The 57,671-nt window shown below is 41.2% G+C and carries 54 protein-coding genes and 1 pseudogene (1 of these 55 running past the window's edge); 6 read left to right on the forward strand and 49 right to left on the reverse strand.

Annotated features, from left to right (window positions below; genetic code table 11):
* Positions 1-192 precede the first annotated feature (192 nt).
* Complete coding sequence (locus C0213_09165) at positions 193-1,383, forward strand: acetate kinase (protein ID AUX12577.1); 1,191 nt, start codon at positions 193-195, stop codon at positions 1,381-1,383.
* Between the two features lie 58 nt (positions 1,384-1,441).
* Here C0213_09165 and C0213_09170 read toward each other — a convergent pair whose 3' ends face one another.
* The 14 genes from C0213_09170 to C0213_09235 all read right to left on the reverse strand — a co-directional run bounded on the left by C0213_09170 (position 1,442) and on the right by C0213_09235 (position 12,602).
* The gene (locus tag C0213_09170) at positions 1,442-2,131 is read right to left on the reverse strand and encodes a 50S ribosomal protein L1 (GenBank protein ID AUX12578.1); all 690 of its coding nucleotides are present in this window, start codon (positions 2,129-2,131) and stop codon (positions 1,442-1,444) included.
* A 98-nt stretch (positions 2,132-2,229) separates the two neighbouring features.
* The gene (rplK, locus tag C0213_09175; protein ID AUX12579.1) at positions 2,230-2,655 is read right to left on the reverse strand and encodes a 50S ribosomal protein L11; all 426 of its coding nucleotides are present in this window, start codon (positions 2,653-2,655) and stop codon (positions 2,230-2,232) included.
* Positions 2,656-2,779: 124 nt separating this feature from the next.
* A complete protein-coding gene (locus tag C0213_09180) occupies positions 2,780-3,637 on the reverse strand; it encodes a lipase (GenBank protein ID AUX12580.1) in 858 nt (285 codons plus the stop codon).
* Positions 3,638-4,095: 458 nt separating this feature from the next.
* Positions 4,096-4,644, reverse strand: a complete 549-nt coding sequence (locus C0213_09185) for a transcription termination/antitermination protein NusG (GenBank protein AUX12581.1) — start codon at positions 4,642-4,644, stop codon at positions 4,096-4,098.
* Positions 4,645-4,741: 97 nt separating this feature from the next.
* Positions 4,742-4,921 carry a preprotein translocase subunit SecE gene (locus C0213_09190; protein ID AUX12582.1) on the reverse strand — a complete coding sequence of 60 codons (180 nt, stop codon included), beginning with the start codon at positions 4,919-4,921 and terminating at the stop codon, positions 4,742-4,744.
* A gap of 9 nt (positions 4,922-4,930) precedes the next feature.
* The gene (gene rpmG, locus C0213_09195) at positions 4,931-5,080 is read right to left on the reverse strand and encodes a 50S ribosomal protein L33 (protein AUX12583.1); all 150 of its coding nucleotides are present in this window, start codon (positions 5,078-5,080) and stop codon (positions 4,931-4,933) included.
* Positions 5,081-5,205: 125 nt separating this feature from the next.
* Positions 5,206-5,766: a sigma-70 family RNA polymerase sigma factor gene (locus C0213_09200; GenBank protein ID AUX12584.1), complete on the reverse strand. Its 561-nt coding sequence runs from the start codon at positions 5,764-5,766 to the stop codon at positions 5,206-5,208.
* A 77-nt stretch (positions 5,767-5,843) separates the two neighbouring features.
* On the reverse strand, positions 5,844-6,377 hold the full coding sequence (locus tag C0213_09205) for a DNA-binding protein (protein ID AUX12585.1): 534 nt from the start codon (positions 6,375-6,377) through the stop codon (positions 5,844-5,846).
* Positions 6,378-6,380: 3 nt separating this feature from the next.
* The gene (locus C0213_09210; GenBank protein ID AUX12586.1) at positions 6,381-7,268 is read right to left on the reverse strand and encodes a 23S rRNA (guanosine(2251)-2'-O)-methyltransferase RlmB; all 888 of its coding nucleotides are present in this window, start codon (positions 7,266-7,268) and stop codon (positions 6,381-6,383) included.
* Entirely contained in the window at positions 7,255-7,662 is a 408-nt protein-coding gene (locus tag C0213_09215; GenBank protein AUX12587.1) for a Mini-ribonuclease 3, read from the reverse strand. The genes C0213_09210 and C0213_09215 overlap by 14 nt, the downstream gene beginning before the upstream one ends.
* The gene (locus C0213_09220; GenBank protein AUX12588.1) at positions 7,659-9,065 is read right to left on the reverse strand and encodes a cysteine--tRNA ligase; all 1,407 of its coding nucleotides are present in this window, start codon (positions 9,063-9,065) and stop codon (positions 7,659-7,661) included. The genes C0213_09215 and C0213_09220 overlap by 4 nt, the downstream gene beginning before the upstream one ends.
* A gap of 417 nt (positions 9,066-9,482) precedes the next feature.
* Positions 9,483-10,595 carry a PIN domain nuclease gene (locus tag C0213_09225; GenBank protein ID AUX12589.1) on the reverse strand — a complete coding sequence of 371 codons (1,113 nt, stop codon included), beginning with the start codon at positions 10,593-10,595 and terminating at the stop codon, positions 9,483-9,485.
* A gap of 30 nt (positions 10,596-10,625) precedes the next feature.
* A complete protein-coding gene (locus C0213_09230) occupies positions 10,626-11,990 on the reverse strand; it encodes a DNA repair protein RadA (GenBank protein ID AUX12590.1) in 1,365 nt (454 codons plus the stop codon).
* A 72-nt stretch (positions 11,991-12,062) separates the two neighbouring features.
* Positions 12,063-12,602 carry a dUTP diphosphatase gene (locus tag C0213_09235; protein AUX12591.1) on the reverse strand — a complete coding sequence of 180 codons (540 nt, stop codon included), beginning with the start codon at positions 12,600-12,602 and terminating at the stop codon, positions 12,063-12,065.
* Between the two features lie 197 nt (positions 12,603-12,799).
* Here C0213_09235 and C0213_09240 point away from each other — a divergent pair, with 197 nt between their 5' ends.
* The 3 genes from C0213_09240 to C0213_09250 all read left to right on the forward strand — a co-directional run bounded on the left by C0213_09240 (position 12,800) and on the right by C0213_09250 (position 16,859).
* Positions 12,800-13,483 (forward strand): ribose 5-phosphate isomerase A, encoded by a 684-nt coding sequence (locus C0213_09240; GenBank protein AUX12592.1) that lies wholly within the window; start codon positions 12,800-12,802, stop codon positions 13,481-13,483.
* Positions 13,484-13,833: 350 nt separating this feature from the next.
* Positions 13,834-15,156 (forward strand): aminopeptidase, encoded by a 1,323-nt coding sequence (locus tag C0213_09245; protein ID AUX12593.1) that lies wholly within the window; start codon positions 13,834-13,836, stop codon positions 15,154-15,156.
* Between the two features lie 356 nt (positions 15,157-15,512).
* A complete protein-coding gene (locus C0213_09250; GenBank protein ID AUX12594.1) occupies positions 15,513-16,859 on the forward strand; it encodes an aminopeptidase in 1,347 nt (448 codons plus the stop codon).
* 49 nt (positions 16,860-16,908) lie between these two features.
* On the opposite strand, the gene C0213_09255 is transcribed toward C0213_09250, so the two are convergent.
* The 17 genes from C0213_09255 to C0213_09335 form a co-directional block, all read right to left on the reverse strand.
* Positions 16,909-18,231 carry a peptidase M20 gene (locus C0213_09255; GenBank protein AUX12595.1) on the reverse strand — a complete coding sequence of 441 codons (1,323 nt, stop codon included), beginning with the start codon at positions 18,229-18,231 and terminating at the stop codon, positions 16,909-16,911.
* Positions 18,232-18,253: 22 nt separating this feature from the next.
* Positions 18,254-19,366 carry a peptidase M28 gene (locus C0213_09260; protein AUX12596.1) on the reverse strand — a complete coding sequence of 371 codons (1,113 nt, stop codon included), beginning with the start codon at positions 19,364-19,366 and terminating at the stop codon, positions 18,254-18,256.
* 12 nt (positions 19,367-19,378) lie between these two features.
* Complete coding sequence (locus C0213_09265; GenBank protein AUX12597.1) at positions 19,379-20,443, reverse strand: glutamyl aminopeptidase; 1,065 nt, start codon at positions 20,441-20,443, stop codon at positions 19,379-19,381.
* 14 nt (positions 20,444-20,457) lie between these two features.
* On the reverse strand, positions 20,458-20,976 hold the full coding sequence (locus tag C0213_09270; protein ID AUX12598.1) for a glycine/betaine/sarcosine/D-proline family reductase selenoprotein B: 519 nt from the start codon (positions 20,974-20,976) through the stop codon (positions 20,458-20,460).
* Between the two features lie 15 nt (positions 20,977-20,991).
* Entirely contained in the window at positions 20,992-22,338 is a 1,347-nt protein-coding gene (locus C0213_09275) for a PTS sugar transporter subunit IIC (protein AUX12599.1), read from the reverse strand.
* A 65-nt stretch (positions 22,339-22,403) separates the two neighbouring features.
* Entirely contained in the window at positions 22,404-23,120 is a 717-nt protein-coding gene (locus C0213_09280; protein AUX12600.1) for a GntR family transcriptional regulator, read from the reverse strand.
* Positions 23,121-23,136: 16 nt separating this feature from the next.
* On the reverse strand, positions 23,137-24,090 hold the full coding sequence (locus C0213_09285) for a N(4)-(beta-N-acetylglucosaminyl)-L-asparaginase (GenBank protein ID AUX12601.1): 954 nt from the start codon (positions 24,088-24,090) through the stop codon (positions 23,137-23,139).
* Positions 24,091-24,256: 166 nt separating this feature from the next.
* Entirely contained in the window at positions 24,257-25,162 is a 906-nt protein-coding gene (locus C0213_09290) for a glycine/betaine ABC transporter (GenBank protein AUX12602.1), read from the reverse strand.
* A gap of 11 nt (positions 25,163-25,173) precedes the next feature.
* Positions 25,174-26,016, reverse strand: coding sequence for a glycine/betaine ABC transporter (locus C0213_09295; protein AUX12839.1), 843 nt, complete (start codon positions 26,014-26,016; stop codon positions 25,174-25,176).
* A 4-nt stretch (positions 26,017-26,020) separates the two neighbouring features.
* The gene (locus C0213_09300) at positions 26,021-27,220 is read right to left on the reverse strand and encodes a glycine betaine/L-proline ABC transporter ATP-binding protein (protein AUX12603.1); all 1,200 of its coding nucleotides are present in this window, start codon (positions 27,218-27,220) and stop codon (positions 26,021-26,023) included.
* 331 nt (positions 27,221-27,551) lie between these two features.
* Positions 27,552-29,036 (reverse strand): glutamate/gamma-aminobutyrate family transporter YjeM, encoded by a 1,485-nt coding sequence (locus C0213_09305; protein ID AUX12604.1) that lies wholly within the window; start codon positions 29,034-29,036, stop codon positions 27,552-27,554.
* A 214-nt stretch (positions 29,037-29,250) separates the two neighbouring features.
* Positions 29,251-29,955: a magnesium transporter MgtC gene (locus C0213_09310; protein ID AUX12605.1), complete on the reverse strand. Its 705-nt coding sequence runs from the start codon at positions 29,953-29,955 to the stop codon at positions 29,251-29,253.
* Positions 29,956-30,065: 110 nt separating this feature from the next.
* Positions 30,066-31,442, reverse strand: a complete 1,377-nt coding sequence (locus C0213_09315) for a divalent metal cation transporter (protein ID AUX12606.1) — start codon at positions 31,440-31,442, stop codon at positions 30,066-30,068.
* A gap of 282 nt (positions 31,443-31,724) precedes the next feature.
* Entirely contained in the window at positions 31,725-31,943 is a 219-nt protein-coding gene (locus C0213_09320) for a hypothetical protein (GenBank protein AUX12607.1), read from the reverse strand.
* A 114-nt stretch (positions 31,944-32,057) separates the two neighbouring features.
* Positions 32,058-32,594 carry a phenolic acid decarboxylase gene (locus C0213_09325; GenBank protein AUX12608.1) on the reverse strand — a complete coding sequence of 179 codons (537 nt, stop codon included), beginning with the start codon at positions 32,592-32,594 and terminating at the stop codon, positions 32,058-32,060.
* Positions 32,595-32,737: 143 nt separating this feature from the next.
* The gene (locus C0213_09330) at positions 32,738-33,751 is read right to left on the reverse strand and encodes an alcohol dehydrogenase AdhP (protein AUX12609.1); all 1,014 of its coding nucleotides are present in this window, start codon (positions 33,749-33,751) and stop codon (positions 32,738-32,740) included.
* 97 nt (positions 33,752-33,848) lie between these two features.
* A complete protein-coding gene (locus tag C0213_09335) occupies positions 33,849-35,009 on the reverse strand; it encodes a sodium:proton antiporter (GenBank protein AUX12610.1) in 1,161 nt (386 codons plus the stop codon).
* 352 nt (positions 35,010-35,361) lie between these two features.
* On the opposite strand from C0213_09335, the gene C0213_09340 reads away from it, so the two are divergent.
* Entirely contained in the window at positions 35,362-38,022 is a 2,661-nt protein-coding gene (locus tag C0213_09340) for a magnesium-transporting ATPase (protein AUX12611.1), read from the forward strand.
* Between the two features lie 64 nt (positions 38,023-38,086).
* Here C0213_09340 and C0213_09345 read toward each other — a convergent pair whose 3' ends face one another.
* The 14 genes from C0213_09345 to C0213_09410 form a co-directional block, all read right to left on the reverse strand.
* Entirely contained in the window at positions 38,087-39,088 is a 1,002-nt protein-coding gene (locus C0213_09345; protein ID AUX12612.1) for a hypothetical protein, read from the reverse strand.
* Between the two features lie 424 nt (positions 39,089-39,512).
* Positions 39,513-40,499: a serine hydrolase gene (locus C0213_09350; GenBank protein AUX12613.1), complete on the reverse strand. Its 987-nt coding sequence runs from the start codon at positions 40,497-40,499 to the stop codon at positions 39,513-39,515.
* 15 nt (positions 40,500-40,514) lie between these two features.
* On the reverse strand, positions 40,515-41,333 hold the full coding sequence (locus C0213_09355; protein ID AUX12614.1) for a hypothetical protein: 819 nt from the start codon (positions 41,331-41,333) through the stop codon (positions 40,515-40,517).
* 73 nt (positions 41,334-41,406) lie between these two features.
* A complete protein-coding gene (locus C0213_09360) occupies positions 41,407-43,107 on the reverse strand; it encodes a hypothetical protein (GenBank protein ID AUX12615.1) in 1,701 nt (566 codons plus the stop codon).
* Positions 43,108-43,268: 161 nt separating this feature from the next.
* Positions 43,269-44,225 (reverse strand): beta-galactosidase small subunit, encoded by a 957-nt coding sequence (locus tag C0213_09365; GenBank protein AUX12616.1) that lies wholly within the window; start codon positions 44,223-44,225, stop codon positions 43,269-43,271.
* Entirely contained in the window at positions 44,209-46,086 is a 1,878-nt protein-coding gene (locus C0213_09370) for a beta-galactosidase (protein ID AUX12617.1), read from the reverse strand. Before C0213_09370 ends, C0213_09365 begins: the two co-directional genes overlap by 17 nt.
* Positions 46,087-46,198: 112 nt before the next feature.
* On the reverse strand, positions 46,199-46,714 hold the full coding sequence (locus C0213_09375) for a hypothetical protein (GenBank protein ID AUX12618.1): 516 nt from the start codon (positions 46,712-46,714) through the stop codon (positions 46,199-46,201).
* Positions 46,707-46,910: a transcriptional regulator gene (locus tag C0213_09380; GenBank protein AUX12619.1), complete on the reverse strand. Its 204-nt coding sequence runs from the start codon at positions 46,908-46,910 to the stop codon at positions 46,707-46,709. The genes C0213_09375 and C0213_09380 overlap by 8 nt, the downstream gene beginning before the upstream one ends.
* Positions 46,911-47,033: 123 nt before the next feature.
* The gene (locus tag C0213_09385) at positions 47,034-47,771 is read right to left on the reverse strand and encodes an oxygen-insensitive NADPH nitroreductase (GenBank protein ID AUX12620.1); all 738 of its coding nucleotides are present in this window, start codon (positions 47,769-47,771) and stop codon (positions 47,034-47,036) included.
* Between the two features lie 112 nt (positions 47,772-47,883).
* Entirely contained in the window at positions 47,884-49,041 is a 1,158-nt protein-coding gene (locus C0213_09390) for a hypothetical protein (GenBank protein AUX12621.1), read from the reverse strand.
* A 123-nt stretch (positions 49,042-49,164) separates the two neighbouring features.
* Positions 49,165-49,410: a hypothetical protein gene (locus C0213_09395; GenBank protein ID AUX12840.1), complete on the reverse strand. Its 246-nt coding sequence runs from the start codon at positions 49,408-49,410 to the stop codon at positions 49,165-49,167.
* 455 nt (positions 49,411-49,865) lie between these two features.
* Positions 49,866-50,546: a type 1 glutamine amidotransferase domain-containing protein gene (locus tag C0213_09400; GenBank protein AUX12622.1), complete on the reverse strand. Its 681-nt coding sequence runs from the start codon at positions 50,544-50,546 to the stop codon at positions 49,866-49,868.
* 74 nt (positions 50,547-50,620) lie between these two features.
* The gene (locus C0213_09405) at positions 50,621-51,256 is read right to left on the reverse strand and encodes a GTPase (GenBank protein AUX12623.1); all 636 of its coding nucleotides are present in this window, start codon (positions 51,254-51,256) and stop codon (positions 50,621-50,623) included.
* Positions 51,257-51,413: 157 nt separating this feature from the next.
* Positions 51,414-51,734 carry an XRE family transcriptional regulator gene (locus tag C0213_09410; GenBank protein ID AUX12624.1) on the reverse strand — a complete coding sequence of 107 codons (321 nt, stop codon included), beginning with the start codon at positions 51,732-51,734 and terminating at the stop codon, positions 51,414-51,416.
* 394 nt (positions 51,735-52,128) lie between these two features.
* Here C0213_09410 and C0213_09415 point away from each other — a divergent pair, with 394 nt between their 5' ends.
* Entirely contained in the window at positions 52,129-52,767 is a 639-nt protein-coding gene (locus tag C0213_09415; GenBank protein ID AUX12625.1) for a hypothetical protein, read from the forward strand.
* Positions 52,768-52,825: 58 nt separating this feature from the next.
* On the opposite strand, the pseudogene C0213_09420 reads toward C0213_09415, so the two are convergent.
* From C0213_09420 to C0213_09435, 4 genes and pseudogenes are all read right to left on the reverse strand, one after another.
* Positions 52,826-53,041 (reverse strand): annotated as a pseudogene (locus C0213_09420) (hypothetical protein).
* A gap of 1,040 nt (positions 53,042-54,081) precedes the next feature.
* Positions 54,082-56,556, reverse strand: a complete 2,475-nt coding sequence (locus C0213_09425) for a hypothetical protein (GenBank protein ID AUX12626.1) — start codon at positions 56,554-56,556, stop codon at positions 54,082-54,084.
* Between the two features lie 299 nt (positions 56,557-56,855).
* Positions 56,856-57,248, reverse strand: a complete 393-nt coding sequence (locus C0213_09430; protein ID AUX12627.1) for a 30S ribosomal protein S9 — start codon at positions 57,246-57,248, stop codon at positions 56,856-56,858.
* A 13-nt stretch (positions 57,249-57,261) separates the two neighbouring features.
* Positions 57,262-57,671, reverse strand: partial view of a 50S ribosomal protein L13 gene (locus tag C0213_09435; GenBank protein ID AUX12628.1) — the 3' portion only. Its footprint extends 34 nt past the window's final position; only the last 410 of its 444 coding nucleotides appear in the window; its start codon lies off the right edge, out of view; the stop codon is at positions 57,262-57,264.

The following is a 57,671-nucleotide window of genomic DNA, read 5'->3' on the forward strand; positions in this document are numbered from 1 at the left end:
CTATTGGCACCTGAGTCTTCGGTAGCATAAATAACCAACTACAAATATAGCATGTAAGCAGCATGCCGTCAATGCTAATTTAACTATATTTTTTTATTATAGTAGCATTATTTTATACTTATTTTATTTTTCTGAAAATAGCGTATAAAATATAGCTATTCAAGAAAATTAAGATAGTAGAGGTGTTTCTTTTTGAACAATATTTTAGTTATCAATGCTGGTAGTTCATCCCTAAAGTGGCAACTATTTCAACAAACCGATTTAAGCTTAGTGGCTAGCGGTTTGATGGAACGGATGAACACCCCAGAAGCGCGCTTTACTTTTAAATTCAACGGCCAAAAAGAACAGGTCGCAATCGCTAATCTAACCTATGAAGATGGCGTTATTCGTTTATTGAAACAATTACAAGACAATGCCATTATCGACTCGCCTAGCGATATTGTCGCCGTTGGTCACCGAGTGGTGGCCGGCGCAACAACGTTTGAAAAATCAACGTTAATCACCGCCGATAATTTGGCAACCCTCAAGGCACTCGATAAATATGCACCCTTACACAATCCCGTGCAAGTCGATTGTATTGAAACCTTAATGCACATCCTACCAACTTCAGTGCCCGAAGTCGCTGTCTTCGATAGTCAATTCTACTTAGATATGCCGGATGCAACCAGTTTTTATGGTCTCCCTTATGAAGATAGCCAAAAATACCAAATCCGTAAATACGGCGAACATGGTATTAGTCATGGCTATATCTTACAAGAAACAGCCGATTTTTTAAACCAACCAGTTGCAGATTTAAAATTAATCACCTTACATCTTGGTGGCGGTTCTTCAATCACCGCCAGCCAAAATGGCAAACCAGTCGATACATCAATGGGCTTCACCCCTCTTGAAGGCCTTCCAATGGGCACGCGTGCCGGTTCATTAGATGCTGCCATCGTCCCCTTTTTAATGAATGAATTAAATAAGAGTGCGGACGAAATCATCACCCTTTTAAATACAGAATCAGGGATTCTCGGCGTTTCAGGTGTTTCTGCTGACATGCGTGATATCCAATCATCATTAGCAACTAATCCCCGTGCTAAATTAGCTTATGATATGTTCATCACTTCTGCTGCTAAGTTTATCGGCAGCTACTACGTTGAACTTGGCGGTGCTAATGTCATTACTTTCACAGCCGGAATTGGTGAAAATGATGCTAAAATGCGCGCTGATGTCTGCGAACGCTTAGCCGTTTTAGGCGTTAAGATTGATCCAGAACGTAACGAACAAGGTCACGGTGCCCGTCAAATCAGTACCGACGATTCAGCAATCAAGGTCTTGATGATCCCAACTAATGAAGAATTAGCGATTGCCAAACAAGTTAAAGCACTCGTTAAAGATTAATTTTAAAGCACAAAAAAAGCGTTCATCCGAAAGGATGAGCGCTTTTTGCATTACCAACTTAGAAGCTAGCAACGTCAACTTTGACACCAGGGCCAAATGTTGAGCTAACTGATAAACTTGTAATGTATTGACCTTTAGCTGAAGCAGGACGAGCTTTGATGATTACGTCTTGCATCGCTTTAAAGTTTTCTACTAATTTAGCAGAATCGAATGATACCTTACCGATTGGTGCGTGAACGATACCAGCTTTATCAACACGGTATGCCACTTGACCAGCTTTAATGTCGTTAACTGCTTTAGTAACGTCCATTGTAACTGTACCAGTCTTAGGGTTAGGCATTAAGCCTTTAGGTCCCAAGACACGGCCTAAACGACCTACTTGAGCCATCATTGGTGGTGTAGCAACGGCAACGTCAAAGTCTAACCAGCCGCCTTGGATCTTTTCAACTAAATCTTCGGCACCGACTACGTCAGCACCAGCAGCTTCAGCTTGTTTTGCTTGTTCGCCTTGAGCGAAAACAACAACGCGTTGTGTCTTACCTGTACCATTTGGTAGTACGACAGCACCACGAATTTGTTGATCAGCTTGTTTAGGATCAACGTTTAAACGATATGCAACTTCAAGAGATGCATCGAATTTTGCAAAATCAACTTTCTTTACTAAGTCGATTGCTTCTTCAACAGTGTATGCTTTAGTAGCATCCACTTGCTTTGCAGCTTCTAAATAATTTTTACCTTTTTTAGCCATTAGGGTTTTCCTCCTTGCAATTGTGGTGAACGGTTTTTGACCTCCCACTTGATTTTTCAACTTTCATTGAAAATCCGACTGAAAGTGTCAAGCATGAATTAACCTTCGACAGTGAATCCCATGCTTCTTGCAGTACCTTCAACCATGCGCATAGCAGCTTCAACGTCTGCAGCGTTTAGGTCTTGCATTTTAGTTTCAGCGATTTCTTGCACTTGAGCTTTAGTTACAGTTGCAACTTTCTTAGTGTTTGGTTCGCCAGAACCTTTTTCAACACCGGCAGCTTTCTTTAAAAGAACTGCTGCTGGTGGTGTCTTTGTAACGAAATCGAATGAACGATCCTCGTATACAGTAATGACAACAGGAATCAATAAACCAGCTTGGTCAGCTGTACGTGCATTGAAATCCTTTGTAAAGCCCATGATGTTGATACCAGCTTGACCTAAAGCTGGACCTACTGGTGGTGCTGGAGTTGCTTTACCTGCAGGAATTTGAAGTTTTACGATGTTTGCTACTTTTTTAGCCACGAAACATACCTCCTTAAGTCCGTGATGTGGTTAAGATGGCCATTATATTTGGTCTCCCACTAGTGTATGAAAACATACTCTCATAATATACCAATCAATTCTGAAAAATGCAAGCTCTTTTAAATTACTCTTGCCACAAAAAATCACTAATTGCCTGATCAACTAACCGATTCTCATGTAGCATGCTGTGTGCCCCACCGGCGCCTCTGACGAGCATTTCTTGATACCGGTTGATTCGGCCCCGTAATAAACTGCGGAGCGCAAAACTGCTATCAACAGCGACGGAACCATCATGGCGACTAGTGCCCAACAATTCGCCAGCAATATTCAAAACGCTAATTTCAGTAGGAAAATGTGCAATTCGTTGGGCTAAATAATTATAATTAGCCGTTTTTTTAAGTGGTCCCCGTTGCGTTAGCTCACTCCAAAAAACGGCTGCAGTATCCGGCCCAATCGACGGATCATTGACCGGTGCTGCTAATAATACGACCGCTTTAACCGGCACAGCAGTTGGGGTCAGTAAATAACGCAAAACCGTGATTGCCCCCATCGAGTGCCCCACTAAATTAATCGCCGTTACTGCATAATCTTTTTTTAAGATGGCCACAATTTGGCTGAGCCAGCGAACTTGATCCTGGACATCAGCGTGGTTATTTTGAAACAGGACTTGAATCGTTGGGTTACTGGCGGTCAATTCTTGTGGCCCGTTAAACGTCAGCGTGCCGTCTACAGCAACTTTGATAACTAACGCTTTTTTGGCGACGCCCATTTTTTGCAGACGCATCAATAAATGTCCCATAGAATACCGATTACCCCGATAACCGTGGATAAACAACGTCGGTACTGCTTCATAATGGGTTAAGCGCGGGTGCCAATGATGCTGCACGTGGGCTAATTTATAGTAATCAAGCCCCATTAAACTCACTGCTGACACAACTAAAATAACAATGATTGCTAATAACTGATTAATAATCTGCCACATATTCATCACATCATTCTATCTAAAATAAGAAGTGCGTTTGAAACGCTTTAACTTTGAGCATTAGCACAGCTCGGCGAATAACTGCTGTAAGCAGTTGTTTGACGAGTGACGCTAAGCACAGAAGTCAGTTTCAAAAAGCACGTTTCCACTATTAATATTCGACTATCAAATAAGGGACCGCAACAAAAATTACTTTTGTCACGGTCCCTCGATTATTACTTAAACGTGCTTTTACCAGTAGCTTTCTGTGCTTTGCTACACTTATCAAACCGGCGATTGCATCGCCAATTCGCCAAGTTGGCAAATGCTCAAAAGCTAACCACTGGTAACGCACTCCTAATTAAACGTGTTCTATAAGCCATATCCTTGCGGCTAACGCCGAATGCCAAACGATTGCTTGTAGCAATTATTCACCACTCTCTGTTATTCCTCAGGATATACCCGGCTTATGGCGCACTCTAAACTAATTCGTCCACTTGATCATAGTCTAATTCGGTTGCCGTTTCACGGCCGAACATATCGATATTAACTTTTAACTTCATCTTTTCGTCGTCAACTTCTGTAATTTGACCAACTAACCCAGAGAAAGCACCATCCACGATTTTAACAGATTCGCCCACTTTAAATTCAACATCTAAATGACGGGTGCTCATGCCTAATTGACGTAAAATTTGGTTAATTTCATCGTCTAATAGTGGCGCTGGTTTACTACCGGCACCGTGAGAACCAACGAATCCAGTTACACCAGGTGTATTCCGAACAACGAACCACGCTTCATCTGACATCACCATTTCAACCAAAACATAGCCAGGGAAAGTTTTCTTCATATCAACTTTATCCTTACCATTTTTGATTTCATGTTCTTCTTCTTCAGGTACAACAACGCGGAAGACGTTGTTTTCCATCCCCATTGATTGGGCACGAGATTCTAAGTTCGCCTTAACTTTGTTTTCGTAGCCTGAATAAGTGTGTAATACGTACCAGCTTTTTTCGAGTGATTCAACCATGTTTGTTCTCCTTTAAATACCAAAATAAAAAAACTCCGACCACGCGAAGTTTTCTGCTTGCCACAAGTATAGCAAAACCAGCTTCATTAAGCTAGTTTTAAAAAATAAATAGTTCAAGAAGTTTGAGAATTGCTAAGTCAACGACGCCAAAGAAAATTGCGTATAAAACAGATGTCATGACAACAGTTGACGTATCCTTACGCGTTTGTTTGGCATTAGGCCAAGTAACAATTTTCATTTCTTCAACAACGCTTTTTAAAAACTTAATCATCTTCATCCTCCTATGTTAACGTGTTTCTTTATGTTGTGCGTATTGTCCGCAATGTTTACAATATTTGTTTAACTCTAGACGTTCTGTCCGGTTCTTGTTTTCAGCAACGTAATAGTTACGTGAACCACAGACAGTACAGGCTAAGGCGACTTTCTTAACACCCATGACTAAAAGCCCCTCTCTAAGTGATGTTTATCCCATTCACTTTATCATGTGCAGGCGAACCTGTCAATCTTAGAATCCATCAACAAAAGCGGTGAACCGTTTTAGTCCGGTCCCACCGCTTTTGGTTAACGATTCTCTTGATAATACCGTTTTAACTTGGTCTGACACCTTGATTGACCTCGTTTCAACTGGTCAATCGTACAATCGAGTTGGCAACAAGCCTCATCAATTGAAAGCTGACCGGTCAATACTCGAAACGCCACTAATTCAAATGGCGACAGTGTTTCAAGATAACATCGCAATTCAAACTGCGATTGATAGTAAGTGACCGTGTCTTCTGAAATCGCGTCACGTTCTGGTCGCTCCGCAATCAATACTGCTTGGCGGTCACCCCGCCGTTTTTGAGCGAGTTCTCGGCGCAGTAAATTTAGAATATGGTTTTTAAAGCGTAATTTGTAGAAACTACCAAAACTTTTGCCACGCTGACAATCGTAACACTGGCAAGTTTCGTAACAAACAATCCGAGCTTCTTGTAACCAATCATCTTCATCGAATAATCGGATGTAATATGGTGCCACGGTGTGATACACCATCGGTAAGTACGCCTTGAATAACACGTCTAATGCTTGTGAATCATTCTGAGCCACTGCTGAAATCAGCAGTTCATCGCGCTTTGTTTGTTCCATTGACCGAAACTCCCTTCACGCAACAACCATACTGTCATTTTAACAAGAGTTTTGCCAGACCGTAAGCGAACGCTTGTTTAATCTGTTTCTTCATTACTCAATTGATCGCGCATCTGTGCTAGACGTTCTAACTGTTCGTCATCCCACGGCCGATTTCGTTGCATTACTTTGCTGTGATAGCGTTTGGCATCATGGTCAATTTCGCGGTGCGTCCGTTTAATCTCGCGGTAAAAATCATGCGAGGATACCCGCAAAGCGCCTCGTGAAAAGATAGTCCATTGTTCAGCTTGATCACTTGAAACCACGGTGACTTGATTAATCGGTGACATCAATTTACCCGCCAAGGCTTCAATATAACTATCAGCGGTTTCATCTTCTTCAGTGAACACCACTTCAAGATTATATTGTTCATAACTTTGCTTAATCCCTGGCACATACATCGCATCAAAAACGAGGATAATTTCAATCTCACGAAACTTCCGGTACTCCGATAACGTCTGCAATAGACTATCGCGTGCATCTGCCAAGTGATCATTTTGCTTTAACTTATTTAATTCCGGCCAGTTACCAATAATATTATAGCCATCTGCAATTAAAATCTGCTTTTTCATTAGCTATACCAAAGGTTGACGGCTGTTATAAGCCTGATACATGAGAACCCCCGCAGCAACACTGGCATTTAAACTTTGCACATGGCCCACCATTGGAATTGTCAAAGTTTGATCAACTTCTTTTTTAACGATTGGTGAAAGACCCTTACCTTCGTTACCAATGATTAAGCCGATTGGCCCCTTAGCATCCCACTTACGGTAGTCGGTGCCGGCCATGTCGGTGCCAAAAATCCAGAGACCGCGGTCTTTGAGTTTCTTAATTTCTTGCGTTAAGTTCGTGACGCGCGCCACCGGAATATGTTCGATCGCACCCGTTGATGTTTTAGCGACTGTTGATGTTAACCCCACCGCCCGGTGTTTCGGAATGATAATCCCATGCACACCAACTGCATCGGCTGTCCGCATAATTGATCCTAAGTTATGTGGATCTTCCAAGTTATCCAAGATTAAGATAAAAGGTTCTTCTTCTTGTGCTTTAGCCTTAGCAAAAATATCATCAACACTGGCATATTCAAACGGTGCGATTGCTAAGATAATCCCTTGGTGATTTTGACGATCACTCAATAAGTCCAACTTGTTCTTAGGCACATTTTGGATGATCAACCGTTTTTCTTTCGCCAATTTAACAACATCGTGTACGAAGTCAGCTTTCAAACCATCTTGCAGGAAGATTTTGTTAATCTTCTTGGCATCGCTGGTCTTCAATGTTTCTAAAGAAGCATGTTTCCCGATGACGAAATCAGTTTGTTCTTCAACCGCTGCTTCTTCGACGGGTGCTGCTGGTTTCTTGTTAGCTGGACGCCGGGTTGGCTTGGCAGCATTTTTAGCCGTTCGACGGCTATTAAATTCATTATTTTTTTGGTTATAAGATTGGTTATTATTTTTTCTCATGGGTCCTCCCAGCGTCGACTTGTTGAATACACCAGTGGGCTAATTCAGCGACGCGCTCTTGTTGTTCAGTTAAGTATAGATAGCCAAAAACCGCTTCAAAGCCAGTTGAGGTCCGATAAGTCGAAACACTCGTATTCTTGGCTTTCGTATAACTTTTGGCATTTCTACCGCGTTTAAAAATATTCATTTCTTCTTCTGTTAAATAATTATCATCGATCATCAAACCGATCAAAGCAGCTTGCGCTTTAGCAGACACATAGTGTGTTGCAACTTGTTGCAAGCGAGTCGGTTTGGTTAAGCCGAGTTCTAATAAATGGGCCCGCACGTAAACTTCATAGGCTGAATCTCCCATATAAGCTAAGGCAATCCCGTTTAGTTGTAAAGCGTTTTTCATGCGCGTCTCCATCTCATTCCTTGTGGTGTATCTTCCAAAATAATCCCTTGAGCCTTCAATTGATCCCGAATCGCATCACTCTTAGCAAAATCTTTAGCTGCTCGAGCGGCTTGGCGTTCTTCAATTAGGCTTTCAACTTCCGTATCCAATAACTGATCCGCTTTAAACACAACCCCAAAAATGGCTAATAGCCGGGTTAAACGGGTTGCCAATGACGTTAATGTATCGGCTTGAACCGTTGTCTGTTCCAAATATTGGTTACTTAATTTAGCCAGTTCGTACAATTGGGTTAAACCGTTTTGAACGTTAAAATCATCGTCCATCGCTATGACAAAAGCCGCTTCCAGTTCAGCTGCCTTATCCATCACAATTTGGTCTTCACCTGGTTCAGCCGTTGCTTGACGGAAAGCCAAGTTATCAAGCGTCGTCTTCAAGCGATCCAAATTAGTTTGGGCTTCTGCTAACAATGATTGACTGTAACGAATTGGGCGCCGGTATTGCGTACTACTCATCAAAAAGCGCAAGGCTTGTGGATTAACTTCTTGAATCAAATCGTGAACCGTCACAAAGTTGCCCAGTGACTTACTCATTTTTTGATCGTCGTCCCCAACCGTTACAAATCCATTGTGTAACCAATAATTTACAAAGGTTTGACCGGTCTTGGCTTCACTTTGAGCAATCTCATTTTCGTGATGGGGAAATTCCAAATCTTGGCCACCACCATGAATATCGATCGTATCGCCTAAGTATTTAGTCGACATCACGGAACATTCGATGTGCCAGCCAGGGCGGCCCTTGCCCCAAGGTGAGTCCCAAGTAATCTCGTTGCCTTTTTCAGCTTTCCATAAAGCAAAATCGATTGGATCTTCCTTACGTAAAGTTTCTTCTGTTGCCGTATGTTCGCTGGCGCCTTGTTCGAGTTGATCAAGATCTTGACCAGCAAGATGACCGTACGCCTTAAATTTGCGGGCCCGGTAATAAACATCACCGTCAACGGCATAAGCATACTCTTTAGCAATCAAATCTTGGATGAACGCTACGATTTCTTCAATATTATCAGTTGCCCGTGGATTAAGGGTTGCTGGTTCAATATTGAGGGCTTTAGTATCTTCTTTAAAGGCAGCGATGTAGCGGTCTGCTAATTCTGGCACGGTGATGTTTTCCGCGTTAGCCGCTTTAATCATCTTATCGTCAACATCCGTGAAGTTTGAAACGTAATCAACTTGGTACCCGCGATATTCGAGATAGCGGCGAATCGTATCAAACGCAATCGCACTACGCGCATTACCGATATGAATATAGTTATACACAGTTGGCCCACAGACGTACATCTTAACGCGGCCTTCTTCAAGGGGTTTAAAGGTTTCTTTTTGGCGTGTGAGGGTATTATAAACGGTTAGCATCGAATCTTCCTTTCTTAAACGTGCGTCATAAGCCATCTTCTTCCGGTTAGCTACATCCAGACATATCACCGACCTTGTCGGTAATATGTCTGATTAGGCTAATCCTCAGAAGATACCCGGCTTATTCCGTACTCTTCCAAATAAAAAGCGCCCTTTGTTAATTAACAAAAGACGCCGGTTGAGCGTGGTTCCACTTTTCTTCGCAAAAATGCCTCAAGCAGATAACGGTGTCCCGACTAGCAGTAAAAATCTACTAGCATCTCCAAGGTGCATTTCGATTAACCCAATTACTTCTTCACAGCACCCAGAAGCTTTCTGAAAATTCGGCTAATCTACTTCTTCTCTTCATCAATTTATACAGTTTAGTTAGTCTCAATAATACCGATTATTGGTGACCATGTAAAGTCATCTGAATGCTTATTTTTCATTCAAGCCTTTTTGTTGGTGTGCTGGTTTAGCGAAAATCATTCGTCCAGCAGCCGTTTGTAAGGCACTTGTGACAATCACATCTAATGGTTTATTGAGATAATGCTGGCCATCTTCAACAACAATCATCGTGCCATCTTCAAGGTAAGCAACCCCTTGTTGCCGTTCGGTTCCGGCTTTGACTACCGTGACGGTCATCGCTTCTCCAGGTAAGACAGCTGGTTTCAATGTATTGGCCAATTGATTGATATTAAAAACAGGGACGTTTTGGAATTCACAGACTTTATTTAAATTGTAATCATTAGTGACCACAATCCCATCTAACAACTTCGCCAACTTGACTAGTTTGCCATCGACTTCCGTTAAATCTTCAAAGTCGCCATCGTACATTTCGACAGATAAACTTTCGTCCTTTTGTAATTCATTCAAGATATCTAAACCACGACGACCACGCGCCCGTTTTAAGTTATCTGCAGAATCGGAAATTAATTGTAATTCATGTAAAACGAAATTAGGGACCATCAAGGTGCCTTCGATAAAGCCGGTCTTAGCAATTTCCTTAATCCGACCATCAATGATGACACTTGTATCCAAAATCTTATACTTCCGGAAATTATCATCTACCTTGCGTTCTAGCACGTCAGTATTGCGTTTTTTAGGTTGTAAGAACTTACGCCATTCATCGAGACGGGTCGTCCCCACCTTAAAGCCTAAATAACCAAGCGCAAACATCAATAGGATCGGTACCACTGTATTTAAAACAAAAATCGGCATCCGGTATAACGGAATCGAAACAACATTCGCTAATAACAAGCCAATTAATGAGAATACACTCCCAAATAATAGGAAACTAGGGGATTGTTTAAACAACGCCTTTTCCAATTGACGCATTGCGCGTAACATCGGACTAGCTAGTACCAAGAATAAAAGATAAAAAATAATTGCACCTAACACGGCATTGGTAATGCCATTATTGAGATATGTGACTAATTCTAAATGAACGACTCGCCAAAACTCCGGAAAGGCCGTGATCCCTAAAGCACCCCCTAGAATCACAAAGACGATACCTAACACTCTTCTTTTAGTTAATGGTTTTTGTTGCATCATAAAACCTCCTCTCGCACCAACTTATGCCTAGTTGAATACTTTTTTTAAAGTTTCTGCAATAGTTGTAACACCAACGACTTGAATGTCAGTTGGCGGCTCCCAACCTTGCAAATTATTTTTAGGAACGTAAATGCGTTTAAAACCTAACTTCGCCGCTTCGCCAACGCGTTGTTCGATCCGGTTGACCCGTCGAATTTCACCCGTCAAGCCAATTTCGCCGACAAAACAATCGGTTGGTGGAATTTCTTTATCGCGATAACTGGAAGCAATCGAGACGGCCATCGCCAAATCAATCGCTGGTTCGTCTAACTTAACGCCACCGGTTGCTTTAAGATAAGCATCTTGATTGGAAAGCATCAAACTCGCCCGCTTTTCTAAAACCGCCATAATTAATGACACCCGATTATGGTCTAACCCTGAAGATGTCCGTTTTGCGTTCCCGAACAAGGTTGGGGTAATCAAAGTTTGCAACTCAACCAAGATTGGTCTGGTCCCTTCCATTGAAACCACCACCGCTGAACCAGTCGCACCGGCCAGCCGTTCTTCAAGGAAAATTTCAGATGGGTTAGCGACTTCTTGTAAACCCGCTTCCCGCATTTCGAAAATCCCGATTTCATTAGTTGAACCAAACCGGTTTTTAACCGATCGTAAAATTCGGTACGTGTGATGCGTGTCACCTTCAAAGTACAACACGGTATCTACCATATGTTCCAAAATCTTCGGACCGGCGATCGCCCCTTCTTTAGTCACATGTCCCACCACAAAAATAGTAATCTGATTGGTTTTAGCAATCCGCATCAATTCTGCAGTCACTTGGCGAACCTGTGAAACACTCCCGACTGCAGAAGTCACTTCTGGTTCACTCATTGTTTGAATCGAATCAATCACGACGTATTCTGGTTTGAGCGTTTCGATTTGGTGGCGAATATTGCCCATATCCGTTTCGGGATACAGATACAATTGATCGCCATTAACCCCTAATCGATTCGCCCGCATCTTAATTTGCGAGGCACTTTCTTCACCTGAAACGTATAGGATTTTACCCACTTTTTCAAGTTGCCCTGAAACTTGTAGTAACAAGGTGGATTTCCCAATCCCAGGATCCCCACCGATTAAAATCAGTGAGCCCGGCACCACACCGCCACCTAAAACGCGATTCAATTCATTTAATTCCGTTTTGACACGGGGTTCTTTTTGGATATTAACGGTACTGATTTTTTCAGGTTCAGTGGCCCGGCCTGAAATTGTGAAATTTGATTTGGCCGCTGCGGCGGGTTGTTCTCGTTCTTCAACCATTTGATTCCAAGCACCACAATTCGGACAGCGCCCCAAGAATCTGGGGGAACTGTAGCCACAATTCTGGCAGACAAACTGCGTTTTAACTTTAGCCACAAGATTCTCCTTTACTACCCTTATTGTCTACTATTTTAGCACATATCGACTACTGATTACCGTTAGCGCGGACTAACGACCGGATGAACCAAAACCGCCGGTCCGTTTAGTTGTCACAGCTACTTCATCATCAGCCACAAGATATGGCATGAAAATACCTTGACCAATTCGTTCGCCTTTTCGCAAAATAATATCACGCGGACTGAAATTCAACATTTGAATAAAAATTTCACCCTCGTTGGCATCGTTGCCGTAATAATCTGAATCGATAATCCCGACACCATTGGGAATCACTAACCCCTTTTTCAAGGGATTGCTTGAACGATTAGCAATCATTAAATATTCATCATCTTGCATATAGGCCTTAATCCCCGTTGGTACTAGGAAAGGTTTCAAGGTCTTAGAAGCCCGTTCAAAATCATCATCAACTAGTGGTTTGCCGTTTCGAATCATCCGAAATAGACGGACAAAATTATAATGCCAGATGGATGGTAAAACGAAGTCCTCTGCACAAGCAAAATCGTATCCTGCTGAATGTGCAGTCGACCGCACTGGTAAACTTAAGTTTGCTGATTGGTACTTGGTTACTATTTCGAATCCTCGTTTTTTCATCTAAAAAAGCTCCTATATTATTAACACCTAATTTGGCGCTATTTTTTACTACTGTATCATACCATGAAAACCAACTAACTTGAATAATGCCCGCGACGGATTTAATAGAAATTTTAGCAAAAAATGCCTATTTTAAAGCGCTTTTTTACCGGTTATTGCGTATAATGGCATTATAAACATATAGAAGAGGTGTCTTAATGGATAAGAATGCAATGAAAAAAATGGCTGCTGAACGCTCAGTGGACTACGTCGAAGACAATATGATTTTAGGACTTGGGACTGGCTCAACGGTTGTGTACATGGTCGAAGCGCTCGCTAAACGTGTGAAGGCTGAAAACCTCCACTTAACTTGCGTCTGCACATCAATCAGAACTGCAGAACAAGCAACATCCCTTGGTATCCCCGTCAAAGCACTCAATGAAGTCGATCATATCGATTTGACAATTGATGGTGCCGATGAAGTTGACGCTAACTTCCAAGGGATTAAAGGCGGTGGCGCTGCCCACTTATTCGAAAAACTAGTGGCAACAACCTCAACCCGCAACATCTGGATTGTTGATGAAGAAAAAGTAGTCGATACAATCGGCCGCTTCCCACTCCCCGTTGAAGTGATTCCTTTTGGCAGTCAACAAGTTTTCAACAAGTTCGTCAAAGAAGGCCTTAACCCAGAATTCAGAACAACCGAAGATGGTCAACGCGTCTTAACAGACTCCAAAAATGAAGTGATTGATCTGCACCTTGAAAAAATCACACATCCGCACTTACTAGCATCTTGGTTAAGCGAACAAGTCGGCGTCGTTGAACACGGCCTATTCTTAGACCTCGTCAACGAAGTCGTAGTAGGCTCACCAGAAGGCGTCAAAATCTTAAAAGCCAGATAAAAACAGAGTGTCCTTCAAAGTGGTCATGTTCTGAGGATTAGCATAGGTAGGCGAATAACCAATGTAATCAGTTGTTTGACTAACGACGCTAAACGCAAGAATCAGGTTGATATGGCACGTTTGGGATAACCTACTCTTCAAGTGACTAGATTATGCCAATCCCCCAAATAACCATCATACTCGTTATGATGGTTATTTTTTATCTTTAACGGTACAAAGCAATTCTCATATTAACCGTTTTCTTACTCATTTTATAATTAATCCCAATATCATTATCCCCTCCATCTCGTGTTTACTTCTCCCGTTAAATCAACTAGAATTGAGGTATATTGAAATTAAGGAGTGATTAGATGACCCAAGAAATTACACATGCTAATTTAATCAAGATGCGCCAAGTACTCGCCGACATGCCGCAAGCCCAAACGCTACGCAATGCCGTCATGAACAACGGGATTAACGCGGTCGCTCAGCGTCCTGATGCTGCCGTAACCCTTGACCCAACCTACTCGATTGACTTGCCAACCGGTGACGTCAGCTTCCAAAAAAAGAGTGGTCGTTGTTGGCTATTTGCCACACTCAATACACTTCGTCATGATTTCGAACAAAAATATAACGTGAAGAACTTTGAACTTTCCCAAAACTATCTCTCTTTCTGGGATCGGATTGAAAAAGCCAATCTTTTCTACGAAAAAATTCTAGCAACAGCTACTCAACCCATTACGGATCGCGAAGTCGCCTTCGCACTTGCCGGACCTGATTTTGACGGCGGCCAATGGGACAACGCCGTTGCTTTGATTCAAAAATACGGTGCCGTTCCTAAGTCCGTCATGCCCGAAACTTACAATAGTGATTTAACCACTGAATTCAACAGTACCTTAAACCTTAAATTACGGACAGATGCGATTAAACTCCGCCAATTAGTTGCTGATCAAGCAAGCGAAGCCAAAATCAGCGAAACTAGAACAGCAATGTTAAGCGACATTTATCGTCTCAGCGTTTACGCTTTTGGCGAACCGGTTGAAACATTCGACTTCGCCTATCGCGACAATGATCAACAATATCACCTGGATCAAGGTCTCACGCCACTGAGCTTCTATCAAAAATATTTAAATCGTCATTTTGATGATTACATCACAGTTGTCAGCAGCCCGCAAGCCAGTAAACAATACAACCAACTTTACAGCTTAGACTCACAAGATACCGTGGTCGAAGGCCATCCAATGCGCCTATTGAACCTCCCACCCGACCGTCTAAAAGCATTAGCGATTCAATCACTCAAAGCAGGTGAATCAATCTGGTTTGGTAACGACGTGCTCGCCGACTTAGACCGGCAAAAAGGCTGGTTGGACAGCAATCTCTATGACTATTCAAGTCTCTTCAGCATCGACTTAACAATGCCTAAAGACCAGCGACTTGATTATCGCCAAGGCGTTGTTTCTCACGCAATGACGCTAACCGGTGTCGATTTAGTTGACGACCAACCCACAAAATGGAAAGTTGAAAATACTTGGAGTGACAAGGTCGGCAATAAAGGCTACTTCAGCATGAGCGACGCTTGGTTTGATGACTACGTATACGAAGTGGTTATCAAAAAAGAATACCTCACAAAAGAAGAACAAGCCTTACTAGACCAAACCCCAATCAAACTAGACCCATGGGACGCACTCCAATAAAATAAGTGCGTTCAAGCTGGTCAACTTTTGAGCATTAGCACAGAAAGTTAGCTTGAAAAGCACATTAAGAAAGAAGTGCGTCATCAACAAGTAACTTCTGTGCACTTACAGCACTTGACGAATTGGCGATGCAATCGCTGATTTGGCAAGTGAGGTAAGGCGGAAGAAGTTGTTGATGAAAGCACGTTAAAGAAAGAAGTGCGTTCAAACCAGTTATATTCCGAGTACTAGCGTAACAAGGTGAATGATTACTGGAAGTAATCGTTTGACTTGTGGCGCTAGACACAGGAATATGGTTTGAAAAGCACGTTAAGAAATATCAATAATCCATCCCAATTCTCAAGGAGGTTTTTTCAATGGTTCAAGCTATCACACCCGAAAATATTCAACAATTCAAAGCCGATTTCAAGGCGGTTCCACAATCAAACGTCATTAAAAATACGGTGATGAACAACGGCTTTTTAGCCAGCAGTCAAAATACAACTTCAAAGGCTTTGATGGACCCAGTCTTTTCAATCGATTTAGATACTGGCGCCGTTTCAAATCAAAAGCAATCCGGCCGTTGCTGGATGTTTGCCGCATTAAATACGATGCGTCATAGCTTACAAGCACAATTCAAGATTAAGGATTTCGAACTTTCGCAAAATTATACGAACTTCTGGGATAAATTCGAAAAATCAAACTACTTCTACGAAAATGTTTTAAAAACCGCCAATCAACCAATCGGTGATCGCAAAGTCGACTTTTTAATGACGACACCCCAACAAGACGGTGGTCAATGGGATATGTTATGCGCCCTCATCGAAAAATACGGGATTGTGCCTAAGTCAGTCATGCCCGAAACTTATAACAGTGAGAAATCAAGCGAACTCAACAGTGTCTTGAACCTTAAACTCAGAAAAGATGCCGTCACCCTTCGTCAATTGGTTGCCGATGGTGTCAGCGAAGCTGATATCCAAGCAAAGAAGGATACAATGTTGACTGAAGTTTACCGGATGCTTGTTTTCGCATTGGGCGAACCCCCTGTTGAATTTGACTTCGAATACCGCGATGATGACCACAACTACCACATTGAAAAGGGCCTCACACCACAAACTTTTTATCAAAAATATGTTGGTTGGGACCTCGAAAATTACGTTTCATTAATCAATTCCCCAACAGCGGACAAACCATACAACCACTTATATAGCGTCGAAATGCTCGGCAACGTGGTTGGCGGCCGTGAAGTTCGCCATTTGAATCTTGATATCGATGATTTCAAACAACTTGCCATCAAACAACTCCAAGCTGGCGAATCAGTTTGGTTTGGTAGCGATGTTGGCCAATCATCCGACCGTAAACTGGGTATCATGGATACGGAAATCTATCAAAAAGCAGCATTACTCAACATGGACCTTTCAATTTCTAAAGGCGAACGCCTAGATTACGGTGAAAGTTTAATGACGCATGCAATGGTCATTACTGGCGTTGATATCGTTGATGGTCAACCAACGAAATGGAAGGTTGAAAACTCATGGGGCGATAAAGTCGGTACTAAGGGCTACTTCGTCATGAGCGACAGCTGGTTTGACGAATTCGTCTACCAAATCGTCATCAACAAACGCTTCTTAACAGCAGAAATGCAACGGATTGAAAAAGAAGAATACGATCACCCAACCGTTCTCGCACCATGGGATCCAATGGGCGCATTAGCAAGTCGCTAAACAAATTAAAAAGGTCAGGACAAATTTGCCCTGGCCTTTTTAGTTTGTCCTAATCCTGTGTGCCAACAACTAACAAACTATCGTAATAAATTTGCATCATCATTTGCCAATCGCTGAATTGGAGCCATTCATCACCCTTATGCGCGATGCCCTTTTGTCCTGGGAAAGAAGGCCCAAACGCGATGATATTCGGTAAGGCGCGGGCGTAAGTCACCCCGGTCGTCGTCACCGGTGTGCCATCTAAGCCTGTATCAGCCGCATAAATCGCTGATAATTGTTGAATAAATGGCAATTGCGGATCAGTTACTTGCGATGGATACCGCCGCTTAACCGTCACCGTCATCCCCGGTAACAACGCCGCTTCGATACCGGCTAACAATTGTTCTTCAGTCACCGAAATCGGATAACGACACGTTAAATGACAACTCAACTGTTGCGCCTCAATTGACAACCCATAAAAGGCTAGCTGCAAAGCCCCCGAGGCTGCATCTTCAAAATTGATCCCCAGATTTTCCCCAGTTGATTGATTACCAATTTTAGCAGCAAGCCACTGATAAAATTGACCGGTCTGCCCTGTCAATTGGCTAGCGTCTGCCACTAATTCCGGTAACACATTATCCGCCATTTCAGGTGCATTACTTGGCGCTTTTTTTCCTTGATAAGTTTTAACCGTCCCATCCGCTAAAAGCAGGCGGACGTGATCTGGTAAATAACTTTTGGCAAACTGCCCGTCAATCGCTGTAATTTGGCGCTCAGAGCCGTCTGTAATCGGCAACGATAACTGAACGTCTAACAAACCACGTTCCCCATAAACGGCCGGGAACTTACAATCTGGCGTAAAACCGGCGGACGGCGCTGCTTCTTGTTGTAGATACAACGGAATATCTTGGCTCCCTGACTCTTCATCCGTGCCAAAAATAATTCGGACCCGGTGCTTAAACGTTATTTTTTGCGTTTTAATCAGATAAAGTGCAAACAACGTGGATAAAAGTGGCCCTTTATTATCCAATACCCCACGTCCGTACAACAAGTTATCCACTTGGGTGAGATCAAACGGTGGATAATGCCAATCATCTTCAACGTCGACTACATCCAAATGGCCCAAGATGCCAAAATACGTTGGTGCTTGGCTTTCAGCCGGCCCATATTCAGCCCAGCCAACACAATCACCGACTTGCCCCGTTCTAAAACCCATTCGCGTCGCAATAGACAACACCGCTTCCAACGCCCGCTTAGGCCCAATCCCAAATGGTGCTTGATACGTTTTAACGCCACGAACACTCGGCACCCGCAAAACAGCCTTCAAATCGGCCAAAAATTCTGCTTCATATGGTTCAAATAAAGCTTTAAAATCCGCTCGAATCGCTTTCACAAAAATGGCTTCTTTCTATGGTTTAATACGTCTTTTCTAAAGCTTGACGCGTCGCTTCTTTAAACAGTGCAACGTCGGCCGTTGTTAGTGACTGACAAAATGCCGTCAATAACTGAATCGTTTGTTTGTAATCATCTTGATGGACCATCAACCGTGGTGAATGCATATAGCGGGTTGGCATCGAAATCGTCATTGTCACGACACCATCCATCGCTTTATGAATATTACAGGCATCCGTCCCGCCCACGGTCATAAAGTCATAACGCACATCTAATTTTAAATCAGCAACGAGCCGTTCCATTCGGTACAACAATCCTTTGTTAGCCATCGTTAAAGAATCCAGTACAGCTAAGACGACCCCACCGCCTAATCGATTACTATTTTCATTATCGAGCGGTGTGTCCTTAGCGGTTGTGACATCGAGTGCAATTGCTAAATCCGGTTGAATTTGATGAACTGCTGTCCGTGCACCCCGAATTCCCACTTCTTCTTGTGTTGAACCTGTAAAAAAGAGTGTTGCTTCATGTGGCTTTTGCGCTGTTCGTTTCATCACTTCTAATTCTGCACCCAAACTAAAACGATCATCCCACGCTTTTCCAGCCAAGAAGTTAGGATCATTCATTTGTCTAAATGGAATGTATGGTGTAATCATATCTCCAATGCGAATTCCTAATGTTTCAATCGCCTGACGATCAGCGACCCCCATATCTAAAAACATCGTCATTGGGGTCATTACCTTATTCTTGACCTCATCAGGTAAACCATGTGGGGCCCGGCTCCCCACAATGCCAATATATTTTTGCCCAGTTGCGGTTGTGACCGTCATTTCTTGAGCGGGCATCACATGCCCCCACCAACCACCAACTGGTAATAACTTAAGATAACCTTCTGGTGTAATTTGACGGACCACAAACCCCACCTCATCCATATGCGCTGACAACATCACTTTGGGGCCTTCGGTTGTCGTGCCGTTTTGCTTTAGAATAATTGATCCCAAGTTATCATAACTAATCTCATCTACATATGGTTGGGCATAATCATGCACTAACCGGCTCACTTCACGTTCACGCCCACCAATGCCATCAGCTTCACTGAGTCGGCGCAATAAATCTATATCGATTATCTCTTCTACCATTTTTTCACCAACTTATCGATTTTCTGCTTTAAACGCTTGAAGACTATCATTATCGATTTGCTTAATAAATTGAATCAATCCCGCCTTAGCAGCTTGATAATCAGCAGCAGCAATTACCGAGCGAGGCGTATTCATATTTCTAACCGGAATATTCACGAAAAGCGTTGGACAACCTGTTCGTAACTTATTCACCCAACCGGCTTCAGAATCAGCCAGTGAATAGTAATATTGATAAGGAATTTGATCTTGTTCACAAGTTTCACGGAAAGTTTGGAGTAATAATCGATTAGGTAAAACCGTTTTGTCATAGTAGTTTAATAAGACGCCATCCCCTAAAACGCCAATCCGGTCATCAGAATCAGTTTGATAATCAAATGCAGCATCTGTATCTAACATGATTGCTAAATCAGGCGTCACTTTATTCGTCGCCGTCTGAATTCCCCGTAAACCAACTTGTTCCTGAACTGTGCAGCCCACATATAAATCAAATGGCAACTCAACATTTTGCAAGGCTTGTAATAATTCAATCCCCAGAATAGGTGCATAGCGGCCATTCCAATTACGACTCATCAAAGCACCACCTTCAGTTTGAACAAATGCCGTTGCAAAACTGAGCGTATCACCTAACTGCACACCAGCCTTTTCAACTGCTGCTTTACTTAAAAAGCCAAGGTCGACTTGCACTTTATTCGTCTTATCAACAACTTGATTATTTTCCGTTTGGGCTAAAATTGTGCCTTGATAAGTTTCCCCAGCAAAATCGCCTTGGACACTAGCCCCTAACAAACTATTAGTGGGCATGTCGCCGAGTAATAAAGCTTGCAATAAGCCATTATCCAACACTTTAGTCACGATTAGACCAACCTCGTCCATATGCCCCGAAACCATTACATGCGGCGCATTTGGTGTTTGACTTTTTTTCACTGCATAAATCGACCCTAAGTTATCGTAAATCACTTCATCCGCTAGTTGCGCATAATCTTGTTTTAAACGCGCTGCAACTAACCGTTCATTGCTAGCAACCCCGTTAATATCGGTTAGTGCCTGCATCAGGTCGATTGTTTCTTGATTTAGCATTTCATCACCCACAGTTAATAGATTTTATCGCTTGGAAACTCAGAAATGTCGCCGTGATTAGCTTTTATCCGGCAGAGTGCCAAGATGTCTTTCAAAGCATCACTTAAACCAGTTCCACCTTTTTTAGGCATCTTAACAATATCAACACGTTGGCGATATTGATCAATTACTGACTGGCATTCTTTAGACATCGCAGCGACAACTGGAATATCGGTTTTTTCGGTCACTAAAGCCCCCGTTTGGGCACACATTTCAGCGTATTGTTCATAATGAAAAGCTGGCCCACAAATAACAACATCCGGGTGCAACTTTTTAATCATCGCTGCCAACTTTAGGCTGACCTCATCTTTGTGATCCATGAAATTTTGATCACCACAGTATAAGGTCACCGCGATTTTTTCGTCTTTTTCTAAATACTTTTCAAACATATCGGCAGAACCCATCGCCATTTTTTTACCACCCAAGGGTAAATCGCCACGTTCGGTGCCACCTAAACCTGCTTGAATTTGATCCAATAAAATTAAAATTTCCATGACTATTCTCCACCTTTACAAATTCAAGTCCGCTTCCGTTAAATCATCAAATGAAATATCTTCTGCTTTAGCCATCTCTGCGTCTTGTTCTTCTTTGATATATTGTTTATCCAATGTCTTAATAAATGGGTAGTAAATTAAACAACCTAATGCTAATAATGCGAATTGATAGAGTGAAGCCACAATGCTCCCAGTTGAAAGGTAGCCGGAAAAACCGATTGGTGTTGTCCATGGTAAGGCCACCCCATTGGTATATGGAATCAGTCCCCATTTCGTTACCATCGTTGATAGCAAGAGGTTGATAAGTGGTACTAAGTTAAATGGAATGATGAGAATCGGATTCAACACAATTGGCAACCCAAAGATGATTGGTTCGTTAATGCCGAAAATCCCAGGTAAAATAGCCAACTTCCCAAGTTGTTTGATTCGTTGTGAGCGACAGAATAAGAGCATCACGATTAATAGTGATAAAGTACTCCCGCCACCACCGAAGTTAGTGAAAAAGTTTGAGAAGGGATCAGTAAAAATGTTAGGCAATGCCTTATGTGCTTGGAAAGCATCTAAATTTTCCATTGTTAACACTTTAGAAATCGGTGCAAAGACAGAGTTAGCAACTGCTGGTCCATTAATACCAAAGAACCAGAAGATTGTGCAGGCAAATCCGTAGATGATCTGGGCAGTTAAAGTATTGCCGGCCCCTTTTAATGGCACTTGCAAAATCTCGAAGATGAAATTATACAGTGTTTCATATGGTGTTAATCCGAAAATAATGCGAATTGCGAAGAAAATTAGCATCACTACTGCACTTGGAATTAAGGCTTCAAATGATTGCGAGACTGCAGGTGGAACACCGTCCGGCATTTTAATCGTCCACCCTTTTTCAGTGACATAACAATAAATGGGCACTGCAACAAGGGCGACAACTAGGCCCAAGAAAATCCCATTTGTGCCAAGGTAGTTCATATCCAAAGCCCCATCAACAGGTTCTTTTAGATTTTCAACAACCATTTTAGTTGGTGTTAGGATTAAAAAGGCCACTAAAGCAACTGCGGCTGCCTGAATTGCATCCGTATTTTTTTGTTTGCCATAAGCGTAAGCCGTACTAAAACAAGTGAAAAAACCAACCGTATTAAAGACAGCCCGCGAAACGTTAGTAAACCAACTTTCCCACCCAGTCCCTAAGAATTGGCCCCAAAATTCAGACCAATGCGGAATCGGAAAGTTAGCAATTAATAGGAAAATTGAAGCGACGATAATTAAAGGGGTGGTGATTAAGAAGCCATCCCGAATAGCAATTAAAACTTTATTACTCCCCAGTTTTATCGCTAACGGCATCAAGAATTTTTCTAATTTATCAAACATGTTTAATCCTCCAGATTAAAATTTTGTCTTACCTGCCTGCTAATGAACAATACCTCCTTCTAACATTAATGTTTACGACTCAAGATATTGTGGAACGTATACTTGTCAGCCCGATAATGGGAATTATCGTAAAAAATCGGGTAGCCATCCATCGAATAGGCGACCGTGTGCGCCAAAAAGGCGGGCTGACCTGGTGTTGTTTCTAGTAACTCACTTAACCCCGGTTCTAAGATAACGGCTTCTAATTCTTGTTGCGCATAACCAATTGGCATCTCTTGTTCAATCAAACGGTAGAGAGAGCCTTGCGCTTCGTGGGCCGTCAAGTTGGGGAGTATTCTTTGTTTAAGGTAAATCTGTTCGTGCGTCATTGGCTCGTTATCGGCCATCCGGATGCGTTCAATCTGCCAAACTGGTTCTTGCTCGTTGAGTTGTAATTTAGACGCAACGTAGTCTGGATAGACAATTGCGCGGCGCAGATCTAACACCCGCGTGCTCGCGTCCAAGTGTAATTCTTTGGCAGCTTCGGTAAAGCCCACTAACCCGCTGGCCCCACTCGAAATTTTGCCTTCGGTCGCTAAAACATAGGTCCCGCGATTCCGATCACGGACGACAACTTGTTGTTTTTCGAGTAAGTCGATTGCCTTGCGGATTGTTAACCGCGTCGTCGCAAACTGCGCGGCTAAGTCCGTTTCTGACGGTAATTTTTGATGGACACCATAGATTCCCGCCCGGACATCTTCGTTTAACGCTTCTGCAATTTCGACATATAGATACTTCGCCATTTTCTAAATACTCCTTCTAATCAATTGGGGCCTTAATTCGTTTTTCATAAGCTGCTAACCAATCTTCGGAAATTGGTTCGATAATAGTAGTCTGATCCGGCCCTGGATTAGCCATATAAATCTGCGGTGGCTGTTCGTCATTTCCCGCTGCAAAAGTGAATTCAACATTGGTGGCCACGCCCCATTCGCCTTGATTATTCAACGCGATCAGTGAGAATTCACCCACCTTGCCGTAGCGTTTCTTAAGTTTTTCAACAAATGGATAAACCGCTTGATCACAAGCAGCTTGCGGCGATAATCCCGAACCCATCAAGCGCACGATTTCATAGGAGAGACAGCCCTTCATTAAATCTTCGCCTAAACCAGTTGCGGTGGCGCCACCGATGTCGCTATCCACATAAAAGCCACTGCCAGATAACGCTGAATCGCCTGTGCGCCCTGGCTTTTTCATGAATAAACCGGAAGTCGAGGTCCCGGCCGCCATACCAGCATCTTGATCCAAGCTCACCATGCCTACCGTATCGTGACCGTCATAAGGACTAAGATTTTTTTCGTTAATTTCTTGAACGCGTTTGGCCCATAACTTATGTGCCCGTTCGGTTAACATGTTGCGTGCTTCAAAGCCGTTGAACATCGCATATTGTGACGCACCGGCACCTACTAGAAAACTATTAAAATGATCGTTACTCAATTGGCGCGCAACTGAGATCGGATTTTTAACATCGCTAATCCCCGCAACCGCCCCAATCGCAAATGTATTACCATCCATAAAAGCCGCATCCATTTCGACTAGTCCTTGTGCATTCGGTAAACCGCCATAGCCAACCGATTTAAAAAACGGATAGTCTTCAACTTCTTTGATAGCGATTTCAATTGCGTCCGTACTTTTGCCACCTGTTTCGAGCGACGTCATCGCTTTAGCTAATCCTTCATAAGCCATTCGCCATGTGCCAATCATTGCATACGTCATAATCGTTCATCTCCAAATTGTAAGCGTTTTAATAATTGTAGTATAAACAAAATTGTATATACAATCAAGTTATTTTCCAAAATAAAAAAGCGTTGCGGCAAAAGAATCCTTTTGCGACAACGCCCTTTTCAATCATCAACTATTGATGACGATAACACCTATTTTTTTATTTCGTTTTTAAATCGTCAATTGAATTCACGTTGGTCATATACTTCGGCACAGCTAAGCCAACTCTAGCGCCTTCTAAGTTAGGCCCTAAGTCTTCAAACTTACCTTGATAATCCTTGTAGTATAAACCAGATGTCTTTGGTAACCAAGCAGCAACCTGCGCATCAGCCGCTTTAGTTGCAACTGACGCCCACATTGGTTGAATTTCCATCGCCTGAATTGTTGGTTCGTAACCTTGTTGACGAAGCACTTCGGCTACAACATTAGTTGAGGCAATTTCAGAATCCCAAGCCACATAAGTTAACTTGATCTTCGTGCCATGAACCTTCTTAACGCCCTTGGTCCATTTAGAAACCTGTTCGGGATTAGCCTTAATCCAATCCTTAGCCGCCTTTTGCGGATCAACACCATCATTAACTTGTAACATCACTTTTGACATTTCCGCTGGTGTCCAGTGGAACCGGTCAAGGATGGTATAAGCTTCCGGCATATCTTTTTTGAGGCCTTTTCGAACTATCGTATTGATGTGTTCAGCTTGCCCAAAGACATTTTTCGGATCCTTCAAGAACTTAATTGGATATTTAGTAAACATCCAATGCGGTTGCCAACCGGTAATCACGATTGGCCGCTTGTCCGCAATTGCTTTATCCAAAGTACTGGTCATCGCAGCGGTTGAACTGGTTTGTAACTGCCAGTTTTGGCCTTCCAAATGATAGGTTGATAAAGCCTTTTGCGTTGAAGCCATAATACCAGCTCCGGCATCAATCCCAGTAATCGTGTAATTGATTTGTGGGCCTAACTTCTGCTGAGCATCATATGGCTTAGTTTGTGAGCTACAGGCACTAAGCAACGTTACTAACCCAATTAAGGTGAAAAAAGCTATTAATTTATTCTTCTTAATCACTAAATCCCTCCTTAATGTTGTCGTTGTCGGTTTAGCGCTTGTGTCAAACGATCAATGATAATCGCCAAGATAACGATGGCTAAGCCGGCTGCAAAACCGCCCCCAGCGTCGTTCCGACCAACGGCGAAGTATACCCGAGTTCCAAGACCCATTGCACCAATCATCGAGGCAATCACAACCATTGATAAAGCTAACATCATACTTTGGTTAACGCCGGCCATTAAGGTTGATTTGGCAAGTGGTAATTGCACTTTAATCAACTTCTGCCATTCTGTTGAACCATAAGAATCGGCGGCTTCAATTAATTCAGTTGGCACTTGGCGAATCCCAAGGTTAGTCATCCGAACTGTGGGTGGCATCGCAAAAATCACAGACGCAAAAACGCCCGGTACCATCCCAATCCCAAAAAAGGCAACCGCTGGAATTAAGTAAACAAAGGCTGGCATAGTCTGCATGAAATCAAGAATTGGTTTGAATATTGCCTGGGCAATATCACTTTTAGCCATCCAAATCCCCAGTGGCACACCTATCACTAATGAGATTAAACTAGACGTCAACACAAGGGTTAACGTTTGCGTCATATCCCGCCAAAAATCTAAATTCCAGATTAAAAGAAGTCCGGCCACTTCAAAGATGATTAAGCCCCACTTCTTCGTATCACGATTGGCGAAGTAAGTGACACCCGCGATAATCACGATAAATAACCAGATTGGAATTAAATCAAAGACCCACTGAAAGCCATTGATAATCCCCCCGATAAAGTTTGTTAAACCATTAAAGAAGCCTGTAAATTGTGTTAGCCAATCGACAAAACTGTCCATCCAACTAGCAAGGGGTAATTTAGGAATTGTCATTAAATTAAGCAAAATGGTTCACCTCGTTTCCTGCAAGTGCGCCTAAAACGGCACCGCGAATGATGATCCCACGTAATTGTTTTTTCTCATTTAAGACGGCAAATGGAATCCCGGTTTGTGAAATATCATCTAGAATCTCCGCAATTGGTGTTTCTTCAGTGGTTGTCGGTACGTTTGCATTAACGACGGATTGAAGATCACGACTTTCTTGACGGACTAATTCTAGGACATCCTGAGCATCGATAATCCCCACCAATTCACGCTTGTTATTGACAACATAAACAGTTGAAACTTCATTTTCACGCATACGTTTCAAGGCTAAGCGGGGGCCATCTTTTTCGATATTGACCGTTGTCGGGCGAATCATAACGTTGCCGGCCGTATAAACTTTACTACGATCGACATTTTCGATAAATTTCTCAACATATTCATCAGCTGGGCGCGTTAAAATATCTTCCGGTGTCCCAGTTTGAACAATTTCGCCATCTTTCATAATCATAATGTGATCGCCAATTTTAAGGGCTTCATTTAAATCATGACTAATAAAGATAATTGTTTTGTGCATTGTTTCTTGCAAATCAAGTAATTGATCTTGCATGTCTGAACGGTTCAATGGATCTAACGCTGAGAAAGCTTCGTCCATTAATAGGATTTCTGGATCATTGGCTAAAGCCCGGGCTAAGCCAACCCGTTGTTGCATCCCACCAGATAATTGCGTTGGATATTGTTCACCATAACCATTTAACCCAACGAGATCTAACGCTTCATTAGCTTTTTGATCGCGCGTTTGTTTATCAATCCCTTGAATTTCCAATCCATAAGAAGTGTTGTCTAGGATTGTGCGGTTTGGGAAAAGTCCGAAATTCTGAAAGACCATGCTCATTTTCTTGCGCCGGACCTCAAGTAATTCTTTCTTATCAATCTGCATTAAATCTTCGTTATCTATCAATACACTACCTTCAGTTGGTTCAATCAACCGGTTAATCATCCGTACCAATGTTGATTTTCCACTACCAGATAGTCCCATAATAACGAATATTTCGCCAGATTCGACTTCAAAGTTAGCCCGGTCGACACCGATTGTCGCACCTGTTTCCTTTAGAATCTCAGCTTTGCTCTTCCCTTGCTTCAATAGTTCTTTGGCCCGCGGCACCCGCTTACCAAATATCTTCGTTAAATCTTTGACTTGTAATTTGACAGTCATAGAATCCCCCTTTGATATAAATTTTTCTGAAAACTATACCTAAAAAGTATACTAGTTTATCAAACATGTTGCATATCGCTGGTTAACTCTCTCATTTTTTTATCATAATTCGCATTAATTAACGTTTTAGCAGACAATCATTAAAATATCTTATTTCCCAATCCATTGCACCCTAGAAAATTTAAATAACACTTATAAAACTTATTTTCAAATTGCAACTATTTTGTTCCTATTATTAAAATGTAATGAGAAATGCAATTATTTTCTCTCTAAATTTAAGCAGCAATCAAAAAAACAGGCCCCTTTGGGAGGACCTGTTTTGGCTAACCTGTTAAGCGACCTTCTTTTGATAACGGTGGTAAAGCGCAATCGCCATAATTGCAAAGACGATGGGCCCGATGACCATCCAGAAAGCATCCATATAGCTACCTTCTAGCATTGGTTGCACAATCGTGAAGGCAATCCCGAAGACTAAGACTAAATCGACAACAATTGTTACAGCTTGCACTGATGCTTTAGTCTTGAAGAATTCGTAAGGGCGCTCTAAATCTTTGCGCGCCTTAAAGTAAGGAAAGGCAGTCACTAAGAAGAGATAAGGTAATGATGTTGAAACGTTCGACATCAAGGTTAATACGTTGTAGAATTCGCTGGCAGCTTTACCCCCAAATGAAATAACAGCAATTAATAAACAAACCAAAACGGCTTGTGCCCACATCGCCTTTTCAGGCATCCCGTGTTTATTAACTTCAGCAAAGCCTTTGGGCCATAATGCTTTAGGTGTTCCCAGTACAAATGATTTTAATGGTGAATAAATGAGGACGGCAAAGGCCCCGAGGTAACTGATAAACATAATTAAACCAGTGATTCGAGCAAATAACGTCCCGATTCCAACGGCGGCTGTCGTTGACATGCCAAATGCGTGGCCGAATTGATAGCCTAAATTTTGCATCAAGACATACGTGATATTCCCCATGTTGGCTTTATCGCCACCTAAAACTTGGTGCCAGTTCGTTGAAATCCCCCACATGAAGATTGCAATCGCGTAGATTAAGGTAATGAAGGCTGTCGCAATCATTAACCCCTTAGGGAAAGTTTTTTCTGGATGGTCCATACTATCCGTCACGCCACCCATTGTTTCCATCCCCGCATAGGCGAAGATTGAAAAGACAACGAACGACAACATCCCGATTGGTGATTGATAAGAAGCCATGGGACTCTTAACAAACGTTGTCACACCGTGAATTGGTTCAGCAAGCTTAAAGCCTGTCTTGAACCAGATTGCAAGACTGACCACTAAGAAAGCTGCGAATAAAAAGGCGACAGCCATCCCACTGAAAGAAGCAAACTTCTGAATCTTATCAATCCCACGGCTTGAGAGGAAGGTTAAGGCTAAAATCCAAAGCACGCCTAAAACACCGACGACTTGGGTCCCATTTAACCCGATAAAATGCCAAGTTGTTGTTTGGTCTGAGCCTTGTAAGAAAGTTGAAAATGGAATCCACACTTTCGCAGCGGTCGATACCATCCAAACAATCCATGAAGCTAACCAGATAAACGTTCCGATGAAAGCAGCCTTCTTACCGATTGACGCTTCAAGCCATGAATAAAGCCCCCCGCGCGCTTCTTTCAATGATGAACCGTATTCGGCAAACATCAATGAAGTTGGTAAAAAGAAAAAGATTGCTGCTAGGATATACCAGATAATGCTGGCATAGCCCATTAAATAAAAGGCAATGGTGGTATTCGCAAAGCCAAAAATTGATCCAAAGATCATCAAGATCAAGCCCTTGACATTAATCTTCTTTGATTTCTCCATAATTTAAACAAGTCCTTTTTGTTGGTCTAAGTTAGAATAAATATACAATTGTGCCGGTATAATGTCAATCTTATATGAATAAAGAATACTAAGTAATCGTTTTTATTCATATATTCATTATTTTTATACAACAACGCCCTTAACCACTATTTAAAAACAAAAAAAGATTGGGACAAAAATGAATTTGTCCCAATCTCTTTTTCAATACTTTTAGTTAAATGCTGACCATTCTAATTGTCATAATATTCTTGTTCATCGAGATATCTTCCACGATTTCTGAATATTGCATATCTCGCGGAATTTCAATCCGGTAGACGTTAGTATAGATTGTATCCCGTTCATTTTGAGTCACGGAGAAATTGACATCCCGAATCTGAATATGGTGCTCTTCAAAATAAGTTTGGATAAATTCTTTGGTTTCTAGTTTGTGCTTGTATTTAATTTCAATCTTCTTCAACGTATTGATATGAATAATTTTCTTTAAAAAGACAATCACAAAAATAACAAAAAACGCACTAATGACGGCAATTTGATAATAGCCCATCCCAATTGCTAAACCAATGCCCGCGGTTGCCCATAGTGAGGCTGCCGTTGTCAGTCCCTGAATCTTATGACGAGTTACCACAATTGTACCGGCACCCAAAAACCCAATCCCACTAACAACTTGAGCAATCAAGCGTGCTTGATCAGAACGAATTGTCGTGGCAATCGCTAAATGGTGTAAAGCAAACTGGACATTTTGCGCCGCAATCTCCTGTTGGATCATTGCAATCACACAAGCACCTAAACAAACAAGAATATGCGTTCGAATCCCCGCTGGACGATTTTTATATTCGCGATCTGATCCGATAATCCCTGCAATCACTGTCGCTAAAGCTAACCGGATTAAAATATGAACTGTTGTTACTTCAAACAAAATATCATCCCTCCAGAGTTATTACTTCTTTCTAGTCTAGCACATCTAACGAACCGCAATCAAAAAAGCAACTAACTAGGCTAATCTTCACCTAAGCTAATTGCTTTATTTAATTAGGCTGTAATGCCCACTGTTTGTAAAATCAAATAGATATTCAATAATGTTAAGACAATTGTTACGAACCAAGCCGTATATTTCACCCAAGGGCGGTTAACGAATGGCCCCATGATTTTTTCATCACTGGTAAACATCGTCAATGGAATCATTGAAACGGGTAATGCGATACTCAAGAAGACTTGTGAGTAAATCAAGAGGTTTTCAACTTGCGCTTCATTCCCGTGGTAATAAACCGTGAAAATGATGACTGGTAAGATTGACAAACCACGTGTGATGACCCGCCGTGCCCACAATGGAATCTTCATGCGGACGAAACCTTCCATGACAATTTGGCCTGAAAGGGTCCCTGTAATCGTTGAGTTTTGACCTGATGCCAATAAGGCAACAGCAAAAAGTAAACTCAACATTGGACTAGCAATGCTCCCAACGATTTCTTTGTTTTGTAAAGCATTAAATAAATCAACAAAACGACCTAAATCACTATTAGTGCCATAGAACATTGCTGCCCCAAGGATTAAGAGTAAACAGTTAACGACAAACGCCACTGTTAATTGGATGTTTGAATCGATTACTGTAAACTTGATTGCTTTGCGTTTTTCAGCAACATCATCCCGATCGTATTGACGTGCTTGCGCAATTGAAGAATGTAAGTACAAGTTATGTGGCATAACAGTCGCACCAACAATCCCTAATGCTAAGAATAACATCTTCTTATCAGTCATAATTCGTGGACTTGGTACAAATCCACGCACAACATCACCCATGTTAGGTTGTGCCAAGATTACTTCATATAAGAAAACGAATAAGATAACAGCCACCAAAGTTGCCACAATCGCTTCAATTTTCCGGAAGCCAAGTTTCATTAATAATAATAAGAGCAAGACATCAAATGCGGTGATTAAGACACCCCATAATAATGGAATGTTAAAAATTAATTCTAACGCGATTGCGGAACCAATAATTTCGGCAATATCGGTCGCCATAATGGCTAATTCTGTGACGATCCACAGGAAAATTCCCATCTTTTTACCGGTTTTGGCCCGCGTCATCTGCGCTAAATCCATTCCGGTAACAATTCCTAAACGTGCCGCCATCGCTTGTAATAGCATGGCAATTAAGTTCGATACTAAAATAACACTAATCAAGGTGTAAGCAAACTGTGCCCCACCAGCAATTGATGTAATCCAGTTACCTGGATCCATATAACCAACCGCAACCAATGCACCAGGTCCCATGAAAGCCATCAAGGTTTTCCAGAAACCAGCGTTCTTAGGGATCGCGACGGTGTTGTTAATTTCTTCTAGACTACTACCATCAGCATAATGAATAAACTTTTCATGCTTCTGTGAATCTTCTCGCTGTTTCTTATCCATATAAGTACCTCTTTCTCTTCGATTGAGTTATTCAACTATTAGGATTCAATGACTTTGATTTTAGGACGACCTAACTTTAGTCGTCCCCACTGCTCAAATAATCCTTCATTATTCTATCACATCCGGATTGACTTGTCCCTATCGAAATTCAAAAAAATACCGATTTAACGGTCTTTTTGAGTGAAGCGTTTTCTCAACATTACTTTAACACGAAAAATACCCAGATGTCCAAGAACACATCTGGGTATTATTTAATAGGAGGAAAATCGATTAAGTTGACAGCTAACCAGCAACTCGTGTCAGTGAAATTCGACATAATTGCTGCGAATTCACGATAATCTGTTGCATCAGTTCGTGGACAATAAAGCGATCATTCGGCATATAGTTCAAAATTAAGACGTGCACAGTCTCTTCACACTTCTCTAAGACCTTCCCTAAATAAGGTTCCGTCATCATTTCATTGGCTTGGCAACGTACCAAGTCACCTACTTTAATCGTCATCTATCATCCACCTCGTTAGCTTATTTGACTACAACTACATTATATCGTAACCGCTTCCTTTTATCAAACATTAACTTATACTAATGATTAGTTTTGGTAGGTAACTAAATTAGATTAACGTTTAATCTTCTTGTAGTTTTCATCGAAGTAACGACCTTCTTGAATATCTTCAATGATCCCATCATAGGGTGCTTCACTAATAACATCTTCGTTATTTTGACCTGCATCACCCATGTAAGTAATCGTGGCGAATTCAGGGACTAGCATCTTAGGATATGTTTCGTATTTTTCACGAGATTCTTCCATTAATGCGATATGGTCATTTTGGTAAGTAACCGTAATTTCGGGATGTTCCTCAACCCATTTAGGGAAGAAAATCATACCATGTAATTTGTTTTCATTAGGCATAAAGTCTAGGGCAACATCCGTCCCTGTTGGTTCCGTCCAAGTAATCTTGAAGACGCCATCTGTTAGCTTAACAATGTTAGCTTCTTGATCGCGAACCCAGCGGCCTGCAACCATCCCACCATGAATACGGTAGTCAACTGTGTGATCATTTTTAGCATACCATTCATATTGCCAACCATTGTCATATGTGTAAATAAAGTGTGTGCCTAAAAAGTCTTCTAGTTCTTTAAATTTTTTTGTCATTAAAATTGCCTCCAAATTATCATGTATTTAATTACATGTTTTTATTACAATGTAAGTGTACGGCTGATTTAAAAATTTGTCAACAAAAAAGAGCCGTCAGCACAAATATTCCTTTTGTCCTAACGCCTCTTTTAAACTTAACTTTATTTTGTAAAATCAATCACCATTCGGCCCGAAATCTTACCTTCAGCCATTTCAGTCATAATATCATTGATATCCGCTAATGGTCTGGTTTGAACGATTGGTGTCACTGCACCATCTGCTGCAAATTCAAAAGCCTCTGCTAAATCAGCCCGTGTCCCAACCAATGAACCAATTACTTCAATCCCATCTAACACCAATCTTGGAATTGAGAGGTCCATTGTTTCAACTGGGAGGCCCACAGCAACCACCTTACCGGTTGCACGAACAGCATCTACCGCTTGGTTGAATGCTACTTTAGAAACGGCCGTAATAACTGTTGCGTGAGCACCATCACCTGTCACTTCTTTAACGCGTGCTACAACATCTTCTTTTTTGTCATTAATAATGATATCAGCACCCAGTTCTTGAGCCAAGGCTAACTTATCATCATTAATATCTACTGCTATCACTTTGGCATTAAAAACGTTCTTCGCATATTGAAGGGCCAAGTTTCCTAAGCCACCCATCCCAAAAATCACTAGCCATTGTCCGGGTTGCACGCCTGAAACTTTAATCGCCTTATAGGTTGTAACACCGGCACAAGTGATACTGCTAGCGGCAACTGGATCCAATTTTTCAGGCACCTTCACTGCATAATCGGCTGTCACAATGCATTCTTCAGCCATCCCACCATCAACTGTATAACCCGCATTTTGTGCTTGCCGGCAGAAGGTTTCTTGTCCGTTCACACAATAATCACAGTGTCCACAACCTTGGAAGAACCAAGCAACGCTGACCCGATCGCCCACTTTTAATGAGGTCACTTCTGAACCAATTTCACTTACGACCCCAATCCCTTCATGTCCCAAGACACGACCAGGAACTTCACCGAAATCACCATTTTTAACATGCAAATCGGTGTGACAAACACCGCAGTATTCCATCTTAACGAGCGCTTCATTAGCCTTAATAGGTCGTAATTCCTTATCAATAATATCAACTGTATGGTTTTTGTTTGCGACTGCTGCTTTCATAATGGCACCTCTTTAATTAGTTTTTGAAATCGTTTCCATAACTTATTATAGCGCATAAATATTTTTTTCACAATCTTTTATTATGCGCTTAGTGCGATTATTCAGTTGTTGCCAATTGTTTTTTAATCGCTGATTTTAAAATGAACGGTGCTAAAATCGTTGTTAAAATAATGACGAAAATAATCGCCGAGTAATACATTTCGCTTAGTAGCTTTGCTGTGTAGCCGATTTGTGCAATAATTAACGCCATCTCGCCCCGCGAAATCATGGCAGCGCCAATCGTGTAAGCACCCGCATATGGAATACCCATCATTTTGGCACCCCAGCCACTGCCTAAAAGTTTTGCCAAAACAGCCAAGATTGTTAAGACAATAATAAAGACGAAATGCCGGTTTAAATCAGTAAACGTCATCGATAACCCGATGCTAACGAAAAACACCGGAATAAAGACTGTATAGCCTAGCGGTTCGATATGCCGACTGATCTCAGTTTGATACGGCGTCTGCGAAATCGCAATCCCTGCGAAAAAAGCGCCAACAACTGCGCTCAAATCAACAAGTTCCGCCAACCAGACAAAAACAAAACAAATGACTAACGACATAATTGCGTTAGCATAAGGTACTAATAACCGTTGGCTGAGATGCATTACACCTGGTACTAACCATTTAACACTGAAGTAAACCACAATGAAAAAAGCAATCTGTAAAGCAAAGGTCAGACCAAGTCCCATCTGGTTAGGCGCGGCGGTTGCTAATTGCGAACCAAACAAACTAGTCAAAACGCTCAAAATGATGACCGCTAACAGATCATCGACGACCGCAGCCCCTAAAATAATCGTGCCTTCACGACTTTCAAGCACGTTTAATTCCCGCAAGACTTCGACCGAAATCGAGACTGAAGTCGCGGCAAAAATGACACCGATAAATAGACTTTCCAATTGATTGATGCCAAAAGCTAAACTCATGGCATAAATTAATCCCACTGGCACAATTACGCCCAAAATCGCAACGACCACACTAGGTTTAAAATATTTCTTTAAAAGCGTTAAGTTACTCTCAAGACCAGCTGTAAACATCAATAAGACAACGCCAATCTCCGAAAAAGTATGAATAAAGCTATTCTCATGTAAAATCCCCAATAACGCAGGGCCCAGAATGATGCCGACAAGCAGCTGACCAATCACCGCCGGCATGCCGATCCGTTTACTAAGATGACCAGCTAACAGGGTACTAATTAAAATAATTGCTAATGTTGCCATTTTTAATTCCCTCCATAAAAAAAGCGCACCAAAATTCCCTTCTACCACCCTAAAGAAGGAAATCTTGAATGCGCAATGCTTCAACCGAATTTTTTCAATTGTATAATTATGCTACCATATCAAGCACTTAATTACAAAAGTATTGCTTAGTTATTGCTAATAATTCTTATTAGATTGACACGGAATCAGTTTCTTGATAATTTAAATATAGAGACTATTCAGGAGGTGAACGTTTTTGAAAGATAACCCCGACGCTGTGGCGTGTTATTGCTTACGAAGCAATCTTTATTGGCGAAAGGAATAATGGATTTGATTTTAACTATTATGAATTTCAATATAAAGGAGATTAACAATGACAACCCAGATTAACCCTTACAATCAATCGATTGAGGACTTACAAAAAGATTACCCGGGAAATGATTTTGAACAAGGCCTTTCCCAAGTCGAGGCACAAAAACGTTTAGCCACAAACGGCCCTAATAAACTAGAAAGTAAGAAAACACCTAAATGGCGTCTTTTCATTCGTCAATTTAATAACCTCATTATCTACATCTTAATTGCTGCAGCGCTACTGACAACTTTGATGGGGCATTATTCCGATGCCATCATTATTGGTTTAGTGGTCATCATCAATGCGATTATCGGTTACTACCAAGAAGCCAACGCCTCAGATGCACTTGAACGCATTAAAGATTTATTAGCGACCGAAGCAACCGTTTATCGCGACGGTCAACGAATCGATATTCCCACCGAAGATTTAGTGGTTGGTGATGTCGTCTTCTTAGAAGCCGGCGATAGCATCCCTGCTGATTTAAGAATTGTCGATACCGATAACTTACGTCTGGAAGAATCAGCATTAACTGGTGAGGCCGATTCAGTCGATAAACGGGCAGCAACCCTCACACCGACAACCGTTCCATTAGCCGATCAAGTTAATATGGCATTTGCCTCAACCTCTGTTACTAACGGGAGCGGCCTAGGCGTGGTTGTGGCGACTGCTGAACAAACTGAAATTGGACAGATTTCAAAAGCCGTTACACAGACACAAAGTCGTCCAACACCACTGACTCGTGAGATTAACAAATTAGGGGCTGGCGTTTCTTACGTGATTATTGCCGCTGCCATCTTATTATTCATCTTAGGTTTTATCAGCGGCCTCTATTCATTACCGGTACTGGCCATCGCCATCGTTACGATGGTTGTTGGCTCAATTCCAGAAGGACTTCCTGCCACAACATCCGTTATTTTAGCCATGGGTGTTAGTGATATGGCTAAAAATAAACACGCGATTGTCAAAACCCTCCCTGCTGTTGAGACGTTAGGTTCAGTTGATGTCATTGCAACTGACAAAACTGGGACCTTAACGAAAAATGAAATGACAGTCAAAGATATTGTCACTGCTGACCAAATTTACCATGTTTCTGGTAACGGTTATGCACCTGAGGGCCAAATTCAACAAGCTGATCAACCGGCCGTTATTGATGACACCCTCGCCTTATTCTTAGAAGCTGGATTTGAAGCCAATGATACCACTCTCTTCAAATCAGATGAGGGTTGGTCAATTAACGGTGAACCAACCGACGGTGCCTTTTTAACGGTCTATCACAAAGGCTACACGATTGATCAAGCGCCTCAAAATACCGAAATTGATATGTTACCGTTTGATTCTGATTATCGCTACATCGCTAAATTAGTTCAAACAACAACCGGCCAACGCCGCCTCTACATTAAGGGCTCACCAGATAAATTATTCCCGATGGCGCAACAAAAAGATGCCGCCTTCCCACTAGACACTTGGAATCAACACGTCCAACGACTCTCAGAACAAGGTAAGCGGGTCGTGGCTGTTGGGTATCTTGATGTCCCAACATCAACAACGACGATTACCCACGAAGGACTTAACAAGGGGATTATCTTGCTTGGTTTAGCCGGCATTATCGATCCACCTCGTGACGAAGTCATTCAAGCCCTGGCCGAAATGAATGCAGCTGGTGTCGACGTTAAAATGATTACCGGCGATCACCCCCTAACCGCCAAAGCAATTGGTGAAAAACTAGGCTTAGCACCAGTCATCAAAGCAATCACTGGTCCTGAATGGGATCAATTAGCCCCTGAAGATAAAGCAATTGCCGCAGTTGAACATCAAGTTTTCGCGCGTACCACCCCTAGCAACAAACTTGAAATCGTCGAAGCCCTTCAAAAACAACATAAAGTGACGGCAATGACCGGTGACGGTGTCAATGATGCCCCTGCTTTAAAACGGGCCGATATTGGCGTCGCAATGGGCATTAAAGGGACCGATGTTGCCAAAGACTCGGCGGATATGATTTTAACCAACGATAACTTTGCCACCATGTCTGTCGCAATTCAAGAAGGGCGACGAATTTACGATAATATCAAAAAGAGTATTCTCTTCTTATTACCAACGTCATTTGCGGAAGGTTTAATTATTGCCTTCACGATTTTAATGCAACAATCAATGCCACTCCAAGCTGCGCAGTTACTCTGGATTAACATGGTTTCGGCAATTACGATTCAATTTGCCTTCATCTTCGAACCAGCTGAAGATGGGATCATGGCGCGGGCCCCACGCAAAACGGGTCAAACTTTAATGAACAAACACGACATCTTCCAGATGGCCTATGTATCGGTCTTAATGGCTTTGATTGCCTTATGGGCCTATGACTGGTTACTCGGCCAGGGTGTTGATCAAGTGACCGCAAGCACGATGATGGTCAACATTATCGTGATCAGTAAGATTTTCTACCTCTTCAACATTCGGACAACGAAGCTAGCCTTTTCAAAGGCCTTCTTCTCAAATCCAAAAGCGTTCGGAATCATTGCCGGCATGATTGTCCTCCAATTGATTCTGACTTACGTACCGTTTATGCAAAAACTATTCTATACAGAACCACTAACAGTATTAGAATGGGCGGTATCAATTGGCGCTGGCTTCTTAATTCTGATTATCACGGAATTTGATAAGATTATCCGCCTTAAAATAAAACGATAAGCGCCAAAAAGGGACTGGGCAAATTTACTTTTGCACAGTCCCTTTTTTTATACAGCAACGTGTTCTATAGTCGACTAATCACTTCGTCGACATTTTTAATTTCAACCGACATTGTGCCATCTGGATGATTGATAAATTCGAACAAATCAGGATTTTGATAGACGTCAATTGGAACAATTAATTCAATTCCGTTCGATAATTTTAGTTTTTGCTTACCATACTTCTTCTCAGCAATTTCACGTACTGCGGGCGAAATGGGCGCATCTGCTGGTGCCTTTTCAACCATTGCCGCTTTAAATTCAGTTTGCGCTGAGACATTGTCTTTGAAAACTTTAGCGGCAACATCCTGCGTATTAATTTCGCCCTTTGCTTCAATCGTTTCGTAAATCGCCTCTTTAACGTTGGCAACAATATCATGCTTGGCGACTTCGAACTTCGCGCCGATTTTTTCAGCAGCCTTCTTAACGACCCGTACATTTTCTTCTAATGAAGGCTGTGGTTCACTCTCAATGACTTCAGTTGACAGATATGGTCGTTTATCCCCAGAGAAGGTATATTGTTTTTCAATTAACTCAAACCCTAAGGTCTGTAAATTGATGGCAAATCCTTCATCCGCTTTTTGTGTCTTATTAGACAGAATTGATTGATGAATAATTAATTGATTGGTTAATGGGCCATCTTCAGCGTTCACGTAGTGTGTATAAGCTTCATGGTAATTAACCTTCAAAAAAGCGACATAGGCCTGTGTATCCTGTTCATAAAGGGCAATGAAAACATCGGCACTAGGAGCATCATCACTTTTTTGATAAGCTTGATACCATTTATCCACAAGTTGTTGACTAACACCCGTAAAGTCTGAAGCAATATTCAACAATTGATTAGCAACCTCCGAACCTTGCCGAATGACCCCCGTCTTGCTCTGTGCGGATGATAACTTCTTGATTTTATTCGTCAAATAATCCCGGGTGTTCCCGTTGGTTAAATCAAGTGGCTGTTGTGAATAAATCGGTGCCCCTAATTCGCGATCAACCACTTGTAATATAGCTTGTTTTAAATAAATATCCACAATATATCCCCCGCATTCATCTCACACAATTTGCTTCCACTAGCGTATCAGCATCGTTCCCATTTAGCAACATCAAAAAAGACTGAAGCAGCTGCCTCAGTCTTTTTTGATGTTGATCCGTGTCTAATCACAAGTTAAGCACTCGTAATTACGATAATTAATCGTCTCCGATACTCTCGCTCCATACTGAGCATTAATGACACCCTTATTAAGGCATTACTCCCCCCGAAATAACGCTTAATATCAAGCAGTGTCCTTATCTAGCTGCCCTTAGGCTATTGTACAATACCCTTCAATAGTCTATAACCGATATTATTATACCCCAAAACAATTATTATGACTATGCCCGCTAGTGCCCATTTTTTAACAAAAAAGGAACATTGATGATAAAATGACATTTATCCCAACATTCCTCTTAGACTATTTATTTTTGAAACGCCGCCAAGCTTAAAGCGCCAATTGCTTGGCGTTCAGCTGTTGGATTTTGAACTTGATTTGTTAAAACAACAATTGCAAACGGATCGTTAGCTTTAAAGACGATGCCCACATCATTTTCAACATCGGCTAATTCCCCGGTCTTATTGGCAACTACCGTATTGGCAGGTAATTGGCTGGGAATCTTAGTCCGCGTTTGTTGCCCCTTCATAATCGTCAACATCTTATTATAAGGTGCCTGATCACGATTTTGATAGAGCTGGTTCAAAAATTGTAAGACGTCTTTCACGGACGTATAGTTATCCAACCCTTGACTACGAGCTGCATCGTCTAACATCTTCCGTTCTAACTTAGTCTGTGTATAACCTTGTTGTTGAATATATTGGTTAATTTCAGTCATCCCTGCAAAATCAATCAACAAGTTAGTGGCGTTATTATCACTTTGTTGAATCATCAATTGAATCCACTCATCGACTGAATGGTTATCAATGTAATGGCCCCCGGAAATCTTACCTTGTTTAATCTGATCAAATAGATAATCCATGATGAATAACTTAATCACACTAGCCGAAATAAAAGGTTGATCTTGATTACTACCGACTGAGCGTTTGGTGTTGTAGTAATAGACACCATACCCGACCTTTTGCGCATTAGCGGTTAGATTTTGCGTCTCAAAGGTTAACGCTTTTTCAGTGGGTTGCTTCTTCGTTTTTTCAGTTGCTTGGGCCGTTTGTTTAATTGCTTTTTGTGACCGGCTAGCCGCTAATTTGCGAGCTTTTTTGGACTGCGTTTTTTTGCGAGCAACCAGTGATTCGTGCTGGGCTCGACTTTGAGCGGCTTGATTTTGATGATTTTTTACGACCGCGATGCCAATCCCAACCGCAATGATCACGATGATGCCCACAACAACGACTAGTATGTTTCGACCTAAGCGTTGATTCTTTTGCTTACTAAACTTTTCTCTACGCGGTTCCATCTGTCATCCTCACCTTCAGTTGCCAATAATATTGCTGAACCCATTTCTTAAATCAGTATTTTCTGTTTCCTTAAACGCAATCGAACTCGCTGTACTACCTTGTCCTTCTTGCGCAATCAAGACCACTGGACGGCCATCATGAATCGTAAATAGATAGAAATGATCTTCTTCACCGCCACTATTGGCATCTGAATAAGCTGCGACAACTTTATAATCTGCCTTAGCTGAAACACCGTCTTCGGACCATTTAACGGTTACCGGACTACCGCCGACCTCAGTTTGAATAGCACCCGATAATAAGTCACCTGGTAAATCAACACCGTACAGCGAAACATTATGATGATCAGTATACGCTTGGTAATCCTGATTCATTTCAGTGCCCCAGTCAGCCATAAAGCTCTCTAGACTGTCCTTTTTAGACTCAGTCCATAGCGGATTGGCTACGGATTTCGAACTACTTGATGAGGCTTCTGAATCACTGATACTTTCACTATCGCTAGCTTGTGAACTTGGTTGTTTTGAAGAAGCACTCGTTGCTGTTTTGGTATTGGTAGCCGGCTTTTGTAGATAGAAACCGGCGCCCACTGCAATTGCTAAAACAATTAGTCCGCCAATGATGATTGGTAGCCACTTTTTAGATTTTGATTGTTGTTTCACTGCCTGGCGACTAACCACCGGTTCATGGGGTGTGCTAGCTGAGTTGCTAGGTCCCACCATTTCTTCCTTAGGTTGTTGCGTTGCTGGTTGTTCTGTAGCGTCTTCTAGTGGCTTACCACAATTAATACAGAATCGTGAATCTGCGTCATTTTTAGTCCCACAATATTGGCAAAACATGTCGTTCCCCCCGAGTAATATAGTTTCAACCCTATAATACCATTTATTTCAACCCCTTAATAGGTCATCAGCTCTATACAGATTTAAAATAACGGGCACCTTCAATAGTGTGAAAATAAATCACCGTTTCGACCATTTCATTATTGACACTACTTAGAAATGGCCATTCACCCTGGAGGACCCGCAATGCAGTATGCGGACGCGATAATTCCTTTTGGAAGTTTTCTTGGACCGCCACTGGCGTATCTCTGAAAATCTTAGCATCGTATAAATAACGCGCGTAGGCACTAAATAAACGTTTGGCTGCTGGGGTTTTAATCGCCCCATAAACTTCTCGTAGTGCTTGTAGCCCGTAAGCAACTAAACTGGCCAGCATAATTGAACCATTTTTATTTTCGACGCGTTTAAGATGGCGAATCAAGTTACCCCAAAACTGACTGTAAGCCTGCATCTCATCATCTTTGAGATAATCCCGAATATCTGACACAAAAGGATAGGTCCAGTTACGGGCATTCAAATAATTGGCCGTGCCAATATAGAACGTATATGGAAAGCCAAAATAAATCCGCGTTAAATCCTTGATAAACCATTCATTATTGATTTCGGCATAGTGTAAGCCCGTTTTAACCTGTAGGAGTTGCTCAATTTTCTTATCTTGCGTATTTTGCTTGGTTAATTCAAATAGCGCTTGCCAAGTCGCATCATCACATAAATCTGGTCGATAATGCTTAATTTGCTTCAATTGAACCGGTGCTGCATTCAAGGTGTAACCCGCGTTAAACGGTTGGTCCAATAACTGCAAGGTTTGCACAAAATGACCGCCCAGTGAATGGCCGAGACCATAAATCCGTGTTGTCGCTTCAATTTTTTTAACATGTCGAACCACGTAGCGGGTGAAACGCCGTGCTAGTTGTAGTTGCTCGTCGTTATCGGTGTGACCAATCAACATCGCATCGATATTATATTTCCAGTCCTGATAACTCTCGCGAACATAATTATCCAAACGCTGCCGGAACGATTTAATCCGCGGATCATCCATCGTCCCCTCTGTTCCTTTATACGAAATAAACGTCATACTCTGCTGTTTGAAGGTGAAATAATAGGCAACGGCTGAGAACCCGGTATTTTCGGCATTCGGTAAAATAGTTCGCGCATCATAAATCAACACATTATCCACCGATTGTTGCGTGTATCGATAAACCAATAAGCGAATATGACGTTGAATTTCTACTGGTGTAAACATAATATCCATATAATTGAGCATCATTATCGCCATTTTAAAATCCCGGCTTAAAAATGGCACCGCCACCGGCGCAATATTGGGCCGATAGTGTGCAATGAACATGTTTTTTTCGGTTTCGTATAAATAAGCCAGTAATTGGTCACACAAGACGATGCTGGTTTCGATTTTCTCCCCTTGTAAATTCAGGATTAACTGGCGCAGGCGATTAATTTTGCGTTGCCGATTATACTGGGGTGTCGTGGTCCAAGCGGCTTGACTTTGTTGATTAAGCTCATTCAATTGACCGATTTTCTGGCGTAAATAAATATCGCCACTAGTCATTTTTAGCAATTGTTTCAAAAGCTTTGTCTTTTGATTTCGCAACTGTTGGTACCGAAATTCGAAGCGATTATTCTGGCGTAATAATTCTTGTGACTGTTCACGATTTAAAGTTAATGGCACCTTTAAATGCGCTTTGAACAATAGCTTGCCTAAATCATCTAAAACAGTCTCTAGGCGGGTTAAATAAATTATCATTTGTTCAATTTCCATTATCATGACCTCGATTTCACAATTATTTCCCAGGCAATTGCCCACCAACCAAAATATGTTATCTACTATTATAGCTGATTTGAAAATAAGACGCCCGCCGCAGCTCTTTCCAATAAAAAAGTTGCGGCAAAAATGATTTTGGCCGCAACTTTCTTTACTTTTTAAAACGAAATTTCAAATTCAAAATGATGATCCTGCGTCGCATCGATTTGATAGGCCACTTCTACGTCGCTGCCCCAACTATCGATACCGCCCACCCCACGAACGGCTCCTAAAATACTTAAAACTGTTCGATGTGGTGCCGGTAGTTCTGAATGATGAGTCGCATTCTCCAATTCTTCAGCCGTATATGGTAGACATGAAAAGGCAAACGGTTGAGCGACTGCTTTGAACTTCAAGCCAGTTTCGACTGGCTCACGTAAGCGATTATCTAACACTGCTTGCCGATAAACCGTCACCCAATCGGTAGCCATATGCACACCACAATCTTGTGGCACCAGATAAGGCGTCACAGGTAGCCCGGTGACTTCATACTCACCAGCTATTCCACCGGCCATTCGATCCGGATACGTTTCCCCCGACAAGCCTTGATAAATAAAACGCGTTGCTGGGGTTGGCATGACAAAGCGTAAACCAAAGACTGGTAATGATGATAACCCAGCTTGACCATGATAAGTCACCGCTACACAGATTTTACCACCAGCTTGAATCGTATAACTGACTTCTACCGTCGTCTGCGGCGTCGTGATTGTTTGATAGGTATACGTAATTGTTACTTCTTGGGCTGTTTCTTGACCATTATAGCGATTATTCTCGGGACCAATTGGTAACGGAATCGTTTGACCATCAATCGCCACTGCAATCGATTGACAAGCAATGAACTGATCGGCAGCTAGCCACATTCCTGATTTCAATGGAAATTGATTGCCACGGTCATTATCGGTAGTTGCCCGCCAAAAAGTCGGTTTTGGTGAGCGATAAAGCCATTCTTTCCCTTGAATCCGCAATGATTCTGGGCCGCCCGTTTGATACGAAAAGAGGTAGTGAAAGTCAGGACCTTTAAGGCCTAAAGTCACATCTCCAAAGATCACTGCTAAGCGTTTATTTGTGTTCGCCATAATAGTATCTAACCTCCTGCATTGCTGGTTTTTCGTCGCGGGTAGCAAAAACCAACCCATCCCCTGAAAATTCATAGTCTGATGGGCGGTCATCAAAATCGCCACCATAACGTAATTCACGTTGGCCCGTCACTGGATCTGTCACCAAGAGTGCTTGATCGATGAAATCCCAGATAAAGCCCCCTTGATACAGGTCATATTGTGATAATAAGTCGATATACGCTTGCATGCCACCCAGCGAATTCCCCATATCATGCATATATTCGCAGAGAATAAATGGCTTTTGTGGGTCGTTATCTAAGTAAGCCTTAATCTCAGCCGGTGTCGCATACATCCGACTTTCAACATCCGAAATCGTCGCTTTGTACTCAGGTGCCCGGAAGACGCCTTCATAATGCACTAAGCGTGTTGGATCTTGTTGCTTATAATAGGCGTTCATCTTCTCAAGAACACTACCAGCGTATGATTCGTTGCCTAACGACCAAAAGAGAATTGACACGTGATTCTTAAAGGTTTCAAAATTAGTCCGCGCGCGATCGAGCGTCGCCGCTTCCCATTCATCGTAGGAACCCGGTACGTTCCAAGACGGTTCGACCGCCCCCATCTTTTGCCAAGAACCATGCGATTCCAAATTGGTTTCAGCCATCATATAGAGGCCGGCTTGATCACAACGATTATAAAAGGATAACCGATCTGGATAATGCGATGTTCGGACGGCATTGATATGGTTGCGCTGCATGCAGGCGATATCCCACGCCTCATCTTCAGGCGTAATTGTCCGACCAGTTTCAGGATGCCATTCATGCCGATTGACGCCATTAATCACTAACCGTTGCCCGTTGAGCAACATTACCCGATCTTTAATCTCAATTTTACGGAAGCCAAATGGTTGCTGACTAATTTCAATCGTTTCCCCAGCTTGATCCACAACTTCCAGCTCTAATGTGTATAAATTGGGAGTTTGATTGGACCACGCTTGCACCAATTCGGGCATTTTATAAAGATCGTTAACCTGAGCGGTACTTGTTAAGTCGGCCGTTAAAATGATTTGATGTTGGTCCCTAATGCGTAGCTGAACTCGGTTTTCATCCCCTGAAAATTGGAGGCGGAGTTTCACCTGTCCGGTTTGCTGTGCCACATCATATTCGGGAATCACCCATAAATCTTCCAAATGCGTGCGGGGTTTAGCTAACAACTTAACATCCCGGAAAATCCCGAAGAAGCGGAAGAAATCTTGATCTTCGATGAAAGCCGCACTACTGCGCTTATGCACTTCAACCGCCAAGCAATTATCCGTTTCTTTGAGATATGGCGTCAAATCAAATTCGGACGGTGTAAAACTATCTTCAGCATAGCCGATAAACTGACCGTTTAGCCAAACATACATCGCTTGTTCGACCCCTTCAAAGCGAATGATGACCCGTTGCTTTCTTAAAGCCGGGGTTAAATCGAAATGGTGCAGGTATGAACCGACGGGATTATAATCGGCTTCGCTAAACATGCCGCGGTGTTGCTTGTCATCAGACGTTGCAAACGCAGGACGCCGATAATAATGCCCTTCCCACGGATACATGGTGTTGATGTAGTGCAATTGCTCATAACCCGCCAATTCGATATGTTGGGGCACTGTAATTGGTTCAAAATCTTGCGCATCAAATGCTAATTCATAAAAAGATTTAGGTCGACTCGCCGCATTAACGCTGTAGTGGAATTGCCACGTGCCATTCAAAGATTGTTCAAACGAACTCTGTTGTTGGGCCATTTCGGCCAATGTCGCATAGTAGCGGTGATCACTGTGGGCAGGCAATTGGCCCACTCTGAATACGGCCGGTGTATCTAACCATTGAATATTAGGTTGCATAAGCTTAACCTCCAAGTCTAAATTAAAACGGTTTCATTTTTGAGTATAGAAGTTTGTTACTAGGATGTCAAAAAGAACCCTACACAATTAGTGTCAGGGTTCTTTTCAGACTTTATTCCTGTAATAGATGTAAATCCTTTTTCTTTCTAAAGTAACTGCCCACGCCGACGATGATCCCTGATACACCCCAAATAATGGCTACCGTCCAGCTGGCATCTGTCGGGCGTTGTTGAATAAACGGAATCACAATTGTCAGCCAAATGAACATCCCGACTGCCCAATTGATGCCCCGCCAGACCGAACGGACCTTCAATTGCTTAAGGGCCGCTTGGTAAGTCGGCATATCATAAAATTCAGTCTGATCAACCGCGGCTTTGCGGACCAAACGCGCCGTATAAACGCCGTTAATCAGTTGCGTTAGAATCAAAAAGAAAGTCCCCAACGTCAACATTGCACCATGCGATAAGTCCCAAATTAAACTGACGAACATCAAGATTGTCAGCACACAATAAGTTAATAAGTTGGCCTTTACCAAAATATGATCAATCGTCGCGCTTTGTTGTTCATCGCGCGCCCCCCAATAACCAATTTGTTGTTTCAATAACCACTCTTCAAAACGGTTAAGCATTACGGTCCCCCACCTTCCAAAATAACGTATTTAGATCCGTTTCTAGCACCTGAGCTAACTTAATACATAAAGCCAATGATGGATTATATTTATTATTCTCAATTAAGTTGATCGTCTGGCGCGCCACTTGGACACGTCTAGCCAATTCAGTTTGTGATATCCCGATTGACTGCCGATATTGTCTAATATTATTCATATTCATCCTCTCAAAACTGTCATATATAAATGACTAACTATAGTTTACAATTTTTGCCAGAATTGTCAATTATATGTGACAATTCCAACTAAAAAAAACCACTATCACTAGTGATTCTCTTTTTTATGCTAATGTAAACCCCTGCTTCTTCAAAAAGGCTCCCACTTCTGGGCGACGTGGTTCACTGAAGAAGGCGAGGTTCTTACTCGTCCAATCGGCTTGTTGGCGATTTGATCCCCGATTAGCATAGTAGTCTGCAATTTGTTGATCGTACTGTTTTAAATCCGCAAATTGATCCCGTGGATATTGATTCTGCGCTACTTGATTATGCTGTGGCAGGCGCGGTTTAACTTGATTTTTTGTCTTGGGAATCCCTACCGTTAATCCAAAAAGCGGCACTGTATATTCCGGTAAGCCCAGTAATTCGGCTACCCGCGCAATATCATTGCGAATCCCGCCGATATAACAAATACCGAGTCCTAATGATTCCGCAGCGACCGCCATATCTTCGGCAGCAATCGTCGTATCCACACTGGCCACTAGCAAGGCCTCCATATTTTGAACCCCCGCCAAAGATTGGCCCTGGGCTTTTAAGATTGCAGCTTGCCGGTATAAATCCGCAACGAAGACGTAAAATGTACCGGTCTGATTGACGTAGCTAGCACTATTGGAAATCGTTGCAATTTCGGCGCGCAACGCGACATCCGTCACTTCAATAATTGAAAAAGCTTGAACGAAGTTAGAAGACGAACCACTCTGGGCCGCCGCAATTAATTGCTGTTTTACCTCAGCGTTCAAGGGTGTTGCTTCAAAATCCCGAACAGAAACATGTTGTTGCATTTGTGCGATTAAATCAGACATTGATAAACTCCTTATTCCATAATAATCTTAGCAGAACGCTGTCTTATTTTAGCACTTAATAACGCATTAAAAAATACACTAGCATTATCACCAGTGTATTTTTATAACTTCTTTATTGAATTAAAAGGGCATTTTTTTCAATTCGTTTCTGAATAATTGGTAAGTTATCGGTTGAGATACTCTTAACCCCATCTTCATCTGTATTTTTCGAATCAATATTCAATACGTTATCTTCTAGTGTTAAATCCTTAATCCCATAACTCTTGTATTGTGTTGTTTTTTCAACAGCTTCTAACTTAGGAATATCCGTCACTTTATACAACGTCAAAATCGTTATTTTAGGTGTTGGCACGCTGCTATTAACTGATACCAATGATGTGTCGCGTTCATTATCGCTACTACCATAACTCATATCAATATTGGTATTATCACCATTAACCATCGCATACGTATGGATTTTCTCGACCTGGTAGGTATCATACTCACCATTTTTATTTTCGTTATGCATGAATGCTGTATTCAATTTAATCACATCATCCATATTACTAATTTGGGTAATGTCTGTCAGACCGGTTACCTTAACCGTCACCTCGTGCTGACCTACAAATGCCGTCCCTTCATCAGCGTCATATAAACGATAAACATTAATTTTTACAGTGTCCCTGTTTTTCAAGTGACCGTTATGTTTAATCTTAATCGTCTCGTTACCATATTGTTTACTTGTTATTTTAGCCTGTCCGAAACCATCATAACCCACAAATTTAACCTTTAAGTGCGCCATAATATCCTTTGCTTTAACCACTTTGACTTGCTTCAAACCTTTAACTGTATATTCTTTTTCAAACGGCTGCACCTTAATTTCTTTTAGCGGTACTCTCACGATTAATTTTACTTTATCACCGTTTGACAGATTCCCATTTGGTATGAAGTTAATCGAAACCATTTTTGCCAAAGAGGCTGCCTTGCTAGCCTTACTAAAAATATTCATGAGATTATTGAGGCCCGTTCTTTCAGCTTGATCAATTTCACGATTACTAAGTCCTCTTTTTTTACCGATATATTCAAACATATTTTTGGTTACTATCTGCTGATTGTAACTTGCGGTACCATGCCCGTTGTAGCCTTCAAAAGACACAACGATATCCTTTGAAACATCGTATTTCTGATGACTACGCCAGACTGAAAAGCCACCGATAATCACGACTAGTGCGACTAGCGCTAACCACCATTTACGATCAATTCGTTTTAATTTTGCCATTAATTCAGCCATCTACGCTAACACTCCCCCGTTAATTCTTTCGTAATCGCTCACTAGTACTAAAGAAGGAGCTGGGACAAATCGCAATTTGTGCCAACTCCTAATGATATTTGGCCAATAAATTGGTCAAATTAATTAAAATGTCAATGCTGACGCGATACCACCCAGCACACTCATAATAATAAAAATAACAAAAAATGAAATAGCCGTGCCAGCAATCGCAAATCCCCGTGGTTTCTTAAAAAGACCAACAATTGAGAAAACTGCGCCTAATAACCATAGCACAATATCCACTCCTGGAATCCAAGAGGTACAAAAGGCCACCAACGCTAAAATAAACCCTGCTAATCCTAATGAATTCTTTTCTTCTTTTTGAACCACCTGATACGTGTTACCATTATGACCATTATTCCCGTTTTGATTATTATCCATTTAACGACTCCCCCTAATTATGCGCCATCCTAAAAACATAAAAAATGTAATGACTCTTGTTCGTTATATATTTTAGCACCTCAACATATAAATGTATACCTATTTTTACGTAAAAAGTAGCATTAAAAACACATTGCGCGATAAGTAGTCAAAAAAAGAACCCTGACAAAATAATTCTTGTCAGGGTTCTGCTATTGTTACCAGTGAATTTCTGTAAAAATCTTCGGGCCTTTACGCATCTTAGTCCGATCATTTTTAGCGACATCGGTTTGTTTAGACTTCCCGCCGCCCTTTTTTTGATCGATTAAGGCTTGCATCTTTTCTTTTTGCTTTTGATCCATCTTCTTAATCCCACCTATTCTATTCCTATCAGCTTACCACAGTTTATAGTACTACGGCACCTATTATTTTTGAATTGCTGGTATTAATAAGTCGGTGACTGCCTGAACTGAGAACGGATTTTGCCCAGTTACTAACTGCCCATCTTGAACAGCGAATGACTTATAGGCCCGCTTTTTAGTGAATTCAGCGCCGTTTTGAGTGGCCACTTCTTCATTTAAAAATGGGACGACGTTCTTCTTACCTGCCAGTACTTCTTCGGCGGTCGTGAAGCCCGTCACTTTTTTGCCAGCAATCACAAACTGACCTGCTGCATCTTTTAATTGTAAGAGTCCCGCAATACCGTGACAAACTGAAGCAAGGTAGCCACCTTGTTGATAAATTGCCCGTGCAATCGCTTGAATCTCAGTATTATCCGGGAAGTCCCACATGACACCATGGCCCCCTGTATAATAAATCGCTGCATAATCCGCCGGGTTAACGTCGCTCGGTTTCAATGTGGCAACTAAGCCACGTTGCACATAATCCGGTTGCTCATAGATCGCCAAAATGGCTCCATCGGTATACTTCATCCCGCGTGGATCAAGCGGCACAAAGCCCCCTTTAGGACTGACAAAGTCATAGTCGATGCCTGCCTTTTGCATTTCTGCGACAAATTCTGCCGACTCACCCAACCATAAACCCGTGGGATCCGTTGTCCCTTGATACCGCGTGACGTTGGTATGCACGATTAATACTTTTACCATTTTAAAAAGCCTCCCGAAACTAGTGATGTGGGTTTATTAAATCATTACTGGGAATGACTGTCAATTGACCGCTCTTATTTTCTCCATAATAATCCAAACAACGTTTTGAACTGATTTTTAAAGGACAGCACATCATTAAAAATATCCTCGCCATCGTTGAGCATTTTGACCGTCAACCAACCAAGCGTTTCAGTAATTGACATCGCAACCGTTGCGTTAATCGCTGCCCCAGTGACTGTTCCGACAACTGGCACAAGCTTCAAGATATTCCCGACAGCGCTGCGACCTAACCCAACTAAGACTAATTCCTTCGACAAACTTTTACCGAGACTCGCCGACCAAGATTGGCCGAATAATTTGTGTAACCGGGCCATCATGGTTAATTGAACTGGGACTAATAGGAAGGCATCCGAAAATGGAATTGGCGAACAGCCGATAATCGCTGCTGTTAACGAGGCCGCGTGAATAATGTTATGAGCCTGTTGCCGTTTTTGATTATCAACACCGACCAAGAAGTCGGCAAAGACGCCATTAAACTGTGACCGACTCTTGGCCATCGTCTTTTCTGCTAACGCTTTGGACTGGTTGAAAGACTTGGCAATGATTGCCGCTGATTGTCGGGGTAACTTCTGCAACACTTCCGTAAAGAATGAATCGAACTCTGGATTATCATCCTGGTTCTCTTGCCGCTTATCAAATAACTTCTTCATTACGCCGCACTCCTTATCTGATTAACTAATACTGCTACTTTAAGCTGATTATATAATATTGAACCGGACTTCGTCTATCGAGCGGAAGGCTGACTTTTTACTAAATAAAAACAACTCATCACTAGTTGTCATGAGCTGCTTCTTACGTAATCATAGCTTACTGTTTATCCGCGTCGTTCAAGGTTTCATTGGCCTTTTCAATTAACGAGACAAATTGAAGGATACTCTCCATTTGTTCATCCGTTAAGCCCCCCATTTTAAAGGGCAAATCATCAGAAATACTCAATAAATAGTCCGCTGACGTATCCAGAATACTACAAATACTGACTAGCGTTTCTAGGGATGGGTATGACAGCCCCTGCTCATAAGCCGAAACGGTCCCCTTGCTGACCCCTAATCGTTGTGAAAGCTCTAATTGGGTGAGCCGCTTTGCTTTGCGGACCGCCTTCAATCGCCCACCGAAAAAATTAATTGTCATAAAATTAAACCTCCGTTTAGCGTAGCAAAACGACGTATAAATATTATATGTATTAAGTGCATGCTACATTGACACTTTCGAGGTTAATTGTTACTATTAACAGCATAAAGTGATTGTTATACTAGTAATATAGCCAACTTATCGTCAACTAGCTTAACAGACTTTAAAATATCGTAAAATTATTTTGGGGGGAATGAATGATTACAAAATCAAAGCAACAGACTTATTCACTAGCATGTTACCGTGAAATAGCTAACAAAGATTGTGGTGCCACAAGGTCTGTCTCTTAATTGAACACAATTCAACCAGATACTGTCAAATATATTGCCAGCATCAGGAAGTATTAGCATCAATAAGCATAAATTATCTATCTAACTCGGGGGAGTATTAGACAATGAAAAAGCATTTAACTGTCATTATGAGTGTCACAGCCACATTAATGTTAGCCGCTTGTGGGCCAGCACCAACGAAGACCCCACAAACTAGTCACAGTAAGGCCGCTCAGGTCGCTTCAACACATCAGCCAAAATCGACGTCACAAAACACAACGTCGCGTGTTGCCAAGAAAGAAACGACCAGCCAAAGTACCACGGCTAAAAGCAGCTCAGCAACATCACAAACACCGGCAAAGCAAACTGGCATGAATCTCACTCAGATCCAAGCGGGCGATTATAGTAGTATCGCCGGTCAATGGCAGTTGAGTCGTCGCCAAGCTAAAGGTCGCGAAATGACAATCGACAATGCCAAACCTTTAGCGATTACCAACAATCAACTCACATCAGACAGTATAACGCTCAGCAAAGCTGGCTTAAAAGACAACGCCGGTTTGCATCCAGTCAATTTCAAAACGACTAATGGCCACCTAGCCGCCCTATTAGCGAATTCAGTTGCCATTAATTGGTCTGTCACCTTCTATCCAATTGGTACCAGCACCGAATACGGCCTTGAAGCCGGCAATACCACCAATTCGAAAAACGTGATTGTCATCTGGACCAGCAACATGTCATTGACTGACGTCTATGTGCAAAGTTAAGCGATGGTCATCAAAAAAAGACCGTTCAAGTTTAAAACTTGAACGGTCTTTTTTGGTGCTAATTAACTTTGTAGTAAACAGCTGCTGCATCAACAGAAGTAGCACTCGCTTGCGTGCCAACCGAAATGATTTTATCTTGGTTAACGTCGCCATCGGTTAAATCACCCATCGTGCCTTTAGGTAAGAATGAAATCGTTAGGACTGCACTTGGAATTGTACTCCCTAAAGTAAAGACGCCATCTTTTTCCCCTGATTTTAATTGTTGTTCGTAGGCTTTAGTCGTTGTGCCACCTAAATATGGTACATCTTGCGGTCTACCATCTTGGCCATCTAATCCCGGAATATCAATTTCCTGTCCGATTACCGTTGCGGTTCCCTTATGGTCTAAGATATCCGAAAATTGCATCATTTGATCCCTAATGACAATCTTTCGACCCTCACCATTTTGCCAAGTGCCATTCAGACTCGCATAGTTACCGGTTTTAACCTCTTCGTAATTCATGGCTTGGGCTTGCTTAGGCAAAGCTTTGGTTGCCGTTTCTGATGATGTTGATGATACTGTTTCCTGAACAGCTTCTTCTTTAACATATTCCTTATTTGCTTTAATCGTCGTTTTGATTTGTTGCGTCATTTTTTTCAATCCTTGTGTCGTATACACGGTTGACCACTGCTGATTAACGTCAGCCAATAAGGCTTGTAGGCGGTCATTTTTGCTCGTAACAGTCTCAGTACTAACAGCCTTGGATAGTGTATTAGCCTTTAATACCTGCTGGTTTTGATTTTTAAAGACGCCTTGGCCCATTGTAATCGCGACATGATAGGCCTGATTAACCTTGCTACTCTGATTATCTTTTTGATGGTAACGGTCAGCTGCCGTCACCATTTTTTTCAGGACTGTTAATTTCTGTGCATCCCCTTGCGCCTCATTAAACGTCTTAACGTCCTTTTGAATATTATCTAATTGCGTCGTGATTTGCGCTTCTTTTTGCTGATCCTGGTACCGCGTATAACCCCAAACGCCACCAATGACCACGATGATTAAAATCACGACAATCCATACTTTATGCTTCACAACTATTCCCCCTCATAATTGTCTATGCAATTGATTATCCACTAATTAGGAACCGATTTCAACGCTGATTTGTTGAGTTTTTAAGGACAGTTACTTCTTCTTAATCTCATCCCATTTAAATAAGACACTATGCCTGTTCAATTAACGCTTCAAAAAACTTTATTTCTCCTAGATTCAATAAATGATCTTTATAGAATTACAAAGTTTCATAAATATGAATATTAAAGATTTTAGAGGTTCTTTTACTCTAGCGTTCCTAAATCAATACTCTTATCTAAACGAATTGCAATATCCCCATACTCATCTTTTATACCGCTAAGTTGATTCTCAAAAACCTCCTTTAATAAATCTTGCTTTTCATTAACCGATTCCACTCTCCCGTTATAATCCTTCAATAGATCAACATCTACCATATTTTCAAAATTATCGCGCATCGCATATGAATAACCTCGGCTTCCTTCAGTTATACCAACTAAATCGCTCAATATTCTAAAATATGTCTCCTCATTCATACAGTACTGTAAATATTCTTTATACTGACTAGAAGCATTTATTTTTTCCAAATAAAAATAAATCTGCAGTGCGTTTAATCTAATGTATATATTACGTTCAAATAGATTAACTTTCTGACTCAATATTCTTTCAATTGAATCTTTAAACTCAGCATCAATATATTCAAGTTTTTCTTTGTTATCTCTTCGCACTGAATGTTCAAACCAATAACGGATATCCGACACCATAGTAAGATACTTAGGTTCGAAAATATAATCGTGAAATAAGTTTTCAAATTCATTCTGTTCTGAGCCTTCCAATAATTCTGAAATCACAAGAGCAAGCCTATTCTTAGTGCTCAAAATTAAAAATCCCTTAAAATCTTCAAACATAAAATAGTTCTTTAAGAATAATTCCCCTCGTATATATCTTTGTTTTGACGACATCTCTTCTACGTATAGAGAAAGATTTGAAAGATATTCTATCTGTACATCTTCTTCTAAATCTAATATTGAATCGATTTCATGTTGTATACTTTCCTGTGTTTGATGTTTTTCAACAAAACTACTTACTAAATCAATCATATTTGCATCTGGATTTGTATCTTTTGTAAAGTATAAATCAAAGAACTTCCCGCTACTGATTCTTTTGTTTTTTTGAATATTCTGGTATACGGGATTGTTCCTACCATCATTAATAGTATTCTTGTAATTAGCCTTATATTTGAGGTAATTCTCTACAAACGGAAATGAAAGTTGTAGCAATTTTCCAGTCAAATTATCTTCAATACCGATATTTTTAAATAAATCATTCATTTCTTGGTCAATTTTCTTCGAATTAACATACTTAAAACTATTTTCCCAACCTATATCACTCGATATAAAATAGCTAGGATTACGATAAATATCTTCGTATAAAGTCCCATCATAAATTCGAATAAACTCAATGACCAAATAATCAATAATTGTAATTTTTCTAGCATTTAAAACAAATGGGATAATACTTGAATTCAGAAATCTCTTGAAATCTCTAAGCCCCACTTGATTATCAGAAAGAATTTTCGAAAATTTATTAACTTCCTCAATATTGTATTCTATATGCTTACTATCAAGTAGATTCCTAATGGTTCTACTGTAGATATTATTTCTATCAGATTTCTTCACTGGTGGCATTACAAGTTTTTGCTGAATTATTTTATCTAAATATTTAGAACTAATATTTATACTTCTTAATCCATTTTCTAACTCATCTCGATCATAAGATAGTATGACGATTAAATTATGGAAATTTAATATATTATTCACAATGTTAAGCACTAAATAGACACTATCAGGTTTTAATCTATCTAAATTATCAATTATAAATAGAATCTTTTTTCCTTGTCTATCAATCATGTAATTGATATCAGAAGTAATATTTGAGATATAATTCTGTTCAACATTCTCTATTGCGTTGATAATAGGATTTACATATTTCTTCCCCAAAACTAATTCACTAGTTGTTTTAATGAAAATATCAATTTCTCTTCTCGAAATATCAAGATTAGATTGCATTAAGATAGTATTCAACAAATTTCTTAGTAAAGATTCCTTACTTTCCGATAACCACGGCTCAAAATCGTCAATAATTATAAAGTCATCATCTTTAATTTCTTCTATTAAATTATTGAGAAATGTTGTTTTTCCTGATCCCCATCTGCCTTCCAAAGATACCACAAACTTTTCACTAGATGTGTAGTTTTTTAAACTTGTTAATAGGTTTGTCACTAAACTACTTCTATTGAATAAATCGTACCCTACGGCATCTTCCCTAACGAAAAAAGGGACAGTACAGTCTATTTTATTATCAAGAATTTGCTTCAAATCAACAACTGTAGATTTTTTTTTGCGCAACTCTTTTCCTACATTTATATCTCTTATCAAAAGAACTATTCCTAGTAGCAATATAAATATTTCGACGTAATCTATGTTTTTTGTTGCTTTACTATATTTTAAAAAGGCGGTAACCCGAAATAAGATTAGCGTAGAAAAAGAAAATACTACAAAAAAATCAACTCTATTTACTAACGGAGATAGTATATTTTTGAATATCTTATATTTCATAATAAATAAAAATATAAGAACACCACCTAGTATAAAAATAACGTTTAGAACACTTCCAGGTAACGTATGTATTGAATTTGAAATAAGATTTTTATTGTCTAAAAATACTAACACTGCAGCCATTATCGTTCCTAGAATGAACGTATTAACAAAACCATATTTCTTATTATATGTAATATAATATCTATTTAACGCTCTTAGTTTTGATCTAATTTTTTTTAGAATTTTAGTTCTCCCCTTTTGACAGATATAATGATACCCAAGTTTCTACCTTCACAAGTATATTTTATATTTTTGTAAACCTCAATATCCCTACAGAATTTAACATCCATAAATAACTCACCTATATATTACATAAAAAAAACACCCCACAACCATAAGTTGTGGGGTGTTTTGCAAAACCGAATAATATCGGATTGATATTAACGTTTTGAGAATTGACTTGCTTTACGAGCTTTCTTAAGACCTGGTTTCTTACGTTCCTTCATACGAGGGTCACGTGTTAACATGCCAGCGCTCTTAAGAGCTGGACGGAAGTCAGGGTCAACTGTCAATAGGGCACGTGAAATACCGTGACGGATTGCACCAGCTTGGCCTGAGAATCCACCACCATTAACGTTTACCAAGATATCATAGCTATCTGTTGTTTCAGTAATTGTTAAAGGTTGTTTCATATCTAAAATCAAGTTAGCAAATGGGATGTAATCAACAACGTCTTTGTTGTTGATAGTGATTTTACCAGTACCTGGTACTAAACGTACACGAGCTACTGAGTTTTTACGACGGCCTGTACCGTTATAAGTTACTTGAGCCACTATAGTTTCCTCCTTAAATAATGTCCGTAATGTCTAAGACTTCTGGATTTTGTGCTTGGTGTTTGTGTTCGCCACCAGCGTAAACGTGTAACTTCAAGAATTGGTTGTGACCCAATGAGTTCTTAGGTAACATCCCTTTAACTGACATTTCAATTAAACGTTCTGGGTTGTTTTCACGAATTTCGCCAGCAGTACGAGTTTTCAAACCACCAGGATGATTACTATGGTGATGATATAACTTGTCGGTTGCTTTGCGACCTGTTAATTTAATTTTTTCAGCGTTGATGACGATGATGTTATCACCTGTATCAACGTTAGGTGTAAATGTTGGTTTATTTTTACCGCGTAAGATAGAAGCGACTACAGTTGATAGACGACCTAATGCAATATCTGTTGCATCGATCACATACCATTTACGTTCTA

Source organism: Latilactobacillus sakei (assembly GCA_002953655.1).
Taxonomy (GTDB): Bacteria; Bacillota; Bacilli; order Lactobacillales; family Lactobacillaceae; genus Latilactobacillus; species Latilactobacillus sakei_A.

What these genes read in the sequence shown, in the direction of transcription:
- C0213_09170 (AUX12578.1), bottom strand. Translation starts at nt 2,131, where the DNA reads ATGGCTAAAAAAGGTAAAAATTATTTAGAAGCTGCAAAGCAAGTGGAT.
- C0213_09180 (AUX12580.1), bottom strand. Translation starts at nt 3,637, where the DNA reads ATGTGGCAGATTATTAATCAGTTATTAGCAATCATTGTTATTTTAGTT.
- C0213_09185 (AUX12581.1), bottom strand. Translation starts at nt 4,644, where the DNA reads ATGGTTGAATCACTCGAAAAAAGCTGGTACGTATTACACACTTATTCA.
- C0213_09190 (AUX12582.1), bottom strand. Translation starts at nt 4,921, where the DNA reads ATGAAGATGATTAAGTTTTTAAAAAGCGTTGTTGAAGAAATGAAAATT.
- rpmG (AUX12583.1), bottom strand. Translation starts at nt 5,080, where the DNA reads ATGGGTGTTAAGAAAGTCGCCTTAGCCTGTACTGTCTGTGGTTCACGT.
- C0213_09200 (AUX12584.1), bottom strand. Translation starts at nt 5,766, where the DNA reads ATGGAACAAACAAAGCGCGATGAACTGCTGATTTCAGCAGTGGCTCAG.
- C0213_09205 (AUX12585.1), bottom strand. Translation starts at nt 6,377, where the DNA reads ATGAAAAAGCAGATTTTAATTGCAGATGGCTATAATATTATTGGTAAC.
- C0213_09210 (AUX12586.1), bottom strand. Translation starts at nt 7,268, where the DNA reads ATGAGAAAAAATAATAACCAATCTTATAACCAAAAAAATAATGAATTT.
- C0213_09215 (AUX12587.1), bottom strand. Translation starts at nt 7,662, where the DNA reads ATGAAAAACGCTTTACAACTAAACGGGATTGCCTTAGCTTATATGGGA.
- C0213_09220 (AUX12588.1), bottom strand. Translation starts at nt 9,065, where the DNA reads ATGCTAACCGTTTATAATACCCTCACACGCCAAAAAGAAACCTTTAAA.
- C0213_09225 (AUX12589.1), bottom strand. Translation starts at nt 10,595, where the DNA reads ATGCAACAAAAACCATTAACTAAAAGAAGAGTGTTAGGTATCGTCTTT.
- C0213_09235 (AUX12591.1), bottom strand. Translation starts at nt 12,602, where the DNA reads ATGAAAAAACGAGGATTCGAAATAGTAACCAAGTACCAATCAGCAAAC.
- C0213_09240 (AUX12592.1), top strand. Translation starts at nt 12,800, where the DNA reads ATGGATAAGAATGCAATGAAAAAAATGGCTGCTGAACGCTCAGTGGAC.
- C0213_09245 (AUX12593.1), top strand. Translation starts at nt 13,834, where the DNA reads ATGACCCAAGAAATTACACATGCTAATTTAATCAAGATGCGCCAAGTA.
- C0213_09250 (AUX12594.1), top strand. Translation starts at nt 15,513, where the DNA reads ATGGTTCAAGCTATCACACCCGAAAATATTCAACAATTCAAAGCCGAT.
- C0213_09260 (AUX12596.1), bottom strand. Translation starts at nt 19,366, where the DNA reads ATGGTAGAAGAGATAATCGATATAGATTTATTGCGCCGACTCAGTGAA.
- C0213_09265 (AUX12597.1), bottom strand. Translation starts at nt 20,443, where the DNA reads ATGCTAAATCAAGAAACAATCGACCTGATGCAGGCACTAACCGATATT.
- C0213_09270 (AUX12598.1), bottom strand. Translation starts at nt 20,976, where the DNA reads ATGGAAATTTTAATTTTATTGGATCAAATTCAAGCAGGTTTAGGTGGC.
- C0213_09275 (AUX12599.1), bottom strand. Translation starts at nt 22,338, where the DNA reads ATGTTTGATAAATTAGAAAAATTCTTGATGCCGTTAGCGATAAAACTG.
- C0213_09280 (AUX12600.1), bottom strand. Translation starts at nt 23,120, where the DNA reads ATGGCGAAGTATCTATATGTCGAAATTGCAGAAGCGTTAAACGAAGAT.
- C0213_09285 (AUX12601.1), bottom strand. Translation starts at nt 24,090, where the DNA reads ATGACGTATGCAATGATTGGCACATGGCGAATGGCTTATGAAGGATTA.
- C0213_09295 (AUX12839.1), bottom strand. Translation starts at nt 26,016, where the DNA reads ATGACAATTCCTAAATTACCCCTTGCTAGTTGGATGGACAGTTTTGTC.
- C0213_09300 (AUX12603.1), bottom strand. Translation starts at nt 27,220, where the DNA reads ATGACTGTCAAATTACAAGTCAAAGATTTAACGAAGATATTTGGTAAG.
- C0213_09305 (AUX12604.1), bottom strand. Translation starts at nt 29,036, where the DNA reads ATGGAGAAATCAAAGAAGATTAATGTCAAGGGCTTGATCTTGATGATC.
- C0213_09315 (AUX12606.1), bottom strand. Translation starts at nt 31,442, where the DNA reads ATGGATAAGAAACAGCGAGAAGATTCACAGAAGCATGAAAAGTTTATT.
- C0213_09320 (AUX12607.1), bottom strand. Translation starts at nt 31,943, where the DNA reads ATGACGATTAAAGTAGGTGACTTGGTACGTTGCCAAGCCAATGAAATG.
- C0213_09325 (AUX12608.1), bottom strand. Translation starts at nt 32,594, where the DNA reads ATGACAAAAAAATTTAAAGAACTAGAAGACTTTTTAGGCACACACTTT.
- C0213_09330 (AUX12609.1), bottom strand. Translation starts at nt 33,751, where the DNA reads ATGAAAGCAGCAGTCGCAAACAAAAACCATACAGTTGATATTATTGAT.
- C0213_09335 (AUX12610.1), bottom strand. Translation starts at nt 35,009, where the DNA reads ATGGCAACATTAGCAATTATTTTAATTAGTACCCTGTTAGCTGGTCAT.
- C0213_09340 (AUX12611.1), top strand. Translation starts at nt 35,362, where the DNA reads ATGACAACCCAGATTAACCCTTACAATCAATCGATTGAGGACTTACAA.
- C0213_09350 (AUX12613.1), bottom strand. Translation starts at nt 40,499, where the DNA reads ATGGAACCGCGTAGAGAAAAGTTTAGTAAGCAAAAGAATCAACGCTTA.
- C0213_09355 (AUX12614.1), bottom strand. Translation starts at nt 41,333, where the DNA reads ATGTTTTGCCAATATTGTGGGACTAAAAATGACGCAGATTCACGATTC.
- C0213_09360 (AUX12615.1), bottom strand. Translation starts at nt 43,107, where the DNA reads ATGGAAATTGAACAAATGATAATTTATTTAACCCGCCTAGAGACTGTT.
- C0213_09365 (AUX12616.1), bottom strand. Translation starts at nt 44,225, where the DNA reads ATGGCGAACACAAATAAACGCTTAGCAGTGATCTTTGGAGATGTGACT.
- C0213_09370 (AUX12617.1), bottom strand. Translation starts at nt 46,086, where the DNA reads ATGCAACCTAATATTCAATGGTTAGATACACCGGCCGTATTCAGAGTG.
- C0213_09375 (AUX12618.1), bottom strand. Translation starts at nt 46,714, where the DNA reads ATGCTTAACCGTTTTGAAGAGTGGTTATTGAAACAACAAATTGGTTAT.
- C0213_09380 (AUX12619.1), bottom strand. Translation starts at nt 46,910, where the DNA reads ATGAATAATATTAGACAATATCGGCAGTCAATCGGGATATCACAAACT.
- C0213_09385 (AUX12620.1), bottom strand. Translation starts at nt 47,771, where the DNA reads ATGTCTGATTTAATCGCACAAATGCAACAACATGTTTCTGTTCGGGAT.
- C0213_09390 (AUX12621.1), bottom strand. Translation starts at nt 49,041, where the DNA reads ATGGCTGAATTAATGGCAAAATTAAAACGAATTGATCGTAAATGGTGG.
- C0213_09400 (AUX12622.1), bottom strand. Translation starts at nt 50,546, where the DNA reads ATGGTAAAAGTATTAATCGTGCATACCAACGTCACGCGGTATCAAGGG.
- C0213_09405 (AUX12623.1), bottom strand. Translation starts at nt 51,256, where the DNA reads ATGAAGAAGTTATTTGATAAGCGGCAAGAGAACCAGGATGATAATCCA.
- C0213_09410 (AUX12624.1), bottom strand. Translation starts at nt 51,734, where the DNA reads ATGACAATTAATTTTTTCGGTGGGCGATTGAAGGCGGTCCGCAAAGCA.
- C0213_09415 (AUX12625.1), top strand. Translation starts at nt 52,129, where the DNA reads ATGAAAAAGCATTTAACTGTCATTATGAGTGTCACAGCCACATTAATG.
- C0213_09425 (AUX12626.1), bottom strand. Translation starts at nt 56,556, where the DNA reads ATGGCTGCAGTGTTAGTATTTTTAGACAATAAAAATCTTATTTCAAAT.